Source organism: Streptomyces coerulescens (assembly GCF_042657965.1).
In the GTDB taxonomy this organism is placed as follows: Bacteria; Actinomycetota; Actinomycetes; order Streptomycetales; family Streptomycetaceae; genus Streptomyces; species Streptomyces coerulescens.
In genome coordinates this window covers 111,329-167,289 of sequence record NZ_JBHSKM010000003.1, presented here as the reverse complement: position 1 = coordinate 167,289, position 55,961 = coordinate 111,329, and the positions used below count along the sequence as shown (strand labels likewise).

General features: G+C 71.8%; 49 protein-coding genes and 3 pseudogenes (2 of these 52 running past the window's edge). 25 read left to right on the top strand and 27 right to left on the bottom strand.

Annotation, left to right across the window (positions count from 1 at the left end; translation table 11 throughout):
• Together ACFPQ9_RS08055 and ACFPQ9_RS08050 are read left to right on the top strand one after the other, a co-directional pair.
• Positions 1-746, top strand: partial view of a 4-hydroxybenzoate 3-monooxygenase gene (locus ACFPQ9_RS08055; protein ID WP_380848918.1) — the 3' portion only. 433 nt of this gene lie to the left of the window's left edge; 746 of the gene's 1,179 nt are visible here — the last part of the coding sequence; the start codon falls outside the window, past its left edge; its stop codon occupies positions 744-746.
• 30 nt (positions 747-776) lie between these two features.
• Positions 777-2,213 carry a benzaldehyde dehydrogenase gene (locus tag ACFPQ9_RS08050; protein ID WP_380848916.1) on the top strand — a complete coding sequence of 479 codons (1,437 nt, stop codon included), beginning with the start codon at positions 777-779 and terminating at the stop codon, positions 2,211-2,213.
• Between the two features lie 45 nt (positions 2,214-2,258).
• Here the strand turns inward: ACFPQ9_RS08050 and trxA are convergent, their stop codons facing one another.
• A complete protein-coding gene (gene trxA / locus ACFPQ9_RS08045) occupies positions 2,259-2,645 on the bottom strand; it encodes a thioredoxin (protein ID WP_380848913.1) in 387 nt (128 codons plus the stop codon).
• Positions 2,646-2,767: 122 nt separating this feature from the next.
• On the opposite strand from trxA, the gene ACFPQ9_RS08040 reads away from it, so the two are divergent.
• Positions 2,768-4,201: a dihydrolipoyl dehydrogenase family protein gene (locus tag ACFPQ9_RS08040; RefSeq protein WP_380848910.1), complete on the top strand. Its 1,434-nt coding sequence runs from the start codon at positions 2,768-2,770 to the stop codon at positions 4,199-4,201.
• A gap of 21 nt (positions 4,202-4,222) precedes the next feature.
• On the opposite strand, the gene ACFPQ9_RS08035 is transcribed toward ACFPQ9_RS08040, so the two are convergent.
• Positions 4,223-4,870, bottom strand: a complete 648-nt coding sequence (locus ACFPQ9_RS08035; RefSeq protein WP_380848907.1) for a peptide deformylase — start codon at positions 4,868-4,870, stop codon at positions 4,223-4,225.
• Between the two features lie 145 nt (positions 4,871-5,015).
• Here ACFPQ9_RS08035 and ACFPQ9_RS08030 point away from each other — a divergent pair, with 145 nt between their 5' ends.
• On the top strand, positions 5,016-6,425 hold the full coding sequence (locus ACFPQ9_RS08030; RefSeq protein ID WP_380848904.1) for a PepSY-associated TM helix domain-containing protein: 1,410 nt from the start codon (positions 5,016-5,018) through the stop codon (positions 6,423-6,425).
• Positions 6,426-6,501: 76 nt separating this feature from the next.
• Here ACFPQ9_RS08030 and ACFPQ9_RS08025 read toward each other — a convergent pair whose 3' ends face one another.
• The 3 genes from ACFPQ9_RS08025 to ACFPQ9_RS08015 are packed head-to-tail and all read right to left on the bottom strand — an operon-like array spanning position 6,502 to position 7,842.
• Positions 6,502-6,849, bottom strand: a complete 348-nt coding sequence (locus ACFPQ9_RS08025; RefSeq protein ID WP_380848901.1) for a tetratricopeptide repeat protein — start codon at positions 6,847-6,849, stop codon at positions 6,502-6,504.
• A gap of 49 nt (positions 6,850-6,898) precedes the next feature.
• Entirely contained in the window at positions 6,899-7,354 is a 456-nt protein-coding gene (locus ACFPQ9_RS08020) for a MarR family transcriptional regulator (RefSeq protein ID WP_380848898.1), read from the bottom strand.
• Positions 7,351-7,842: a MarR family winged helix-turn-helix transcriptional regulator gene (locus ACFPQ9_RS08015; protein ID WP_380848895.1), complete on the bottom strand. Its 492-nt coding sequence runs from the start codon at positions 7,840-7,842 to the stop codon at positions 7,351-7,353. Before ACFPQ9_RS08015 ends, ACFPQ9_RS08020 begins: the two co-directional genes overlap by 4 nt.
• A 113-nt stretch (positions 7,843-7,955) precedes the next feature.
• Between ACFPQ9_RS08015 and ACFPQ9_RS08010 the strand changes: the two genes are divergently transcribed.
• Positions 7,956-8,921, top strand: a complete 966-nt coding sequence (locus ACFPQ9_RS08010; protein WP_380848892.1) for a pirin family protein — start codon at positions 7,956-7,958, stop codon at positions 8,919-8,921.
• A 107-nt stretch (positions 8,922-9,028) separates the two neighbouring features.
• Here ACFPQ9_RS08010 and ACFPQ9_RS08005 read toward each other — a convergent pair whose 3' ends face one another.
• The 4 genes from ACFPQ9_RS08005 to ACFPQ9_RS07990 form a co-directional block, all read right to left on the bottom strand.
• Positions 9,029-10,048, bottom strand: a complete 1,020-nt coding sequence (locus ACFPQ9_RS08005) for an NADPH:quinone reductase (RefSeq protein ID WP_380848889.1) — start codon at positions 10,046-10,048, stop codon at positions 9,029-9,031.
• A 97-nt stretch (positions 10,049-10,145) separates the two neighbouring features.
• Positions 10,146-11,039: an aldo/keto reductase gene (locus tag ACFPQ9_RS08000; RefSeq protein ID WP_380848887.1), complete on the bottom strand. Its 894-nt coding sequence runs from the start codon at positions 11,037-11,039 to the stop codon at positions 10,146-10,148.
• Positions 11,036-11,593: a TetR/AcrR family transcriptional regulator gene (locus tag ACFPQ9_RS07995; RefSeq protein ID WP_380848884.1), complete on the bottom strand. Its 558-nt coding sequence runs from the start codon at positions 11,591-11,593 to the stop codon at positions 11,036-11,038. The genes ACFPQ9_RS08000 and ACFPQ9_RS07995 overlap by 4 nt, the downstream gene beginning before the upstream one ends.
• 309 nt (positions 11,594-11,902) lie before the next feature.
• Positions 11,903-13,057 carry a M24 family metallopeptidase gene (locus ACFPQ9_RS07990; RefSeq protein ID WP_380848881.1) on the bottom strand — a complete coding sequence of 385 codons (1,155 nt, stop codon included), beginning with the start codon at positions 13,055-13,057 and terminating at the stop codon, positions 11,903-11,905.
• A 214-nt stretch (positions 13,058-13,271) separates the two neighbouring features.
• On the opposite strand from ACFPQ9_RS07990, the gene ACFPQ9_RS07985 reads away from it, so the two are divergent.
• The 3 genes and pseudogenes from ACFPQ9_RS07985 (at position 13,272) to ACFPQ9_RS07975 (ending at position 17,720) form a co-directional block, all read left to right on the top strand.
• Positions 13,272-14,792, top strand: coding sequence for an FAD-dependent monooxygenase (locus tag ACFPQ9_RS07985; protein WP_380848878.1), 1,521 nt, complete (start codon positions 13,272-13,274; stop codon positions 14,790-14,792).
• Positions 14,793-15,190: 398 nt separating this feature from the next.
• A pseudogene (locus ACFPQ9_RS07980) lies at positions 15,191-15,454 on the top strand (hypothetical protein); the annotation flags it as partial.
• Positions 15,455-15,725: 271 nt separating this feature from the next.
• A complete protein-coding gene (locus tag ACFPQ9_RS07975) occupies positions 15,726-17,720 on the top strand; it encodes an aconitate hydratase (RefSeq protein WP_465269557.1) in 1,995 nt (664 codons plus the stop codon).
• A 20-nt stretch (positions 17,721-17,740) separates the two neighbouring features.
• Here ACFPQ9_RS07975 and ku read toward each other — a convergent pair whose 3' ends face one another.
• The 9 genes and pseudogenes from ku to ACFPQ9_RS07930 form a co-directional block, all read right to left on the bottom strand.
• Positions 17,741-18,757, bottom strand: coding sequence for a non-homologous end joining protein Ku (ku, locus tag ACFPQ9_RS07970; protein WP_380848875.1), 1,017 nt, complete (start codon positions 18,755-18,757; stop codon positions 17,741-17,743).
• A gap of 64 nt (positions 18,758-18,821) precedes the next feature.
• Positions 18,822-19,244 carry a CBS domain-containing protein gene (locus ACFPQ9_RS07965; protein WP_380848872.1) on the bottom strand — a complete coding sequence of 141 codons (423 nt, stop codon included), beginning with the start codon at positions 19,242-19,244 and terminating at the stop codon, positions 18,822-18,824.
• 109 nt (positions 19,245-19,353) lie between these two features.
• Positions 19,354-19,707, bottom strand: coding sequence for a hypothetical protein (locus tag ACFPQ9_RS07960; RefSeq protein ID WP_380848869.1), 354 nt, complete (start codon positions 19,705-19,707; stop codon positions 19,354-19,356).
• Between the two features lie 186 nt (positions 19,708-19,893).
• Complete coding sequence (locus ACFPQ9_RS07955) at positions 19,894-20,352, bottom strand: CBS domain-containing protein (protein WP_380848866.1); 459 nt, start codon at positions 20,350-20,352, stop codon at positions 19,894-19,896.
• Between the two features lie 171 nt (positions 20,353-20,523).
• Positions 20,524-20,753: pseudogene (locus tag ACFPQ9_RS07950) on the bottom strand (helix-turn-helix domain-containing protein); the annotation flags it as partial.
• Between the two features lie 243 nt (positions 20,754-20,996).
• Positions 20,997-21,698, bottom strand: coding sequence for a response regulator (locus ACFPQ9_RS07945; RefSeq protein ID WP_380848863.1), 702 nt, complete (start codon positions 21,696-21,698; stop codon positions 20,997-20,999).
• Positions 21,699-21,826: 128 nt separating this feature from the next.
• Positions 21,827-22,504, bottom strand: a complete 678-nt coding sequence (locus tag ACFPQ9_RS07940) for a CBS domain-containing protein (RefSeq protein WP_380848860.1) — start codon at positions 22,502-22,504, stop codon at positions 21,827-21,829.
• 23 nt (positions 22,505-22,527) lie between these two features.
• Positions 22,528-22,992 (bottom strand): cyclic nucleotide-binding domain-containing protein, encoded by a 465-nt coding sequence (locus tag ACFPQ9_RS07935; protein ID WP_380848857.1) that lies wholly within the window; start codon positions 22,990-22,992, stop codon positions 22,528-22,530.
• A 106-nt stretch (positions 22,993-23,098) separates the two neighbouring features.
• Positions 23,099-24,811 carry a SulP family inorganic anion transporter gene (locus ACFPQ9_RS07930; protein WP_380848854.1) on the bottom strand — a complete coding sequence of 571 codons (1,713 nt, stop codon included), beginning with the start codon at positions 24,809-24,811 and terminating at the stop codon, positions 23,099-23,101.
• Between the two features lie 259 nt (positions 24,812-25,070).
• Between ACFPQ9_RS07930 and ACFPQ9_RS07925 the strand changes: the two genes are divergently transcribed.
• From ACFPQ9_RS07925 to ACFPQ9_RS07900, 6 genes and pseudogenes are all read left to right on the top strand, one after another.
• Positions 25,071-26,027 carry a universal stress protein gene (locus ACFPQ9_RS07925; protein WP_380848851.1) on the top strand — a complete coding sequence of 319 codons (957 nt, stop codon included), beginning with the start codon at positions 25,071-25,073 and terminating at the stop codon, positions 26,025-26,027.
• Between the two features lie 23 nt (positions 26,028-26,050).
• Positions 26,051-26,917 carry a universal stress protein gene (locus ACFPQ9_RS07920; RefSeq protein WP_380848848.1) on the top strand — a complete coding sequence of 289 codons (867 nt, stop codon included), beginning with the start codon at positions 26,051-26,053 and terminating at the stop codon, positions 26,915-26,917.
• 142 nt (positions 26,918-27,059) lie between these two features.
• On the top strand, positions 27,060-29,441 hold the full coding sequence (locus ACFPQ9_RS07915) for a phosphoketolase family protein (RefSeq protein ID WP_380848845.1): 2,382 nt from the start codon (positions 27,060-27,062) through the stop codon (positions 29,439-29,441).
• Between the two features lie 194 nt (positions 29,442-29,635).
• Positions 29,636-30,138: pseudogene (locus ACFPQ9_RS07910) on the top strand (flavodoxin domain-containing protein).
• Between the two features lie 178 nt (positions 30,139-30,316).
• Positions 30,317-31,390, top strand: coding sequence for a zinc-dependent alcohol dehydrogenase family protein (locus ACFPQ9_RS07905; RefSeq protein WP_380848842.1), 1,074 nt, complete (start codon positions 30,317-30,319; stop codon positions 31,388-31,390).
• Positions 31,391-31,545: 155 nt separating this feature from the next.
• The gene (locus tag ACFPQ9_RS07900) at positions 31,546-32,292 is read left to right on the top strand and encodes a universal stress protein (RefSeq protein ID WP_380848839.1); all 747 of its coding nucleotides are present in this window, start codon (positions 31,546-31,548) and stop codon (positions 32,290-32,292) included.
• Between the two features lie 47 nt (positions 32,293-32,339).
• Here ACFPQ9_RS07900 and ACFPQ9_RS07895 read toward each other — a convergent pair whose 3' ends face one another.
• Positions 32,340-32,834: a pyridoxamine 5'-phosphate oxidase family protein gene (locus ACFPQ9_RS07895; RefSeq protein WP_380848836.1), complete on the bottom strand. Its 495-nt coding sequence runs from the start codon at positions 32,832-32,834 to the stop codon at positions 32,340-32,342.
• Positions 32,835-33,236: 402 nt separating this feature from the next.
• On the opposite strand from ACFPQ9_RS07895, the gene ACFPQ9_RS07890 reads away from it, so the two are divergent.
• From ACFPQ9_RS07890 to ACFPQ9_RS07865, 6 genes are all read left to right on the top strand, one after another.
• On the top strand, positions 33,237-34,955 hold the full coding sequence (locus ACFPQ9_RS07890) for a sensor histidine kinase (RefSeq protein ID WP_380848833.1): 1,719 nt from the start codon (positions 33,237-33,239) through the stop codon (positions 34,953-34,955).
• Positions 34,956-35,116: 161 nt separating this feature from the next.
• Positions 35,117-35,986 (top strand): universal stress protein, encoded by an 870-nt coding sequence (locus tag ACFPQ9_RS07885; RefSeq protein WP_380848830.1) that lies wholly within the window; start codon positions 35,117-35,119, stop codon positions 35,984-35,986.
• Between the two features lie 334 nt (positions 35,987-36,320).
• Complete coding sequence (locus ACFPQ9_RS07880) at positions 36,321-37,955, top strand: DHA2 family efflux MFS transporter permease subunit (RefSeq protein WP_380848827.1); 1,635 nt, start codon at positions 36,321-36,323, stop codon at positions 37,953-37,955.
• 77 nt (positions 37,956-38,032) lie between these two features.
• Positions 38,033-39,199: an acyl-CoA dehydrogenase family protein gene (locus ACFPQ9_RS07875; RefSeq protein ID WP_380848824.1), complete on the top strand. Its 1,167-nt coding sequence runs from the start codon at positions 38,033-38,035 to the stop codon at positions 39,197-39,199.
• Positions 39,200-39,306: 107 nt separating this feature from the next.
• On the top strand, positions 39,307-40,053 hold the full coding sequence (locus tag ACFPQ9_RS07870) for an SOS response-associated peptidase (protein ID WP_380848821.1): 747 nt from the start codon (positions 39,307-39,309) through the stop codon (positions 40,051-40,053).
• Between the two features lie 84 nt (positions 40,054-40,137).
• Positions 40,138-42,111, top strand: a complete 1,974-nt coding sequence (locus ACFPQ9_RS07865; protein ID WP_380848818.1) for a heavy metal translocating P-type ATPase — start codon at positions 40,138-40,140, stop codon at positions 42,109-42,111.
• A gap of 69 nt (positions 42,112-42,180) precedes the next feature.
• Here the strand turns inward: ACFPQ9_RS07865 and ACFPQ9_RS07860 are convergent, their stop codons facing one another.
• The 3 genes from ACFPQ9_RS07860 to ACFPQ9_RS07850 form a co-directional block, all read right to left on the bottom strand.
• A complete protein-coding gene (locus ACFPQ9_RS07860; RefSeq protein ID WP_380848815.1) occupies positions 42,181-43,248 on the bottom strand; it encodes a LacI family DNA-binding transcriptional regulator in 1,068 nt (355 codons plus the stop codon).
• A 147-nt stretch (positions 43,249-43,395) separates the two neighbouring features.
• On the bottom strand, positions 43,396-45,159 hold the full coding sequence (locus ACFPQ9_RS07855) for a glycoside hydrolase family 35 protein (protein WP_380848812.1): 1,764 nt from the start codon (positions 45,157-45,159) through the stop codon (positions 43,396-43,398).
• A 41-nt stretch (positions 45,160-45,200) separates the two neighbouring features.
• Positions 45,201-46,388 (bottom strand): MFS transporter, encoded by a 1,188-nt coding sequence (locus ACFPQ9_RS07850; protein ID WP_380848809.1) that lies wholly within the window; start codon positions 46,386-46,388, stop codon positions 45,201-45,203.
• A 140-nt stretch (positions 46,389-46,528) separates the two neighbouring features.
• On the opposite strand from ACFPQ9_RS07850, the gene ACFPQ9_RS07845 reads away from it, so the two are divergent.
• The 3 genes from ACFPQ9_RS07845 to ACFPQ9_RS07835 all read left to right on the top strand — a co-directional run bounded on the left by ACFPQ9_RS07845 (position 46,529) and on the right by ACFPQ9_RS07835 (position 48,976).
• On the top strand, positions 46,529-47,302 hold the full coding sequence (locus ACFPQ9_RS07845) for a helix-turn-helix transcriptional regulator (protein ID WP_380848806.1): 774 nt from the start codon (positions 46,529-46,531) through the stop codon (positions 47,300-47,302).
• 198 nt (positions 47,303-47,500) lie between these two features.
• Positions 47,501-48,478 (top strand): threo-3-hydroxy-L-aspartate ammonia-lyase, encoded by a 978-nt coding sequence (locus tag ACFPQ9_RS07840; protein ID WP_380848803.1) that lies wholly within the window; start codon positions 47,501-47,503, stop codon positions 48,476-48,478.
• 141 nt (positions 48,479-48,619) lie between these two features.
• The gene (locus tag ACFPQ9_RS07835; protein ID WP_380848800.1) at positions 48,620-48,976 is read left to right on the top strand and encodes a cupin domain-containing protein; all 357 of its coding nucleotides are present in this window, start codon (positions 48,620-48,622) and stop codon (positions 48,974-48,976) included.
• Positions 48,977-48,997: 21 nt separating this feature from the next.
• Here ACFPQ9_RS07835 and ACFPQ9_RS07830 read toward each other — a convergent pair whose 3' ends face one another.
• Positions 48,998-49,975: an NAD(P)-dependent alcohol dehydrogenase gene (locus ACFPQ9_RS07830; protein ID WP_380848797.1), complete on the bottom strand. Its 978-nt coding sequence runs from the start codon at positions 49,973-49,975 to the stop codon at positions 48,998-49,000.
• Positions 49,976-50,167: 192 nt separating this feature from the next.
• On the opposite strand from ACFPQ9_RS07830, the gene ACFPQ9_RS07825 reads away from it, so the two are divergent.
• The gene (locus tag ACFPQ9_RS07825; RefSeq protein ID WP_380848794.1) at positions 50,168-50,869 is read left to right on the top strand and encodes an SDR family oxidoreductase; all 702 of its coding nucleotides are present in this window, start codon (positions 50,168-50,170) and stop codon (positions 50,867-50,869) included.
• On the opposite strand, the gene ACFPQ9_RS07820 is transcribed toward ACFPQ9_RS07825, so the two are convergent.
• On the bottom strand, positions 50,870-52,228 hold the full coding sequence (locus tag ACFPQ9_RS07820) for a vWA domain-containing protein (protein ID WP_380848791.1): 1,359 nt from the start codon (positions 52,226-52,228) through the stop codon (positions 50,870-50,872). It lies immediately after the preceding gene.
• On the bottom strand, positions 52,225-53,082 hold the full coding sequence (locus ACFPQ9_RS07815) for an AAA family ATPase (protein WP_380849101.1): 858 nt from the start codon (positions 53,080-53,082) through the stop codon (positions 52,225-52,227). Before ACFPQ9_RS07815 ends, ACFPQ9_RS07820 begins: the two co-directional genes overlap by 4 nt.
• Before the next feature lie 163 nt (positions 53,083-53,245).
• On the opposite strand from ACFPQ9_RS07815, the gene ACFPQ9_RS07810 reads away from it, so the two are divergent.
• On the top strand, positions 53,246-53,815 hold the full coding sequence (locus ACFPQ9_RS07810) for a TetR/AcrR family transcriptional regulator (protein ID WP_380848788.1): 570 nt from the start codon (positions 53,246-53,248) through the stop codon (positions 53,813-53,815).
• Between the two features lie 83 nt (positions 53,816-53,898).
• Here the strand turns inward: ACFPQ9_RS07810 and ACFPQ9_RS07805 are convergent, their stop codons facing one another.
• Positions 53,899-55,209 (bottom strand): FtsX-like permease family protein, encoded by a 1,311-nt coding sequence (locus ACFPQ9_RS07805; RefSeq protein ID WP_380848785.1) that lies wholly within the window; start codon positions 55,207-55,209, stop codon positions 53,899-53,901.
• Between the two features lie 3 nt (positions 55,210-55,212).
• Positions 55,213-55,961 carry the 3' portion of an ABC transporter ATP-binding protein gene (locus ACFPQ9_RS07800; protein ID WP_380848782.1) on the bottom strand. Its footprint extends 43 nt past the window's final position, so 749 of the gene's 792 nt are visible here — the last part of the coding sequence; its start codon lies off the right edge, out of view — the gene reads right to left on this strand; it ends in the stop codon at positions 55,213-55,215.

Sequence of the window (55,961 nt, the reverse complement as noted above, 5' to 3'; positions counted from 1 at the left end):
GCCGCGAGCGCACACTGGCCTGCGACTGGATCGCCGGCTGCGACGGCTTCCACGGCATCTCTCGTAACGCCTTCCCGGCCGGGACGGGTCGCTCGTACGCACACGAGTACCCGTACTCCTGGCTCGGCGTCATGGCCGAAGTCCCGCCGTCCTGCGACGAGTTGATCTACGCGCGCGGTGAGCGCGGCTTCGCGCTGCACAGTATGCGCTCACCGTCCGTCTCCCGGCTCTATCTCCAGGTCCCCAACGGCACCGACCCCGCCGACTGGTCCGACGAGCGCATCTGGGACGAACTCGCCGCCCGCTTCGCGATCGACGGCGACTGGACCCTCGAGCGCGGCCCCATCACCGCCAAGTCGGTGACGGTGATGCGCAGTTACGTCCACGAACCGATGCGACACGGCCGCCTGCTGCTCGCCGGGGACGCCGCGCACATCGTCCCGCCGACGGGCGCCAAGGGTCTCAACCTCGCCGTGTCGGACGTCAGGGTGCTCGCCCGCGCCTTCATCGAGCTGCATCGCACGGGGGACGCACAACTCCTCGACAGGTATTCGCAGTCGTGCCTCCAGCGGGTGTGGCAGGCCACCCGGTTCTCGGACGACATGACTAAGATGTTGCACGCTCAACCAGATGGGGATGCGTTCGACCACCGGATGCAGCTCGCACGTCTGCGCCGGATCACCGCATCCCGCCATGCCGCCGCCGAACTGGCGGTGAACTACTCGGGACTTCCGCTCCCGCTGTGAGTCCCGCCGGTGACCGAACGGAGAGTCGCAATGCCGTTGCTCGACCCCAGCACCTGGCAGTCACCTTCCCTCTCGGGAGGCGAGTACGCCGTCACCGAGCCCGCGACGGGCGACAGGCTCGGCACCGTCACCCTGGCCACCGCCGAGGACATCGGCACCGCCGCCGCGGCCGCCCGCGCCGCCCAGACCGAGTGGGCCCACGTCCCGCACTTCGTCCGGGCGTCGGTGCTGCGCAAGGCCGGCGACCTGTTCACCGAGCACGCCGACGAACTGCGCGGATGGCTCGTCCGCGAGTCCGGCTCCATTCCCGGCAAAGCCGCCTTCGAGCTGCACGTCGCCGCCCAGGAGTGCTACGAGGCCGCCGCCCTCGCCTCCCGCCCGGCCGGGCAGGTCCTGCCCAGCGAGGCACCCCGGCTGTCGTACACACGGCGCGTCCCGGTCGGCGTCGTCGGCGTGATCGCGCCGTTCAACGCCCCCCTGATCCTGTCCATCCGTTCCGTCGCCCCGGCCCTCGCGCTCGGCAACGCCGTGGTGCTGAAACCGGACCCGCGCACGGCGATCTGCGGCGGACTGTCGCTCGCCGCCGTCTTCGCGGAGGCAGGTCTGCCCGAGGGGCTGCTGCACGTGCTGCCGGGCGGCCCGGAGGCGGGCCAGGCGCTGGTCGCGGACCCGCGCGTGCCGGTCATCTCCTTCACCGGTTCCACGGCCGCGGGGCGTGCCGTCGGCGAGGCCGCCGGACGCCACCTCAAGCGGGCGCACCTGGAACTCGGCGGCAACTCGGCCCTGATCGTGCTCGAGGACGCCGACCTCGACGCCGTGATCTCCACGGCCGCCTGGGGCTCCTTCTTCCACCAGGGCCAGATCTGTATGACGACCGGCCGCCACCTGGTCCACCGGTCGCTGTACGAGGAGTACGTCGAGCGGCTCGCCGCCAAGGCGGACTCCCTCGCGGTCGGCGACCCGCACCGCGCGGAGGTCCACCTGGGCCCGCTCATCGACTCCGGTCAGCTGAACAAGGTGCACGGGCTGGTCGAGGCCAGTACCTCACGAGGCGCCAAGCTGGCCGCGGGCGGCACTCACGAGCAGCTCTTCTACCGGCCGACCGTGCTCGCCGGGACGGACGACGACACCCCCGCGTACGCCGAGGAGGTCTTCGGCCCGGTCGCGCCGGTCCGTTCCTTCGCGACGGCCGACGAGGCCGCGGCCCTCGCCGCGGCGAGTTCCTACGGCCTCTCCCTGGGCATCGTCACCCGGGACACCGCCCGGGGCCTCGACCTGGCCGAACGGATCCCGACCGGCATCGTGCACATCAACGACCAGACCGTGAACGACGAGGCCGTCGCCCCCTTCGGAGGCGTCGCCGCCTCCGGGACCGGCGCCCGGTTCGGCGGCGAGGCCAACCTGGAGGCGTTCACCGACGTGCGCTGGACGACGGTGCGCGGCGACGTGGCGCCGTACCCCTTCTAGGCCCGGCCCCTGGAGGCCGCCTTCAGGATCCGGTCTCCGCGGTTCCTACTGGCCGTCCTGCTCGGCCTGCGCCTGCTGGGCGGCGACGGCCTTGCGGACCTCGTCCATGTCGAGCTTGCGGGCCTGCCCGATGACGTCCGTGAGGGCTGCCTCGGGCAGGGCACCCGGCTGCGCGAACACGGCGACACGGTCGCGGACGATCATCAGCGTCGGGATCGACTGGATGCCGAAGGCGGCGGCCAGCTCCGGCTGCGCCTCGGTGTCGACCTTGCCGAACACAAGGTCCGGGTTGTCCTCGGCCGCCTTCTCGTACACCGGGGCGAACTGACGGCAGGGCCCGCACCAGGACGCCCAGAAGTCGATCAGAACGAACTCGTTGTCCGTGACCGTCTGGTCGAAGTTCTCCTTGGTGAGCTCCACGGTGCTGCTCATGGCGTTTTTCCCTCTTCCTGGTGTCGGGGGCGAAGCCGTCGGCGACAACACGACCGTACGGTCACGTATTCCGCGCGCGTACCCGTGTGGCCACGCCGCACACCACCCGTAAGACTGACCCCATGACGGAAACGGATTCCATCGCTTACGACGTCGTGGTGCTCGGTGCGGGGCCCGTCGGGGAGAACATCGCGGACCGGACCCGGGCGGCCGGCCTGTCCACCGCGGTCGTGGAGAGCGAGCTCGTCGGCGGCGAATGCTCGTACTGGGCGTGCATGCCCAGCAAGGCCCTGCTGCGTCCCGGCCTCGCCCAGGCCGACGCCCGCCGCCTCCCGGGCCTCGCCCAGGCCGTGCAGGGCCCTCTGGACGCGGCCGCTGTCCTCGCCCGGCGCAACGGATTCACCGGGAACTGGAACGACGACGGTCAGATCCAGTGGCTGGACGGCATCGGCGTCGACTTCTACCGCGGCCACGGCCGCCTCGCCGGCCCCAAGAAGGTGGAGGTGACCGGCTCCGACGGCGAACGGCACGTCCTGACCGCCGGGCACGCCGTCGCCGTCTCCACCGGCAGCCGGGCCGTCCTGCCCGACCTGCCGGGACTCGCCGACATCAAGCCCTGGACCAGCCGCGAGGCCACCAGTGCGCAGACCGTGCCCGGCCGGCTCATCGTGATCGGCGGGGGAGTGGTCGCCACCGAGATGGCCACGGCCTGGCACGCCCTCGGCTCAAAGGTCACGCTCCTCGTGCGCGGCAAGGGCCTGCTGAACCGTATGGAGCCCTTCGCCGGGGAAATGGTCGCGGCGGCCCTGACCGAGGCGGGCGTGGACGTCCGCACCGGCACCTCGGTCACCTCGGTGACCAGGGAGAACGGCACCATCGTCGCCGTCACCGACAACGGCGACCGCATCGAGGCCGACGAGATCCTCTTCGCCACCGGCCGCGCCCCGCGCACCGACGACATCGGCCTGGACACGATCGGTCTGGAGCCCGGCTCCTGGCTGGAGGTCGACGACAGCCTGCGCGTCACCGGCAGTGACTGGCTGTACGCGGTCGGCGACGTGAACCATCGCGCGCTGCTCACCCACCAGGGCAAGTACCAGGCCCGTATCGCCGGCGCGGCCATCGCCGCCCGTGCCTCCGGCGTGTCCCTGCTCGACTCGGACCCGTGGAGCGCCCACGCCGCCACCGCCGACCACTCCGCGGTCCCCCAGGTCGTCTTCACCGACCCGGAGGCCGCCGCCGTCGGTCTGTCCCTGGCGGAGGCGGAGCAGGCCGGGCACCGGGTGCGCGCCGTCGACTACGACCTCGGTTCGGTCGCGGGCGCCTCGCTGTACGGCGACGACTACCGCGGCCGCGCCCGCATGGTCGTCGACCTGGAGCGGGAGATCCTCCTCGGCGTGACCTTCGTCGGTCCCGGCGTCGGCGAACTCATCCACTCGGCGACGATCGCGGTCGCCGGCCAGGTGCCGATCAGCAGGCTCTGGCACGCGGTCCCGTCGTATCCGACGATCAGTGAGGTGTGGCTGCGGCTGCTGGAGTCGTACCGCGACAACTGACGCACACGCCGGCCGGCTCGCTCAGTCGGGCAGCGGGAAGCCGAGGGCCCTGGCCGCCCCGTCCGGGGTCGGCTGGGCCCAGTGCTCCGCCATCGACTGATTGGACGACAGCGAGCGCAGTTCTGCCCGGTCCAGATAGAGCACACCGTCGAGGTGGTCCGTCTCGTGCTGCACGATGCGGGCGGGCCACCCCGAGAACATCTCGTCGAAGGCGTGCCCGTGCTCGTCCTCGCCGGTCAGCCGCACCTCGGCGGGCCGTGCCACCACCGCCTGATAGCCCGGAACGCTCAGACAGCCCTCGAAGAACGCGGCACGCCCGCCGCCGGCTGCCTCGTACGACGGGTTCACCAGCACCCGGAACGGCTGCGGCACCCGCCCGCGCAGCAGCCGTACCTCCTCCGGCACCGGTGCCGGATCCTCGATCACCGCGATCCGCAGCGGCACACCCACCTGCGGCGCGGCGACGCCGACGCCCGGCGCCGCGTGCATCGTGGTCCGCAGGGCGGCCACGAAACGGGCCAGCAGCAAGGGGTCCAGCTGACCGTCGAAGCGCTCGGTGGGTTGCCGCAGCACCGGGTCGCCGGCCGCCACGATGGGCAACGGGCCCTCGGTGGCGAGGAGTTGCTCGACCTGCTCGGCCAGCGGTGCGTGAGGGTTCGGAAGTGCCATCGCGCCAGAATGCCATGGCGCCCGCGCGACGGGCGGACTCCCTTGTGGCGTACGTCACTTGAGGTGGCGGGAACTCGGCGGCCTCGCGCTCCGACTACTGGACCGCTACAGCAGAGTCACTCCCCACTCCCCGGAGAAGCCGCCGATGTCCACCGCCCCCACGACCTCCACGGCGGAGGCGTCCCCGCCCGACGCCCCGGCGTCGTCGCCCCGTAGATGGGCACCGCTGCGCCCGCTCGTCCTGCGTCTGCACTTCTACGCCGGAGTTCTCGTCGCGCCGTTCCTCCTCGTCACCGCGGCCACCGGATTCCTGTACGCCGGGGCCTTCCAGGCCGAGAAGTTCGTGTACTCCCACGAGATGACCGTCCCGGTCGGTGACGCGAAACTGCCGATATCCGAGCAGGTCGCCGCCGCCCGCAAGGCCCACCCCGAGGGCACGGTCTCGGCGGTACGGCCGTCTCCGGCCGACGACGAGTCGACCCGGGTCCTGCTGTCCGGCGTCGAAGGCGTCGACGCCGACCACGCGCTGGCAGTCTTCGTCGACCCGTACACCGCCGAGGTGCGCGGCGCTCTCGAACAGTACGGCTCGACCGGCGCGCTGCCGCTGCGCACCTGGATCGACGAGTTCCACCGCGACCTCCACCTCGGTGAAACCGGCCGCCTCTACAGCGAGTTGGCGGCCAGCTGGCTGTGGGTGATCGCGGCCGGCGGCCTGGTGCTGTGGTTCTCCCGCCGCCGCGCCCAGCGCAAGGTACGGGGCACCAGCGGCCGTCGTCGCACGCTCGGCCTGCACGGCACCGTCGGCGTCTGGGCCGCCCTCGGCTTCCTCTTCCTCTCGGCGACCGGTCTGACCTGGTCGACCTACGCGGGCGCCAACATCGACGAGCTGCGCACCTCGCTGCGCCAGGCCACCCCGTCCATCTCGGCCTCGGCGGGCGGCGAGCACGGGGGTCACGGCGGCGCTGCCGGTGCGGGCGGGAGCGGCGACCAAGGGGTCGGCCTCGACAAGGTCCTGGCCGCCGCCCGCGCCGAGGGCCTCGGGGACCCGGTGGAGATCGTGCCGCCCGCCGACGCCTCCTCCGCCTACGTCGTCAAGCAGGTGCAGCGCAGCTGGCCGACCAAGCAGGACTCCGTCGCGATCGACCCGGCGAGCGGCGAGGTGACCGACGTGCTGCGGTTCGCCGACTACCCGGTGCTCGCCAAGCTGACCCGCTGGGGCATCGACCTGCACACCGGGGTCCTGTTCGGGCTGGTCAACCAGCTCGCCCTGATGGCCCTGACGCTCTGCCTGATCCTGCTGATCGTGTGGGGCTACCGCATGTGGTGGCAGCGCGGCCGCGGCTCGGCCTTCGGGCGGCCCATTCCGCGCGGCGCCTGGCAGCAGGTGCCCCCGCAGATCCTGGTCCCGCTGGTGGCGGTCACCGCGGTGATCGGCTACTTCGTGCCGTTGCTCGGTATCTCGCTGGCGGCCTTCATCGTCATGGACGTGGTGCTCGGCGAGATGTCCCGTCGGCGGGGGAAGCGGACGCCGGAGCCCACCGAGAGTGCGAGCTAGTACGCGTGCATGACTCGGGGCCCGGTTCCGGGGGGAACCGGGCCCCGACTTCTGCTCCGGGCTCGCCGAACGGGGCTCAGAGCTCCTCGAAGTCACCCGTCAGCGCGGACGCGAGACGCAGGTGCGGCTCCGCCTCCTCGTGCCGCCCCTGACGCTGGAGCGTGCGGCCCAGCATCAGCCGGGCGTACTGCTCCACGGGGTCGCGCTCGACAATGACGCGCAACTCCGTCTCCGCACGCCGCAGTTGGGCCGAGTGGTAGTAGGCGCGCGCCAGCAGCAGCCGCGGACCCGTCTGCTCGGGCACCTCCTCGACCAGCGTGCCGAGGACGCGCGCGGCACCCGCGTAGTCCTTGGCGTCGAAGAACAGCTGCGCGCGCTCCCAGCGCTCGGCCGGTGTTCCGTGGTCGTAGTACGTCGTCTCCACTCTGACCTCCTTCGTCGCGCTCAACGAAGGGCAGTGGTTCAATATTCCACTACTTGGTGCCGGCGGTCATGTCGGCGAACTCGGCGTCGGCGCGCTCGGTGATGAGGGTCAGCACCCGACCGGCAACGGCCAGATCCTCCTCCGGGATCCCGTCGTAGATGCGGGCGGTGATGGGGGCGGTCGCGGCTGACGTGCTCGTGAAGCGCTCCCGCCCGGCCTCCGTGATCCGTACCGCGGACGGCTCCTGGGCGGTCAGCAGTTCTGCCGCGATCAGCTCGTCGACCACGGAGTGGACCTCCGCCGCGTCGATCTTCAGCGCGCCGACGACGCCGTCGACGAGGGTGTGACGGTCGACCGGCCCCTCGGCCACGGCCACCAGTCGCAGGGTGACGGACTGCTGGAAGGTCGAGCCGTGGCGGGCCAGCACGTTCTCCAGCAGGGCGCGGCCGGCGTAGTGGGCCAGGGCGATGACCCGCGGGTCGAGCAGGGGAGTGGCGGTGGTCATGACTGCTCCTTTTCGGACTCGCTGTCGATGACGGACGGGTCGAGAGGTACGTCGAGCAGGGTCGTCAACTCACGGGTGAACTCCCGCGTGCGCGCGCTGTTCAGTCCGCCGAGTGGTGCCAGCAGCTGTTGCAGGAGCCCCTGGACGACCTCGATGGCCTGCCGGGTCCGCTCCCGCCCCTGCTCGGTCAGTGCCAGTTGCACGGCGCGCGGGTCGCGCGGATCCCGGGTGCGTTCGAGCAGTCCGGCCGACTCCAGGGAACGCGCCAGCTTGGAGACGTACAGCGGCTCCAGCCCCGTGTGGTCGGCGAGGCGCCGCTGACTGGGGCGCTCTCCTTGGCGCTGCATGCCGTAGAGCGATGCCACCAGCGCGTACTGCGCGTGGGTGAGCCCCAGCGGGGTGACGGCCCGGTCGACCGCCACCCGCCACTTCGTGGACAGGCGCCACACCAGGAATCCCGGCGAGACCCTCTCGGAACCCTTACTCATGGCAAATACATTACATGGCTACTATATCCATGGCTACTATTTTCTCGAACGCATCGAGCCAGCCCGGGGGTACGGACTGACGAGGCGGCCCCCGCAGGGCTAGGTTGGGCCTCATGAGCAATCTTGATCGCGAAGCGGTGCCCGCCGTCTGCGGCGGCCGCGGCTTCGTCGTGGCGGAGCCCGTACGCGAACTTCTCAGCCCTCGCCGCGTCAAGCTCGGCGAATCCACCGAAGTCCGTCGCCTGCTGCCCAACCTGGGCCGTCGCATGGTCGGCGCCTGGTGCTTCGTCGATCACTACGGTCCCGACGACATCGCCGAAGAGCCCGGCATGCAGGTGCCGCCGCACCCGCACATGGGCCTTCAGACGGTGAGCTGGCTGCACGAGGGCGAGGTGCTGCACCGCGACTCCACGGGCAGTCTCCAGACGATCCGCCCGCGCGAGCTGGGTCTGATGACCTCCGGCCGGGCGATCAGCCACTCCGAGGAGAGCCCGAAGTCGCACGCCCGCTTCCTGCACGGCGCACAGCTCTGGGTGGCCCTCCCGGACAGCCACCGGCACACCGACCCGCACTTCGAACACCACGGCGAGCTGCCGACCGTCACGGCGCCGGGTCTGCGCGCCACGCTGATCCTCGGCGACCTCGACGGCGCGACCTCGCCCGGCACGACGTACACGCCCATCGTCGGCGCCGACCTGACTCTGGCCCGCGGGGCCGACGTACGCCTACCGCTGGAGCCGGACTTCGAGTACGCCGTCCTGTCCATGTCCGGCGAGGCCCACGTGGACGGCGTGCCGGTACTGCCCGGCTCCATGCTCTACCTCGGCTGCGGCCGCACCGAACTCCCGCTGCGCGCGGAGTCGGACGCGGGCCTGATGCTCCTCGGCGGCGAGCCGTTCGAGGAGGAACTGGTCATGTTCTGGAACTGGATCGGGCGCACCCAGGCGGAGATCGAGCAGGCCCGTGAGGACTGGATGAGAGGCTCTCGCTTCGGTGAGGTGAAGGGGTACGACGGCGATCCGCTGCCGGCGCCGGACCTGCCGCCGGTGCCGTTGAAACCGCGGGGAAGGGTGCGTTGACCTGTAGGAATGCCTGAAGTCACACGGTTGGCGGCAGCACCTTTGACCTTCTCGAAGATCTGCACCACCGAAGACTTCGTAAGAGCGTGGCCGGACAACACCGGTCGTCACGCTGTGACGTCCACCAGGACTTTGCCGACGGTGCTGTTCTCCACCGCGCGGTGTGCGTCGGCGGTGCGGTGGAGCGGAAAGCGGGTCAGCGGCAGGCCGTGCTCCTCGCCGACCGGCAGGGCGCCGTCACGGACGGCGGCGGCGATGTCCTCAACGGCGGCGGCGCGTGCCTCCGGTCCGGCGGTGTAAAGCACGAGGAACTGCAAGCGTGTGTTGAGCACCATGTGCCGCAGCACGTCCAGTTCGACCTGCTTGCCACCGACGTTGGCGTACGTGGCGATCGTGCCGCGCGTCCGCAGTACGGCCAGGTCCAGGGCGAGGTTCGCGCCCAGGGCCACCTCGGCGACGATGTCGACGCCGTCCGGGGCGATCCCGCGGATCTCGGCGGTCGGGTCGCCTTCGCGGTAGTTGACGACGTGGTGGGCTCCGGCGGCGGTGGCCAGCCGGGCCTTCTCCGCACCGCTGACCGTGCTGATCACGGTGGCCCCGGCCCATCGGGCGAGCTGGATCACCGCGTGCCCGACCGCCCCCGCACCGCCCGCGGCGAGGACCACCCTGCCGTCGAGTGCCCCGGGCCGCAGCCGCCGCGGTCCGTCCTCGGCGACGGTGAGCGTGCGGTGCGCGGTGAGCGCGGGGACGCCGAGTGACGCGCCGACGTCGAACCCGGTGTCGTCGGGCAGCGGCACGGCCTGATCGGCGGGTACGACGGTGAACTCGGCGGCGGTGCCGTAAGGCCGCCCGGCGGCGGCCATGAGCAGCCAGACCCGCTGACCGATCCGGCCCTGGTCGATGCCCGCACCGACGGCGTCGATCGTGCCGGCGCCGTCGAGGTGCGGCGTGACCTCGGGGAAGTGCTTGATGTGGTCGGGGCCGGAGCGCGCCTGCCAGTCGGTGGGGTTGACCCCGGACACGGCGACCCGGACGCGTACCTCGCCGGGGCCGGGCGCGGGCAGGTCGCGGTCGACGAGCTGAAGAACGTCGGGGCCGCCGTTGTCGCGGTAGATAATGGCCTTCATGATCCGTTCCTTGGAGCCTGGTGGGGGAGGGGGGTTGCCGGCGCGGCCCGGCGTTACGGCAGTTGGTGTGGTCGCGCCCAGGGCCGGGTGGGTCTCGTCAGCCGATGGGGGCGTCGTTGGAGCGGGACTTGATGGCATCGAGGGCGGCGAGGGTCGCGGCGTCGAAGGAGATCTCGCCGGCCGCCATGTTCGCCTCCAGGTGGGCGGCGTCGGCGGTGCCGGGGATGAGCAGCACGTTGGGGGAGTGGTGCAGCAGCCACGCGAGGCCGACCTGGGAGGGCGTGACGCCCAGGGACTCGGCCACGGTGCGCACCGTCGGCTCGTCGGTCGCCTTGGGCAGGCCCGGGAAGGCCCCGCCCAGCGGGAAGAACGGAACCCAGGCGATGCCCTCGGCCGCGCACAGGCCGAGTATGTCCTCGTCTTCGCGGGAGACGAGACTGTACGCGTTCTGCACACAGACGATGCCGGCCGGCAGCGCGCGGCGCAGAACGTCGAGCGTGACGCTGCTCAGGCCGATCGCGCCGACCTTGCCCTCGTCGCGCAGGGCGGTCATCACCGCGAGCTGGTCGTCGAGGTCGACGACCTGGTCGCCCTCGGGACGCAGGCCGGGCCCGGTGTCCAGGCGGCGGAGGTTGACGACCGCCAGCCGGTCGACGCCGAGGCTGCGCAGGTTGTCCTCGACGCCGGCGCGCAGCTGCTCGGGTCGCTGCGCCAGCCGCAACGGCACCCGCCCGCCCGGGTGGGGCTCGGCACCGACCTTCGTCACCACCAGCACGTCGTCCTCGGGCCGCAGCACCTCGCGGATCACGTCGTTGGCGAAACCGAAGCCGTAGAACTCGGCGGTGTCCACATGGTCGACGCCCAGCTCGACCGCGCGGCGCAGCAACGCGACGGCCTCGCCGCGGCGATCGTGCAGGCGCTCGAGCTGCAAGGCGCCGTAGCCGACGCGTAAGACGGTACGTCCGGCAAACGAAGCGGTCAGGGGCGTCATGACGCTGTCTCCTCGGTCGGTGATCGCAAGGCGGTGTACAGCAGTTCGGCCTGATAGAGCGCCATCACCCGGTGTGCGATCGGGGTGGCGCGCTCGCGGGCCTCGGCCGGCTCGTGCTGCTCGACCTTGACGAGCCATGCCGAGACGCAGTCGTGCAGCATCGCGCGCATCCGATCGGTCATGTCGACGACGATGTCCCGGATCGCCGGGTTGGTGGTCGCCTCGCCCCAGGTCTGCACGCCGACCCGGGCCTCGGCGGGGTCGATCGCGGCGATCAGGCGGGCGAGCAGTTCGTCGGGGTCGGGCGGGACATCGCTCGCGGCGTGCTCCGCGAGGACCTCGGCGCGCTCGGCGAGCACCTCGCGGGCGGCGGCCTGGACCAGTTCGGCCTTGTTGCGGTAGTGGGCGTAGATCGAGCCGGCCGAGAGACCCGACTCGGCGATGATGTCGGCGATCGAGGTCCGCTCCAGGCCGTTGCGGCCGAAGCAGCGCACGGCGGCCTCGGCGATCTGGGTGCGCCGGAGTTCCTTGCGCGCATCGGTGAGCCGCGGCATCACAACCCCCACAAAAAGAATGCATGTTCTGCTTGTTACGACACTAGCAGAATGGCTGTTCCGTTTGCGGTGAGTGCGTCGCGTACGGAGACGGACGACGTCACTCACGCTAGGGCGATCGTCGTGGCATTGAGGGCGTCCGGCGGGTGTTCACCGCCCTTGTCGAGATCGTGCGTGACTGGCTCGGTCGGTCCTCCGCGCGGCATCGCGTCTCGGTGACCGTCGACGGCGACACGATCGAGTAGGAGCGTGCGTCCGACGCCGGGCGCCGCGACCTGGTAACGCGCGACCCGACGGGGGGCGGTGCCGTTATGCGGGGCGCATGGGAAAGCGCGGCGTGCTGGTGAGGGGTTCGCCGCCGTCGTTCGTGACGAGCGCGGTGTCGGAGATCGCATATGTACCGACCTGTGGGTCGACGACCCAGGACTGGACGTGGAAGGTCATGCCGGGGCGCAGAGCCATGTCGTTGCCGGGCCGCAGGCTGTCGACCCGCCCGGACATCCAGCTCGGGGGGAACCCGAGGCCGACCGAGTAGCCGCAGTGGTGCCGCCGGTAGCCGCGACGGAGCCGAGCCTCGACCGACGTCTTCCAGTCGCCGTACACGTCCTGGGCCGTGCGCCCCGGGCACAGTCCGGCGAGGATCGCGTCCAGTCCGGTGTGGGCGATGTCGGCCGCGGCGCCGCCCCCTCGGCCCCCGTGCGGGCGAACAGTCCGTCCCAACGGGGCGTGGTAGCGCCGGACTGCCGCGGACAGCTCGAAGAAGAGGGTGTCCGCGGCAGTGATCGGGTCGTCGGTCCAGGCGACGTGTTCCTGCCTGATCTGTTCGACAGGCCGCACGAGTGGCACGAACCCCGGGTAGTCGCTTCCAGCGGACAGCATCGCGTCCTGGATCGCACCTACGACCTCCCCGCCCGTGCACTCGCCGGCCGCGGCGTCGACACCGGCCCGCATGCCGATGTCGGACAGCCTCCCGGCTTGGCGCAGGCAGGCGATCTCACGGTCGCTGCGGATCGCCTGTGCCTCGGCCAGCACCCCGGCGCAATCCACCCACACCGGCGACCCGAGACGACGGTCGATGCCCCGCCATACGGCCACGGGCATCGACAAGGACTCGGGCTGACAGCCGATGCGCCGCTCGTCGCTCGCCAGTGGGTGAACCACGTCGTACAGCACGTCGCACGGATCCTGACCGTCCTGGTAGCCGGCGAACGCGCAGCCATCGGATTGCACCGCCGCCGTCGCGGCCTCCATCTCCCGCGCCACCAGCGTCGCCGTCTGCGACCGTGTGTCCAGCACGAGTGCGGTGAACACGAAGTGCCCCTGGTTGTGCAGGCCGCTGAGGTAGTACACGTCCTCCGGGGCCGTGACGATCGCGGCATCGACCTGCAACTTCGAAAGCAATGCCCTGGCCTCGGCACGGCGCCGCACGTACTCCTCGGCGGGGAACGTCTCATCCGAAGCCATGGACCCCTCCTTGGACAGGACTCCCCGATGTTCCGCTCTGCGTTCCGCTCCGTATGAGCCGGCCTCACCGAGTACCCGGCAGGCTCCCCGGCCATGTCCCGCCCGGAGACGCCGCGTCACCGCGTTTACGGCCGTATGCCGAGGGGACGCGGTCACGAGGTCGCACCGGCCGCCGAGTCCCGCACTGCCCGTCAGACCGGGTGGAGGATCCACGATGACCGACAGGACCACCGACACGGACGTGCTGGTCGTGGGCGCCGGCCCCACGGGGCTGCTGCTCGCCGCCGAACTCCGACGAGCCGGCGTCACGACGGTGCTCGCCGAGCGCCGCGACACGGAGAACAACCTGACCCGCGCCTTCGCCGTCCACGCCCGCACCCTCGAACTCCTCGACGCCCGGGGAATGGCCGACGAACTCGTCGCCGCCGGCGTCATGGTCGACGGCGTCCGGCTCTTCGAGCGGGCCGAACTCGACCTGACAGAACTGCCCACCCGGTTCCCCTGTGTGCTGGTCACACCCCAGTACGAGACGGAGCGTGTGCTGCACGAACATGGAGAGTCCCTGGGCGTGGACATACGCCGGGGCACGGAGCTGGTCGCGCTGCGGCAGGACGCCGATGGGGTCGACGCCGAACTGCGCGACCGGGACGGGACGGTGCGCACTGTGCGGGCCTCGTACCTGGTCGGTACCGACGGTGTGCACAGCACGGTGCGCCACGAGCTGGGGATGCCCTTCCCCGGCCGCTCCTCGGTGATGAGTTCGGTGGTCCTGGCCGACGTACGGCTCACCGAACCCCCGGCGTCGACTCTCACCGTCAACGCGACCGGGGACGGCTTCGCCTTCATCGCGCCGTTCGGCGACGGCTGGCACCGCGTCATCACCTGGTACCGCCACCGGCAGTTGCCCGACGACGCGCCCACGACCCTGGAGGAGGTCCGTGAGGACACCCGCCGGGTCCTCGGCACAGACTTCGGCATGCACGACGCGCGCTGGTTGTCCCGGTTCCACAACGACGAGCGCCAGGTCCCGCACTACCGGCAGGGCCGAGTCCTGTTGGCCGGCGACGCCGCCCACACCCACTCGCCCGCCGGTGGACAGGGCATGAACCTCGGACTCCAGGACGCCTTCAACCTGGGCTGGAAACTGGCCGCCACGGTACGCGGCCGCGCCGACGACGCGCTGCTGGACAGCTATGAAGCCGAACGTCACCCGATCGGGCGGCAGGTGGTGCGCATGACCGGAGCGCTCGTCCGGCTCTTCTTCCTGCGCACACCGCCGTTGCGCACCCTGCGCGGGCTGCTCGGCGGCACCGCGATGCGCATCGGGCCCGTCCGGAACACGGTGGCGGGGGCGCTGTCGGGGATCGGGATCCGCTACCCCGCCGGACCGGGCGAACACCCGTCGGCAGGGGCCCGAGCCCCCGACCTGCCGCTCTCCGGTGACACAAGGGTGGGCAGGCTCTACGAGGCACTGCGCACCGGAAGGTTCGTCCTGCTGGCCACCGGGTCCCTGGAGGCGTACGCACACGAGAGGGAGGTGTACGACGTGGACGTGCACCGGGTTGCCGAGGAACGCGCCGCGGCCGTACCGCCCCTGATCCTCGTACGACCGGACGGCTACATCGCCTGGGCCACCGGCCGGCCCGACCCCACCCGCCGACGTGACGAACTCACCGACGCGCTGGAGCACTGGTGCGGGCACCGGACCAGGCAAGCCGTCAACTCCGCCGGGTGAGGCGAGAGGCCGCACGTCGAGATCGGCGGTGAACGTCTCCGCGGGCCTATACCTGGCCGGTTCACGGGTACCCGGTTCCGTCGGCCGGCGCACCCGTGGTGAGGAGCCAGTTCCGTGGCACGAACGGACACCTTTCCCGACGGGCGACGCGCGGCCCGGCCCCGCGAGGGCCCGGTCCGGGGCCAGGCGGCCGGGGCGCTGGCGCTGTCCGTGGCACCGGTCTGCATCGACCTGTCCGGCGCCGACGCGGGCACGGCCTCGGCGTACCGCTGTCTGCCGGCCGTGCCCGTCCTGGCGCTGCTCGCCCTCCCGGAGTACCGCCGTGAGGGGCGGCCGCCCCGGCGCCAGGTGTACTACGGGCCGGCGGGCGGGGCGTTCTTCGCGGGGGACATGCTGCTGTGGGCGAAGGCGATCACCGAGGTAGGGGCGGGCTCTGTCTCGACATCGTCTCCGGGCTGGGCGGGGCTGCCTGGGGCGCCCTCGATCTCTCGCCCTCCTGGCAGACGCTCGGATGGCTGGCGCTGGTCGCGCTCGGCAGCCAGGTGGTCGGCCGGCTGCTGGTGGCCGTCAACTCGCCCCGGCTGCCCAGCCACCTGGGCGCGGTCCTGCTGCTGCTCACCCCGGTCGGCGCCCTGGCCCTGGGCGCTGTGGTGCTGGGTGAGCAGCCGACCGGCGCGCAGTGGCTCGGCTGCGCGCTGATCCTCGTCAGCGCCTGCGTGACGGCGGGCGGCAGGCCTGGCGGGTACGACAGCCGTCGTGCCGAAGACGCCGGCGGGTCGAGCGTCGGTCGACACCCGGCATCGTGTGACCGGGGCCGCGGCGCCGGTCCCCGGTCAGGGGGCCGGTCGACCCGCTTGCGCCCTCACGGCTGTCGGTCGCGCGTCGCGGGCCGCGGTTTGCCGTTCGCGGTGCGACGGACGCAGTCTGGAAGACGTGACGCGTTCCCACGGCACACTGGCGCACCGGCTGATCGCCGACCATCTGGTCGACGGCCGGATGGAACGCGGTCAGGAGATCGGGCTGCGGATCGACCAGACGCTCGCTCAGGACGCGACCGGCACGCTGGTGATTCAGGAACTGGAAGCGCTCGGTCTGGACCGGGTCCGTACCGAGGTCAGCGTCCAGTACGTCGACCACAACCTGCTCCAGGCCGACGAGCGCAACGCCGAGGACCACGCCTTCCTGCGCTCGGCCTGCCGCCGCTTCGGAGTCTGGTACTCCAAGCCCGGCAACGGCGTCTCCCACCCCACCCACATGCAGCGCTTCGGCATTCCCGGCCGGACGCTGGCCGGGTCGGATTCGCACACCTGCGCCGCCGGGTCGCTCGGCATGCTCGCGCTCGGCACCGGCGGCCTGGAGGTCGCCCTGGCCATGGCCGGACGACCCCTGTACGTGACCATGCCGGAGATCTGGGGGATCCGTCTCGCAGGCCGGCTGCCGGAGTGGGTGAGCGCGAAGGACGTGGTCCTGGAGATGCTGCGGCGCCACGGCGTGAAGGGCGCGGTCAACCGGATCCTGGAGTACCACGGCCCTGGTGTGGCGGACCTGACCGCCATGGACCGACACGTCATCGCCAACATGGGCGCCGAGCTGGGCGCGACCGCCTCCGTGTTCCCCGCCGACGCGGCGGTGCACGACTTCCTGCGGACCGAGGAGCGCGAGGCGGACTTCCGGGAACTCTCCGCCGAGCCGGACGCGGTCTACGACCTGACCGACGAGATCGACCTCGGCTCCCTGGAGCCGCTCATCGCCCGCCCCACCTCACCCGGCAACGTGGTTCCGGTGCGCGAGGTTTCGGGCGAGCCGATAGGGCAGGCCGTCATCGGCTCCTCCGCCAACCCCGGGCTACGGGACTTCGCCGTCGCCGCCGCGATCGTCGCCGGCCGCCAGACCCACCCGGCCGTCAGCTTCGACATCAACCCGACCTCCCGCGAGATCCTCGCCGACCTCACCAAGATGGGCGCCACCGTCGACCTGATCGCCGCCGGGGCCCGCATCCACCAGGCCGGATGCCTCGGCTGCATCGGCATGGGCCAGGCCCCCGCGGCCGGACGCAACAGCCTGCGCACCTTCCCACGCAACTTCCCCGGCCGCTCCGGCACCGAACAGGACGCCGTCTGGCTGTGCTCGCCTGAAACCGCCGCCGTCTCCGCCCTCACCGGCGAGATCACCGACCCCCGGGACTGGGCAGCCGAGGAAGGCATGGCCTACCCGCGCCCGCGCCTGCCCGAGCACGCCTCGGTCAACCGCGCCATGCTGGAACCTCCGTTGCCGCCCGATCAGGCCGCCCGTGTCGCGCTGGAACGCGGCCCCAACATCTCCGGCCTCCCCGACTTCGATCCGCTCCCCGACACGCTGGACGGTCCTGTCCTGCTCAAGTGCGGGGACAACGTCTCCACCGACGAGATCTCCCCGGCCGGGGCGAAGGCACTGCCCTACCGCTCGAACATCCCCAAGCTCGCCGAGTTCACCTTCACCCGCATCGACCCCGGCTACCCCGGCCGTGCCGCCGACCTGACCACCGACGGCCTGCCCGGCCGTCACTTCGTCGTCGGCGGCGAGAACTACGGCCAGGGATCCTCGCGCGAGCACGCCGCCATCACCCCACGCCACCTCGGGCTGCGCGCCGTCGTCGCCAAGTCCTACGCCCGGATCCACTGGCAGAACCTGACCAACTTCGGAGTCCTGCCCCTGGAGTTCGACGATCCCGGTGACTACGACCGAATCGACACCGGCGACCGGCTACGGCTGACCGACCTGCGAACCGCCCTGCGACCCGGCGCCGAGCGCCGCCTGCGGCTGCACAACACCACCAAGGACGAGACCTACGAGGTCAGCCACCGCCTGTCCGACAACCGCCGGCGCACCGTACTCGCCGGAGGTACGATCGCCGCCCTCGCCCGCGAGGAGCACCACGGCGGCGACTGACGTTCGCGGACTGCGAGGGGTCAGGCGGCGCTTCTGCCGCGGCGTCCGGCCCCGGCGAGGGCGTCGATCAGGTCCTGACGGCTCATCTTGGAGCGGCCGGTGATGTCCTGCTCCGTGGCCCGTTCGTACAGCTCCGCCTTGCTGAGTTCCCGCAGTTCGCTTTTGCGGTCGCCGCGCCCGCGCGCTGCTTTCCGCTCGGCCTTCCTGCCACCGGTCCGCTTCGCCGGACCCTTTCGCGCGGACTTCCTCCGCCGCTTGTCGCCGGCCTGGTCGAGACTGGACTCCAGCACCGACATCAAGTCGATCACGTTGGTCGCCTGTGGTGCCTCTTCGGCGAGGGCCACCTCCTCGCCCTCGGCCTTCGCCTTCACCAGGTCCCGTACCTTCTCCTGGTAGCTGTCGCGATAGCGGTCCGGCTCCCAGGGCGCACTCATGGCGTCGATCAGCTGGACCGCCGTGTCGCGTTCCTTGCCCCGGGCCGCACGACCCGAGGGCAGGTCGGGCAGCTGCTCGCGCGGGTCGCGGACCTCGTCCGCCCAGTGGAGGGTCTGGAGCACCAGAACGTCGTCCTCGGCCCGCAGGGCGGTCAGGTACTGCTTGCCGCGCATCACGAAGGTGGCGATCCCGACCTTGCCGGCCTCCGCGAGCGCCGCGCGCAGCAGATCGTAGACCTTGGCGTACTCCTTGCCCCGCGGGCCGACGTAGTAAGTGCGGTTGAAGTAGGCGGGCTCGATGTCGGACAGGTCGACGAAATCGCTGACGTCGATGGTCTTGGACCGGCCCGGCGCGATCTCGTCCAGTTCATCGGGCTCCACGACGACGTATTCGCCGTCGGCGGCCTCGTAGGCCTTGACGATGTCCTTGCTCGCCACCTCCTTGCCGGTGCGCTCATTGACCCGCCGGTTGCGGATCCGGTCGGCCGTACCGCGTTGAAGCTGGTGGAAGTGGACCGTGTGATCCTCGGTCGCGGTGAACAGCCCGACCGGAACGCTGACCATGCCGAAGGTGATCACACCGGTCCAGATCGCACGTGCCATGACCGACCACTCCCATCCCACCAGTCCTGCAGAGGCGCACGCGGGACGAGTACCCCCGCAGGGGTCAGCGGTTCGGTTCCGCGGCGCTGATGTCGCCGAGAGCCGATTCCGGATCACGCTCGATGGCCAGGTCACCGATGGAGACGATGCCCACCGCGTGATGCCCTTCGTCGACCACTGGCACTCGCCGGACGGAGTGCTCACGCATCACCTGCACGGCACGGGCCAGGTCGTCGTCGGGTCCGACTGTGACCAGATCTTCGCTGCAGGCGTGGGCCACGGTCGTCTGCCCCGGATCGCCGCCCTCGGCCACCGCGCGGATCACGAGGTCACGGTCGCTGACAAGGCCGCGCAGCTGATCGCCCTCGGTGACCAGGACGGCACCGATGTCCTCGTCCCGCATCATCCGGGCCACCGTCGTCACGGAGGTCAGAGGTTCGACAGTCGCCAGGTCGGTTGTCATGACGTCTCGGACATGCTGAGTCATGGGAGCGTCCCTCCTGGGTGTGGGGCGGTGGTGTGGGGCGGTGCCTTTCACCGCCGTGCATCGCCCGAGTACCCGAAGCCGGCCGCCCGGCACGGCCACGCCTCGGTCCTCACGCCGCCGTGGCCAGCGCGGTGGCCGTGGCGATCGCCGTGTCGGCGCGGGCGTGGATGACCAGGCGGATGTCCTTCGTGTCGGCGCCGGCCGCGAGAAGTCGTCGTACGGGCGCGCTGTGAGTGGCCACGGACATCACCAGGTCGAGATGGCTGCACAGATGATGGGCGCGGAGAACCACGCTGAGGGCTGCTTGGGTCGGCGCGGGTTGGTCGAGGACGATCACGACCGAGGCCGGCTTGTGCCCGTGGACGAGATCGCTGATCTGTGCGAGCAGGACGGCCCTCGCTTCGATGCCGGGGTCGTCGTGCATCGTGATGACGAGGACATGTTTCTCAAGTGTGTGAGACATCATCACGGTTCGATCCTTTCCGTCCCGAAATCCGCCCTCTGTTCGGACTACCCGGTACCGGGATTTCAATTCAACACGCGGCCCCTGGCCGACCGGGGCGAGCCGGTGCCGTTGACGCCGCGAGGAAGGGTTCGCTGACCTGACGGGTGATCCGCGATGCACTGTCCCCCAGGCGGACGGTCTTCCTCATCCCAGGCTGAGGAAGTGCTCCATCAGCCGGGCTGCCGTGATCGCTCCCACCGTCCGGGTCTCCTGGCCGGCGCTCTCGACGACCGCCACCAGTGGCGTGCGCGTACGGATCATCAGCGCGGTGATCTGTGCGACATCCGTGTCCGGCCCGACGACGGTCGGCAGGGTGCGGTGACGGGGGAGCCATTGCGCGACGGTGGATCCCTCCAGCTTCTCCGCCAGCCGCTCCAGTTCGGAGGCGTGCAGGGCCAGCGCCTGCGCGGAGTCCTCCAGCGCGTAGTCCGGGACGATGACGCGCAGGAGCTGTGATCCCGGGACGATCGCGTAGGGCCGCTGATCCGCATCGAGGACGAGCAAGGCCGGGAGCCGCCGTTCGACGAACAGGCGGGCCGCCATCACCGCGTCGTCGTCGGCCGAGACCGCCGGATACGGCTCGGCCAGGTCGCGTGCCCGCATGCGCGGTCCCCTCTCCTCGGCGACCCGGGATGGAGCAGAGTCGCGAACCTGGCACACCTGGGGCGACCGTACCTGTGTTGTCCCCACGCGTCACCGGTGCGTCCTCGCCGGTGAGTGCGTACCGGGCGACGGTGCCGGAGATCCGGTCTCCCTCGGCGTCCCGGCTGCCGATCACAGGGGTCTTCTCGGCCAGTCGAGCAGGCGGGCACCGATGACCGCGGTCTGCCGGGTGCAGCGGTGGGCGGGGTCGGCGGGGTTGGTGCCGGTGAGGGTGCGGACGCGGTCCAGTCGGTAGGTGAGGGCCCATACGCTCAGCCCATGCGCTGGGCGACGTCGAGGGCGTTGAGGGCTTCTTCGTAGCTGTGGCCGATGCCGACGGCGCCGGGCCTGGGCCGGCCGACTCGCCTCTCCTGTCAGTTGCCGGGTTGCCGGCCTACACAACACCGTCTCCGGCCTGGGCATCACGCTGGGCAACCTCGTCTCCGGCCCGCTGTGGGACTTCGCCCGACGGCACCACGCCCTGTGGCCGACCTGGACGGCTCTGACCGCCATCGGACTCGTCTGCGGCCGCGGTCACCGCCCTCGCCCGTACCGGCCGGCTCATCCCCGGGCGACAGCCGGAGCCCGCCCCCGGCTGATGGTGCTCAGCGCGTTGGCCGGTCCCCGGGGTCCGGCTGCTCCAGGTGGGAGGCCAGGACGGCGGCCTGGACCCGGCGCTGGACGCCCAGCTTGGCCAGTAGCCGGGAGATGTGGTTCTTGACGGTCTTCTCCGAGAGATAGAGCTTCTTGCCGATCTCGCGGTTGGTCAGGCCGTCGCCGATGAGGGCGAGAATGTCCCGCTCGCGCGGGGACAGGCTCGCCAGCTCCGGGGGCACGGTCGGTGTCTCGGCGGGGTCGGCCCGCAGCGAGCGCATCAGACGGGCCGTCGTCGCGGGGTCCAGCATGGACTGGCCCGAGGCGACCGTGCGGACCGCCGAGACCAGGTCGGATCCCCTGATCTGCTTGAGGACGTAACCCGAGGCACCGGCCATGATCGCGTCGAGCAGGGCTTCCTCGTCGTCGAACGACGTCAGCATCAGACAGGCCAGCTCCGGCATCTGGCTGCGCAGCTCACGGCAGACCGTGATGCCGTCGCCGTCCGGGAGACGCACATCCAGCACGGCGACGTGCGGGCGCAGGGCCGGGCCGCGGACGAGGGCGTGCGCGACGGTGTCCGCGTCGCCGACCACCGAGATGTCCGGTTCCGCGTCGAGCAGGTCGGTCAGCCCCCGGCGTACGACCTCGTGGTCGTCCAGCAGGAACACGCGGATCGGGTTCTGCTCCGTGAAGGCGCCTGGCCCAGTCATGACGACCCCTTGTACCCCGGTGTGGCTTCTCATGACGATCATCGCTCGCCGGGGGCCGGACGCACTAGGGCCGACCGGCCCAACTCGGCCACGAGAAGCGCCCCGGTCGGCCCCGGGGGAGGCCGGCGTCACCGGCCCGGAGCGGTGCTCTCGGCCACCCCCAGCGGAGCCTCCAGGGCGAAGTCCACGTCCACCACGCCTTCGACGGCACGGATCAGTCGGGCGGCGACCGGGATCAGGGACGTGTCCCGGACGCGCCCGGCGAGGTTCACCACGCCGTCCCGGACCTCGACCCGGATCGCCGAGGACGACATGGGGAAGAGGTGGGCGACGACCTCGCGCCGCACCTCCTCGGCGATCTCGTCGTCCGTGCGCAGGAAGACCTTCAGCAGGTCGGCCCGGCTGACGACGCCCTCCAGCATGCCCAGCTCGTTGACCACCGGCAGCCGCTTGACCTTGGCGTGGGCCATGGTCCGGGCGGCCTGGGCCAGCGTCGCGTCCGGGCGGGTGGTGAGCGCCGGGGAGGTCATCAGCTCCTCCGCGGTGACCGCACCGGCCTTCGCCAGGTCGGACAGGCGGCGCAGCTGGGTATACCGGTCGGGGTCGCTGTCGCGGAACTCCTCCTTGGGCAGCAGGTCGGCCTCGGAGACGACGCCGACCACCCGGCCCTCGCCCTCCAGCACCGGCAGGGCGCTGACCTTCCAGTCCTGCATCAGCCGCACGATCTCCACGAAGCCGGCCCGACGGCCGACGGCGGCGACCGTGTGGGTCATGACGTCACTGACGATGTGCGGATTGCCGTACATGATCGCTCCTCCTCGCGTGCCGGTCAGACCGCGCTGCCGGCGCCGTACGGGGCGTACAGGTCCAGCAGCCGGGTCCGGGCCGAGCGCAGCCGGTGGGCGAGCACGTCGCCGACCCATTGCGCGACGGCGTTGCCCAGCGCCGGGTCCTCCCGGCACATCGTGCGCACGGCCGTCGCGTCGAACTCGTACGCACGTACAGGGGTCGTCGCCTCGGCGCCCAGGTGCCAGACGTGCGGCGTGAACAGCCAGGACCAGCCGACGAGTTCGTTGTGCCGGAGGCTCTCGATGACGGCCGCACGGCGACCCGGTACCCGCATGTCGAGTTCGACGGTGCCGGTGCGGATGATCCAGAACCGGTCCGCCCTGCCGCCCTCCTCGAACAGGCGCGTCCCTTCCGGGAAGGACACCTCGCGGGCCATGTGCATGAGCCGCTGCCGGTGGTCGGCCGGCAGGGCGCGCAGCATGCTGGGCGTGGGTGTGGTGATCATGGCGTGCCTCCCGACGGGTGCAGGGACTTCCACTGCCAGCGTCCGCCGGCTCGCCACGGCGGACCATGGGCCACCCGGCCCGTCACGACGGGCCACCCGGCTCCGCCTACAGGTCGCCCGACCACTCCCGGTAGGCGGCCACCGCGGTCGGCAGCGTCGGAAAGATCCGGTCCGCCCCCACGGAGTCCGCGAGGCCGTACGCCTGGAGCTCCTCCAGGAGGTCCTGCTTGACGCGGGCGAGGGCGAACACGATGTCGCGGCCGATGAGCTCGCGGCGCAGTTCGTCCACGGCGTCCAACGCGGTGATGTCGACCTCCACATTGGCCTCGGCGTTGAGGACGAACCAGCGGACGGGGACGCTCTGCCCGTCGACGGCGGCCAGGGCGCGGCGGCGGAAGTCCTCGGCGTTGGCGAAGAAGAGCGGGGAGTCGTAGCGGTAGACCAGCAGCCCGGGGATCGTCCGGGCGGTGGGATGGTCGTCGACGTCGTGCATGCCCGCGATCCCGGGCACCACGCCCTGGACCGCGTCGTGCGGCCGGGCGACCCGGGTCAGCAGCTCGGCCACCGACAGGCCGACCGCGACGAGGACGCCGTAGAGGATGTCCAGGGCGAGCACACCGGCGAGACAGCCGAGGGCGAGCAGGAGTTCGCGGCGGCGGAAGGACGCCAGCCGGCGGAAGCCCGCGAGGTCGATCATGCGTACCGCCGCATAGACGACGAGCGCTCCCAGGACGGCGGACGGTGTGCGGCTGAGCAGCGGGCTGAGGAAGAGCAGGACCGCGAGGACCACGACCCCGGCGACCAGCGAGTACACCTGACTGCGCGCGCCCGACGAGGAGGCGAGCGCCGTGCGGCTGGCGCTGCTGCTGACCGGGAACCCGTGCAGGGCGGCGGCGCCGAGGTTGGCCGCGCCCAGCGCCAGGAACTCCTGGTTGGCGTCCAGCTCGGGACCGTCGTCCGCGGGGCCGGCGAACGCCCGCGCGGTCAGGATGAAGTCCGTGTAGCCGACCAGGAGTACGCCGAGGGCGGGCAGCACCAGACCCGGCACCTCGGACCAGTCCGGCCCGGTGAGTCCGGGCAGGCCCGAGGGGACGTCGCCGATCACCTTGACGCCGTACCGGTCGTCGAGGTCGAAGAGCACCACGGCGAGCGTGCCGAGAGCCACGGCGAGCAGCGGACCTGGCACGGCACGGACGTACTGCGCCATCAGGAAGAGGAGCACGAGGGCGGCGGCCGAGAGCAGGACGGTGGCCGTGTGCGCCTCCGCCAAGTGGCCCGCGAAGGACCACACCTGAGAGAAGAACCTGGATCCCGTCGTCTCGACCCCGGTCAGCTTGGTCAGCTGGTCCGCCGTCATGATCAGCGCCACGCCCGCCATGTAGCCGATCAGCACCGGGCGGGAGAGCAGATCCGCGAGGAAGCCGAGCCGCACCGCCCGCGCGACCAGGCACAGCAGACCGACCGTGACCGCGAGCGTGACGGCCAGGGTGGCGTACCGGTCGGGGTCGCCGACTGCGAGCGGGGCGACCACGGTGGCCGTCATCAGCGCGGTCGTGGACTCCGGCCCGACCGACAGCAGGCGCGAGGATCCGAACAGCGCGTAGAGGCCGAGCGCGGGCAGGATCGCCCACAGTCCGGCGACCGGCGGCAGTCCGGCCACGCCCGCGTACGCCATCACCTGCGGGACGAGATACGCCGCCACGGTGACGCCGGCGAGGACGTCGCCCCGCAGCCAGGAGCGCCGGTAGCCGAGGAGGGCGACGACTCCCGGAACCGGGCGCCGCCACCGCGGAACGTGCCCGCTCCTGCCCTGCTCCATCGGCCACCCTTCTGCGTCGCCTCAGGATCCACCGGCGTGCCCGCGGCCGCGAGAGGTGGATCGACACCGGCCGAGCATGCACCCCAACGGGCCCTTCGGGCACCCCCGTTCAGCCCACCGGCGCACTTGCCCCGCATGTGAACGGCCAGGGCCGGTCGGCCCTTTGCAGGGACTTGCGGCCCCTCCCGGGCGCGCCGTCCGTGAGTGACGCTCGGATCGGGACCCCCGATTCGGGACCCCCGACGCAGGAGGTGGAACCATGACCCGCACCGTCACTCTCAGCGTGACCGCCGGTCTCGACGGCTCCCCTGAGAGCCGCGCGGCGGCCGAGTGGGCGGCTCGCGAAGCCCAGTTGCTCGGTCTGCCGCTGAAGCTCGTCCAGGTGTGGGAGCCCGTACCGGAGCCCATGGCACAGGCACCGCTCCTCGGGGCCGAGACGCAGCAGCACTGGACCGAGCGAAGCGAGATGGGGGCACCCCCGGCCGAAGGCTGGGGGAGGATTCCGCGGGATGCGGCCGAAGGCATCCGGGCGCGTCACCCCGGGCTCGACGTGAAGATCGAGCATTTGTCCGGACGGCCCGCCGAGGTGCTGGCCGACGAGGCGAAGGACGCCGAGCTTCTCGTCCTCGGCTCCCGTGGGCTGAGCGGCATCGGCGGGTTCCTCGTCGGCTCGGTCGGACTCTCGGTCGTGGCACACGCCGACCGGCCGGTCGTGCTGGTCCGTGCCCACGAACAGGCCGCCGACGAGCACGTCGGCGACCCCGCCGGCATCCCGTCCGCCGCGACCGCGTTCCGGCCCGTCGTGCTCGGCCTCGACATCGACAGCCCCGATCGGGAGCTGATCGAGTTCGCGTTCGCGGCCGCCGCCCGCCGGAGCACCTCCCTGCGGGTCGTACACGGCTGGAACCCGCCCCCGTACTACGCTTACGGCCTGTCCGCGGACCTCGAACTCCATGCCTCCCTCGCACAGCGCGAGACCACGGTCCTGACCGAGGTCATGCGCCCGTGGCGCAAGAAGTTCCCGGAGGTCGAGGTCACCGAGGAATCCCACTACGGCACCCCCGCCGGCCATCTCGTCGACGCCTCCCGCGACGCCTCCCTGGTCGTCGTCGGCCGCCGGGTCCGCCGCAGCCCGCTGGGCACCCACATCGGCCACGTCACGCACGCCGTGCTCCATCACGCCATGGCCCCCGTCGCCGTCGTACCGCACAACTGACGGACATCCGAAGGAGTTGAACCATGAGGGCGACGGATCTGCCGATCGTCGTGGGCGTCGACGGCTCCGAGCCCAGCCTGCGGGCCGTCGACTGGGCGGCCGACGAGGCCGTGCTGCGCGGCCTGTCGCTGCGGCTGGTGTACGCCTCGCTGTGGGAGCGGTACGAGGGTGACGCCCTCGCCCACGACCTGGGCAAGCCGTCCGGACAGGTACGGGCCCACGACGTGGTGACGGCCGCGGCCCGGCGCGCCCATCGCCGCCGGGGCGACCTGAAGGTCCTGACCGATTCGCTGCCCGAGGAACCCGAGTACGCGCTGGTGCGGGAGAGCCGGGGCGCCGCGCTGCTGGTGACGGGCACCCGTGGCCGAGGCGGCATGGCCGAGGCGCTGCTGGGCTCCGTGAGCCTGACCGTCGCCGGGCACGCGCACTGTCCGATGGTCGTCGTGCGGGGCGGCCACGACAACGCGGTACGGCCCGGCGGCCGTATCGTCGTGGGGGTCGGCGCGGGGGCGCCGGTCCGGTTCGCCTTCGAGGAGGCGCGGCTGCGCGGAGCGTCCGTGGAAGCCGTACGGGCCTGGCGGTTCCCCGCGCGTGAGGCCACCGATCATCCGCTGCTCGCCGGAGCGCCCGCCGGGCTGCACGAGCGGCAGGCGGCACAGGCACTGGACGAGGCCCTGCGGGGGGTGGCGGCCGATGTCGAGGTGCGCCGGCGGGTCGTGGAGGGCCACGCCAGGACGGTACTGGCGGACGCCTCCCGCGACGCCGACCTGCTCATAGTCGGCGCCCGGCGTCGTCCACGGCACTTCGGGCTCCAACTGGGCCGCGTGGCCCACGGGGTGCTGCATCACTCCGTCTGCCCGGTCGCCGTCGTGCCGGAGCAGGTCGGATGACGCGCACCGGGTACCCGGCCGGATGACCGATGTCCGATGACCGATGCCATATGACCCAGCTGAACCCACTGGCCTCGCTGATGGCCGACTGACCTTGAAATCACGGCAGTTCGAAACACCGACGACTTCCGGAGTCGCCTCCATGTCCAAGGCCGAGCACCAGGACGCCACCGAAATCTCCGACGACGAGCTGCGCACGCTGGACGCCCACTGGCGGGCCGCCAACTATCTGGCCGCGGGCCAGATCTATCTGATGTCCAACCCCCTGCTGACCGAGCCGCTGACGCCGGAGCACATCAAGCCGCGGCTCCTCGGCCACTGGGGCACCTCGCCGGGCCTGAACCTCGTGTACACCCACCTCAACCGGGTGATCGGGGCGCGCGGGCCGGAGACACTGTGCGTGTGGGGGCCGGGGCACGGGGGGCCGTCCGTGCTCGCCGGGTCCTGGCTGGACGGCAGCTACAGCGAGACCTACCCGGACGTCCCGCGGGACGTCGAGGGGATGGAGCGGCTGTTCCGGCAGTTCTCCTTCCCGGGCGGTGTCCCGAGTCATGTGGCGCCCGAGGTCCCGGGATCCATCCACGAGGGCGGCGAACTCGGCTACTCCCTCGCCCATGCCTACGGCGCCGCGTTCGACAATCCGGACCTGCTCGTCGCCTGTGTGATCGGTGACGGCGAGGCCGAGACCGGGCCGCTGGCGGCCTCCTGGCACTCCAACAAGTTCCTCGACCCCGTCCACGACGGCGCCGTCCTGCCGATCCTGCACCTCAACGGCTACAAGATCGCCAACCCGACCGTGCTGTCCCGGCTGCCCGTCCCCGAACTCGACCAGCTGTTGCGCGGCTACGGCCATGACCCGCTGCACGTCGCCGGTGACGACCCCGCCGCCGTTCACCGCGCGTTGGCCCGCGCGCTCGACGAGGCGCTGGACCGGATCGCCCTGATGCAGCGGTCGGCCCGGGAAGGCGGCGTCACCGAGCGGGTGCACTGGCCGATGATCGTGCTGCGCACTCCGAAGGGCTGGACCGGCCCCGCCGAGGTCGACGGCCTGCCGGTGGAGGGGACCTGGCGCGCCCACCAGGTCCCGCTCGCCGGGGTGCGCGAGAACCCGGAGCACCTGCGGCAGTTGGAGGCATGGCTGCGCTCCTACCGGCCCGAGGAGCTCTTCCACCCGGACGGCCGGCCCGTCGACGACGTCCTCGCCTGTGTACCCGCCGGCTCCCGCCGCCTGGGCGCCACCGCGCACGCCAACGGCGGGCTCCTCGTGCGGGACCTGCCCATCGGATCCCTGGACTCCTTCGCCGTACCGGTCGACAAGCCCGGCACGACCCTGCACGAGCCGACCCGGGTGCTCGGGGACCTCCTGCACCAGGTCATGCGGGACACCCGCACCCGCCGGGACTTCCGGGTCGTCGGCCCGGACGAGACGGCGTCCAACCGGCTCCAGGCGCTCTACGACGCCAGCGGCAAGGCATGGCAGGCCGAGACCCTTCCGGTCGACGAGCACCTCGACCGGCACGGCCGTGTGCTGGAGATCCTGTCCGAACACACCTGTCAGGGCTGGCTGGAGGGCTACCTCCTCACCGGACGGCACGGACTGTTCTCCTGCTACGAGGCGTTCGTCCACATCGTCGACTCCATGGTCAACCAGCACATCAAATGGCTCAGGACGTCACGGCGGCTGCCCTGGCGCGCCCCCATCGCCTCCCTCAACTACCTGCTGACCTCGCACGTCTGGCGGCAGGACCACAACGGCTTCTCCCACCAGGACCCCGGGTTCGTCGACCACGTCCTCAACAAGAGCCCCGAAGTCGTCCGGGTCTATCTGCCGCCGGACGCCAACACCCTGCTCTCCGTCGCCGACCACGCCCTGCGCAGCCGCGACTACGTCAATGTGATCGTCGCCGGGAAGCAGCCCTGCTTCGACTGGCTGTCCATGGACGCCGCCCGCGTCCACTGCGCGCGCGGCGCGGGCATCTGGGACTGGGCCGGCACGGAGAACGGCGACGAACCGGACGTGGTGCTCGCCTGCGCCGGCGACGTGCCCACGCAGGAGGTGCTGGCCGCCGCCCAACTGCTGCGCCGACACCTGCCCCAAGTCGCGGTACGCGTCGTCAACGTCGTCGACCTGGCCCGGCTGCTGCCACGCGAGGAACACCCGCACGGCATGACCGACTTCGAGTACGACGGTCTGTTCACCGCCGACAAGCCGGTGATCTTCGCCTACCACGGCTACCCGTGGCTGATCCACCGCCTCGCCTACCGCCGCACCGGCCACAAGAACCTGCATGTGCGCGGCTACAAGGAGTCCGGCACCACGACAACGCCCTTCGACATGGTCGTCCGCAACGACCTCGACCGTTTCCGTCTGGTCATGGACGTCATCGACCGCGTCCCCGGCCTCGCCGTGCGCGCCGCCGCCGTACGCCAGCGGATGGCCGACGCCCGCACCCGCCACCACGACTGGATCCGCGTGCACGGCACCGACCTGCCGGAGGTCGCCGACTGGAGCTGGAGCACCTGACGGACCCGGAGGGGACCGGCGCCGCCGATCGCCGGTCCCCTCCGCCCAGGTCGCCCGCCGGTACCTCGGTCCGAACGGCCCCGGGTCCCCCCCCCGCCGGTACTGCGGGCCGAACGGCCCCGGTTCGGCCCCGGGCAGCCCATGCGGCCGGTCCGTCCTCCGCCGCATGGTGGGTACGAAGGAGGCGAACCGTCATGACCGACAAGGTGCTGGTGGCCTACGGAACCACCAATGGAGCGACCGCGCGGATCGCCGAAGCCATCGCCGACGTCCTGCGCAAGGACGGGCTTTCGGTGGACGCGCTGCCCGCCCGGTCCGTGCCGAGCATGGCCTCGTACGACGCCGTCGTGGTCGGCGGCGGACTGTACGCCGGACGCTGGCACAAGGACGCCCGCCGCTTCGTCCGGCGACACGGCCGGGCCCTGACCGGACGCCCGCTCTGGCTCTTCAGCGCGGCCCCCTCGACGCCACGGCCTCCGAGCGGGACATCCCGCCCGTGCCCGGCGTGCAGAAGGCCATGACACGGCTGGACGCCCGGGAGCACGTCACCTTCGGCGGCTGCCTGGAGGAAGGCGCCAAGGGCTGGGTCGCCCGGATGATCCTGCGCTCCGGCAGGGGCGGGGACTTCCGGGACTTCGACGCGATCGAGGACTGGGCGGGGCACGTGGCCGCCGAGCTGAGGAGCGAGGCGGCGTAGCGACGGCCCGTCCGGCCCCCGACGGGTCCCGTCCGGCCCAAGCGGCGCCCGCGTATTCGGGCCAAGCTGGAATTGCGCGGCATTTCCGGCACAGGGGTGCCGGCGGGCGCGTACCCGCCCGCGAGACCTCACCGTCGGGCCCGCGCTCCGCGACACGTCGAGTGGGGTGAGGAGCGTCATGAAAGGCTATGTGTTCCACGGCGCCGGACAGTCCGCCTGGGAAGAGGTCCCGGATCCGGCCATCAAGGAGCCCACCGACGCGATCGTGCGCGTCGGGGCCGTCACCATCTGCGGCACGGACCTGCACATCCTCAAGGGCGACGTGCCCGAGGTACAGCCCGGCACCGTCCTCGGCCACGAGGCGGTCGGCGAGATCGTCGAGGTCGGCAGCGATGTCCGGACCGTGCGGCCGGGGGACCGGGTCCTGGTCTCCTGCATCACCTCGTGCGGGCGCTGCTCCTACTGCCGGCAGGGGGCGTACGGCCAGTGCCGGGGCGGTGGCGGCTGGATCCTCGGCCATCTGATCGACGGCACGCAGGCCGAGTACGTCCGGGTCCCGTACGCCGATCTGTCCGTGCACCCGCTGCCGGGCGCCATGGACAGCAAGGACGCCGTCCTGCTGGCCGACATCCTGCCGACCTCCTACGAGGTGGGCGTCCTCAACGGCGACGTCCGGCCCGGCGACACCGTCGTCGTGGTCGGCGCGGGCCCCATCGGACTGGCGGCCATCGCCACCGCCCGGCTGTTCTCGCCCGAACGGATCGTCGCCGTCGACCTGGCCCCCGCCCGCCTGGAGGCCGCCCGGCAGATCGGCGCCGACGCGGTGGCCGACGCCCGGGAGGCCCCGGAACAGCTGGTCACCGACCTCACGGACGGGCTCGGCGCGGACGTCGTCATCGAGGCGGTCGGGGTGCCGGAGACCTTCGAACTGTGCACGCGCATGGTCCGGCCCGGCGGGCACGTCGCCAACGTCGGCGTGCACGGCGCCCCCGCGACCCTGCACCTCGAAGACCTGTGGATCAAGAACATCACCATCACGACCGGCCTGGTCGACACCTACTCCACGCCGACCCTGCTGCGGATGACGGCCGCCGGGCGGCTGCCCACCTCGCAGCTGGTCACCCACACCTTCCCGCTGGACCTCATGGAGGAGGCGTACGACGTCTTCGGCGGCGCCGCCGACACCGGGGCCCTGAAGGTCGTGCTGGGCGAGGAGCGGCACCAGGAGGTCCTCCCCGTGACCGACACCTGACAGAGACAGCACACGAGCCGCGGACCGAACGGCCCTGCCCCGCAGGGCCGTTCGGCGCTGCCGGCGGGTACCTGTGGCTCCTGCCCCGCGGTGCGCCGGACGACGAGCATCGTCGGTGGAGCACCCCGGCCCCAGCGCAGAAGGGAAGCAGGTCCATGTCTCTCTCCACCGTGGTCGCAGGAGTGGACGGCTCACTCGTCTCCGTACGGGCGCTGGACCGGGCAGCTCGTGAGGCGGTGCGACGGGGTGTCCCGTTGCGGGTGATGTATGCCGTCCCCGACCATGACGCGGCGGAGCCGGTCCTGGCCTCCGCCGTCTCGCGCGTCCACCGACGCCACCCCGGGCTGCCGGTGACGACCCTGGCCGTCGAGACGAGCGCCGTCGAGGCGTTGGCGAGCGCGAGCACGGACGCGGCGCTCACCGTCGTGGGCACACGGGGACTAGGCGCGGTCGCCGGCCTGGTGCGCGGCGCGGTGAGCGCACGGCTCGTCGCGAAGGCGCACGGCCCGCTCCTCGTCGTACGCGGGGACCGTCCGCACGACGACATCGGCGACGTCCTGCTCGCCCTGGAGCGCGACACCGACGCCGAGGCGGCCGTCCAGGCCATGCGGGAGGCGGCGCGGCGCGGCGTGCGGCTGCGGGTCCTGCGTTCGCACACCCGGGTGGAGCCGGCCGCAGTGCCGCGTTTCACGATGGCGGGACCACGGGATCGGGGCCCCGGCGTCGAGGTCGAGAACCGCACGCACCGTACGACTGCGGCGCAGGCTCAGACACTGGTCGAAGCCACGCGCCGGGCCGCGGTCGTGGTCGCCGGGAGCCCTCGGGGAGTCCGTCCGGGGCCGGTTGTGCACGCCCTCCTGCGGCGTTCCCACTGCCCGGTGATCGTCGTCCCCTGCGGATGATCGCCGGGTGCGGTTCAGGCGGCTCCCGAGCGGCGGTCGCGGTGAGTTCAGGCGGCGCCCGAGCGGCGGTCCGCGGTGAGCAGGACGCCCGTGACCAGGTCCGGCCGGATCCGGACCGCCTGGTCCATCGCCTGGTCCACCCACGGCCGCACCAGCGTCCGGCAGCGGGCGAGGTCTTCGGGGTCGGTCACCAGCCTGGCGTACCCGGTCACCACCACGCTCCAGCCGAGATGCGTCAGCGGGTCGATGGCGTCGGCCTCGTACGCGACGACGACGCCCGGATCGTCGGTCCGCTGGGCGTGCGACGTCAAGGCAGCGCCCTCGTGGGTGCGGATGACGATGTCCCCGCCGTCCAGGGCGTGGTTGACCGGGCGCACGGTCGGCAGCGCGTGCCGGGTGAAGACGATCCTGCCGAGAGACACGCTGCCCAGCAGCCGCAGCGCCTCGGCGCCGTCGAGCTCGATGCGGTGGCGCGGCCCTGCAGGGGCCGGCCGGCTGTCGTCGTGGACCATGACGGGCTTCCGTTGGGTTGCGTTGCTCATGGATTCGGTCTGCACAGGCACGGAGCGACACCGCGGGGGATCGGTGCCGCTCCTGACTCCACCATCTCTCGGGTCACCGCCAGGTGCCAGGGCCGATGGGCCCCGATCACGGTCCGGACGGCCCGGCCGCCTCATCTCGGCCAGGTTCTCGTCCTCGCCGCCCGGCATCGTGGCCGCGCCGCAGGTCCAGCCTGGAACGCGCACGGGGCCCACCGACAGGTGCTGTCCGTCCCCGCGGTAGGGCCGAACGGCCCGGATCGCCCTGCTGGTCGCTGCCGCCGGGACCGTCGGCCCTTGCTCCAGCAGGTCCGATTCCGTACCGTCGCGCGCCGCGGCCCGGTAGCGTGACCGGTGTCCGGAGCGGCCGGTGTCCGACCGCCCACGGGACCGGAGGAGACGCAGGTGGGAAGCCCCGAGGAGGCCCACGTACGGCTGCCGCAGCTGAGGCTGGACGAACTGCTGGAGGAGCTGCAGGCACGGCTCGACGCGGCCCGTGGCACCCGCGACCGGGTGCACAGCCTGCTGGAGGCAGTGCTCTCCGTCGGCCGGGAGCTGGACCTGGAACAGGCCCTGCACAGCATCGTGGAAGCCGCCGCGGTGCTGGTCGACGCCGAGTACGCCGCCCTCGGCGTGATCGGGCCCGACGGCCGCCGGCTGTCCGGCTTCCACACCGTCGGGATCGCCGAGGAGCAGATCGCCGAGATCGGCCACTACCCGGAGGGCCACGGCATCCTCGGTGAGCTCATCCGCCACCCCGAGCCGCTGCGCCTGGCGAAGATCTCCGAGCATCCGGCTTCGTACGGCTTCCCGCCGAACCATCCGCCGATGAACACCTTCCTCGGCGTCCCCATCCGCGTGCGCGACCAGATCTTCGGCAATCTGTATCTGACCGAGAAGCGGGGCGGGGCGCAGTTCGACGAGGAGGACGTCGCCGTGACGTCGACCCTCGCGGTGGCGGCCGGCGTCGCCATCGACAACGCCCGTCTCTACGAGGAGTCCCGGCTGCGGGAGCGATGGCTGCGGGCGACCGCGGAGATCACCCACAGTCTGATGTCCGGCGCCGAGCGCGGTGAGGTGCTCGGACTGATCGCAGACCGCGCCCGGGAGATCACGGGCGCGGCGCTGGCCATGGTCGCGATGCCGATGGAGGACACAGACTCGCTCAGCGTGGAACTCGCCATCGGACCGGCGGCACAGTCGCTGCGCGGTCTGGTGCTGCCCGGCGACAGCGGCCTGCTGGGCGAGGCCTTCTCCACGGCGGCTCCCGTCACCAGCCCGGACATCTCCCACGACGAACGGATCTCCGCGGGACCCCCGCGCCCCACCGGTCTCGGCCCCGCCGTCGCCGTTCCCGTCGGCACCGGGGAGGGCGGAGTACGTGGCGTCGTCCTGCTCGTCCGCGGCACGGGGGAGACGGTGTTCACCGGCAAGGAGATCGAACCGCTCCAGGGGTTCGCCGCGCAGGCGGCCGTCGCCATGGAGCTCGCGGAGCGCCGCCAGGACGCGGCCGAGGTCGCCGTGCTCAAGGACCGCGACCGCATCGCCCGGGATCTGCACGACCTCGCGATCCAGCGGCTGTTCGCCACCGGGATGACCCTGCAGAGCGCGGGCCGCTTCATCGAGCACCCGGAAGCGTCCGAGCGCGTGGTGCGTGCGGTCGACGACCTCGACGAGACCATCAAGATCATCAGATCGACGATCTTCGGTCTGCGTTCCCGCGACGGCGTCGCCGGCGCCGGACTCAGGGCCCGCGTGGTGCGGATCGTCGGCGAGGCGGCGCCCGTGCTGGGGTTCGCGCCCAGCGTGCGGATGGAGGGACTGGTGGACACACAGGTGCCGCGTGAGATCGCCGACCATGTGGTCGCCGTGCTCTCCGAGGCCCTCACCAACATCGCCCGCCACGCCCACGCCGACCGCGCCGACGTCGCCCTCACCGCCGACTCCCGCCAGGTCCGCCTCACCGTCGGCGACAACGGCGTCGGCATCCCGGAGGGCGGGCGGCGCAGCGGGCTGCGCAACATGGCCGAGCGGGCACGGCACTTGGGCGGGGAACTGGAACTGATCAGTCCGGAGGGCGGAGGCACCACGCTGGTGTGGTGGGTGCCGGTACCGGCCGAGTAGAGCTTCGGCCCCCCGGCGGGCCCCCGATCGGGACCGGTCGTATGGGCCGAACGTCGTCCACATTGCCCCATCCGCCTCTCGTGGCCGCCCCCGACGGGTGCGACGGTGAGATCAGAGCCCCGGCTGCCGACACGGCGGCCCGGCACAAGGCGGTGAGGACGATGACACTCCCCCTGGTCGTAGGCGTCGACGGATCGGACGCGAGCCTGCTGGCCGTCGACTGGGCGGTCGACGAAGCCGCCCGCGGCGACAGGCCGCTGCGGCTGGTGTACGCCTCCCTCTGGCAGCGCTACGAGGGCGCCGTACCGTCGACCGGACGCGAGCGCCCCGCGGAACGCGTCCTGGCCGAGCACATAGTCGCCTCGGCCGCCGAACGCGCCGCACTGCGCCGGCCGGACGTGAAGGTGACGACCGGCATCGTTCCCGCCGACCCGGTCGACGCCCTCCTGCGCGAGGGCAACAACGCCTTCGCCCTGGTGACGGGAGAGCGTGGCCGCGGCGAATTGAAGGGACTGCTCCTCGGGTCGGTGAGCCTGGGCGTGGCCGCCCGGGCGCACTGCCCGGTGATCGTGGTCCGGGGCGACGAGACCGGGCTGGTCGGCCTGCACGAGCGGGTCCTGTTCGGTGCCGGGGACCCGGCCACCGGTGCGCGGGCCGTGCGCTTCGCGCTCCGCGAGGCCGAGGAACGCGGCTGCGCCCTGGACGCCGTACACGCCTGGCGCTGCCCCGCACGCGAAGGCGCATCCGCGCCCACCGAGGATCCCGCACGCGAGCACGAGCAACGAGCGGCGGACCGGCTCGACGAACTTCTGGACGAGGCCATGGCCGAACACCCCGGGGTCCGGGTACGCCGTACCACCGTCGAGGGCTCGGCCCGCCGGATCCTCGTGGACGGCTCGGCCGGCGCCGACCTCGTGGTCATCGGCGCGCGCCACAGGCACGGACACTTCGGCCTGCAACTCGGCCGCGTGGGCCACACCTTGCTGCACCACGGCCACTGCCCCGTCGCGATCGTGCCGCAGCTGGTGTGAACCGGCCTCGTTGCCGGCACTCACCGACGTTGCTAAAGTCCCGTCCGGCTTCTCACCGTTGGGCTCACGCCTCGCCATCCAGCTTCTTCGGGTCCCGATGACCGTGGAGAAGGTGGGAGTCACACCACACAAAGGGTCAACTCCGTCGTGGTGGTGGCAGTTCGGCCTCCCGACGTGCCTCCGCCGTGCGGAGTTCCCTTCGGCCAACGGTTCTTCGGGCTCCGCGACGCGTGAGAGATCGGTGTGTCCCCGGGTTCGTCCAGTGCGGACGTCCGGGATTCCGTCACGTCCCCGAAGCCATGGCCGGTGCTCCGAGTTCATGGAGGTCATCGGAGTGACGGAAGTCAAAACGGCGGAAGCCCCGGTCACACAACGGCCTTGGCTGGTACTCGCCGTCATGTGCGCCGGCTTCTTCATGGCGCTGCTCGACGGAAGCATCGTCAACATCGCCGTCCCGACCTTGATCAACGGCCTGGACGCGTCCTACGACCAGGTCCTGTGGATCATCGACGGATACCTGCTGGTCTTCTCCGTCCTGCTCATCACCACCGGACGGCTCGGCGACATCCACGGGTACCGGCGGCTGTTCCTGATCGGCATCACTCTCTTCACCGTGGCCTCGGCCCTGTGCGGGCTGGCCGGGACGCCCGGCTTGCTGCTTGCCGCGCGTGTGCTGCAAGGGCTCGGCGCGGCGCTGCTGTTCCCGCAGGTGATCTCGTCGATCCTGACGATCTTCCCGCCGCGGCTGCGCGGCCGGGCGTTCGGTCTCTTCGGGGCGATCGTCGGCCTCGCGCCCGTCGTCGGCCCGATCGCCGGCGGTTTCCTTCTCGCCCACCTCAGCTGGCGCTGGATCTTCCTCATCAACGTGCCGATCGGCATCGTCACCGCCCTGCTGGCCGTCCGGTACGTCCCGGTCATGCGGCCCGGCCGCGGCACCAGCCTCGACCTGACCGGTGTCGCCCTGGCCACCGCCGGCCTCACCGGCATCGTCTTCGGCCTCATCGAGGGCGAGCGCTACGACTGGGCAACCGTCACCGGGCCGATCGGCATCCCGTCCGTCATCGTCGCCGGCGCCGCGCTGCTGGTGCTGTTCGTCCTGTGGCAGCACCGCCGCGGGAACGACTCCCTCATGCCGCTCGCCCTGTTCGACGCCCGTAATTTCTCGGTCGGCAACGGCGTCGGTTTCGTCTTCCAGCTCGGGATGATCGCGATCGCCTTCGTCCTCGTGCTCTACCTGCAGACCGCCCGCGGCTACAGCGCGCTGGAGACCGCCGCGGTCATGCTGCCCGGCGCGATCCTGACCGCGGTCGGCTCCGCCTACGCCGGCCGGCTGTCCGACCGGTTCGGCGGCAAGTACGTCCTCATGGCCGGGCTCGCGCTGCTCGCCCTCGGCCTGCTCGTCCTGGTCGCCTCCACCGACGCACACAGCGACGCCCGCGGTCTGCTGCCCGGCCTGATCATCATCGGCATCGCCGGCGGCGCGACGTTCGCGCCGCTGCAACAGGCCACCATGGACGGCGTGAACCCCCGGCTGGCCGGCGCCGCCTCCGGTGTCTCCAACACGACCCGCCAGATCGGCGGCGTCCTCGGCACGGCCGTACTGGGTGCCCTGCTGTCCGCCCGGATCAACGCCGATCTGCCGGGCGAGGCCCGGGAGCGGGCCGGCCGGCTGCCCTCAGAGCTGCGCGAGGGGTTCCTGGCCGCCGCCGACGACGCCGAGAACTTCCGTCCGCCCAGCCCTCCTTCGGGTCTCGGCGGGAGTGAGACGGCCCTGTGGCGGCGCCTGGGCGACGAAGCCTTCGCGGCCAGTTTCACGCACGCCATGCACCTCACCTTCCTGGCCGCCGCCGCAGCCCTCGTCGCGGCGACCGTGCTGTGCGGCCTGTTCACGACGCCTCGCACGACTCACCCCGCCCAGACCCAGGGAACGACAGGTGAGGAGGACACCCGCACCACACCCCAGGACTGACCCGCAGTCGGCCACCGTCGGCTGAGTGGAGCGGGCGCACCGCGCGCCCGCTCCCGGCCCACCGAAGGAGCCTCACCATGAGCACCCTCGACCTCCTGTCCGAGGACGAACAGTTCGTCGTCAGAACGGTGCGCGAGTTCGTGGACAAGGACGTCAAGCCCGTCGTCCGGGAGCTGGAGCACGCCGACACCTATCCCGAAGCCCTCATCGGGCGGATGAAGGAACTCGGCGTCTTCGGACTCGCCGTCCCGCAGGAGTACGGCGGCACACCCGTCTCCATGCCCTGCTACGTCCTGGTCACCGAGGAGCTGGCCCGGGGCTGGATGAGCCTGGCCGGTGCGATGGGCGGGCACACCGTCGTCGCCAAGCTGCTGCTGCGCTTCGGCACCGAGGAACAGCGGCGGCGCCATCTGCCCCGGATGGCCACCGGCGAGACCCGCGCGACGATGGCACTGACCGAGCCCGGCGGCGGCTCCGACCTCCGGGCGATGGGTACCGTCGCCCGCAAGTCGGACGACGGCTATCTGGTGAACGGCGCGAAGACCTGGATCACCAACTCCCGCCGCTCGCAGGTCATCGCCCTGTTGTGCAAGACCGACCCGGACGCCGACCCCGCGCACAAGGGCATGTCCATCCTCCTCGTCGAGCACGGACCGGGCCTGACGGTCTCCCGCGATCTGCCCAAGCTCGGCTACAAGGGCGTGGAGAGCTGCGAGCTGGCCTTCGACAACCACCGCGCAACCGCCGACGCCCTGCTCGGGGGCGTGGAGGGACAGGGCTTCACCCAGATGATGAAGGGGCTGGAGACCGGCCGCCTCCAAGTCGCGGCCCGGGCCCTCGGCGTGGGCCGGGCCGCCCTGGAGGACGCGCTCGCCCACGCCCGGCAACGGGAGTCCTTCGGCAAGCCGATCTGGCAGCACCAGTCCATCGGCAACTACCTCGCCGACATGGCGACTTCACTCACCGCCGCACGTCAGCTCACCCTCTACGCCGCCCGCCTGGCGGACGCCGGACACCGGGTGGACATGGAGGCCGGCATGGCCAAGCTCTTCGCCTCCGAGACGGCCATGCAGATCGCTCTCAACGCCGTCCGCATCCACGGCGGCCACGGCTATTCGACCGAGTTCGACGTCGAGCGCTACTTCCGGGACGCGCCACTGATGATCGTCGGGGAGGGCACCAACGAGATCCAGCGCAACATCATCGCGAGCCGGCTGGTACAGCGAGGCGGACTGGACGTGTGAGCCGGGCGGGGGTGGCCGCACGACACACCCGATCCGGCCGAGCCGCCGCGTCACACCCCCGACCGTCCCATCAGGACCCACACCCCCTGCCATGGCACAGTGGCCGTATGTGCGGCCGCTACGCCTCCACCCGCAGCCCTCAGGACCTGGCCCAGCTGTTCGAGGTCACCGAGTGGCACCCCGAGGAGACCCTCGCGCCGAGCTGGAACGTGGCCCCGACCGACGACGTGTGGGCGGTTCTGGAGCGCGCTCCGCGTGGCGCGGGCGAGGACGCCCCGGCCCTGCGCCGGCTGCGGCCGCTGCGCTGGGGGCTGGTGCCCTCCTGGGCGAAGGACGTGAAGATCGGCGCGCGGCTGATCAACGCGCGCGTGGAGACCGTGCACGAGAAGCCCGCCTTCCGCCGCGCGTTCGTCAAACGCCGCTGCCTGTTGCCGGCCGACGGCTTCTACGAGTGGGAGCAGGTCAAGGACGCCAAGTCCGGCAAGGTCCGCAAGCAGCCCTACTTCATTCACGCCGAGGACGGGCAGGTCCTGGCCCTGGCCGGGCTGTACGAGTTCTGGCGCGACCCGGCGGTCAAGAACGGCGACGACCCCGCCGCCTGGCTGCTGACCTGCACCATCATCACGACCGAGGCCACCGATGCGGCCGGCCGCATCCACCCCCGTATGCCGCTCGCGCTGACCCCCGAGCACTACGACGCCTGGCTCGACCCCCACCACCAGTCCACCGACGACCTGCGCGCCCTGCTCACCACGCCGGCGGACGGCCGCCTCGACGCCCGCCCCGTCTCACTCGCGGTGAACAGCGTCAGCAACAACGGCCCCCAGCTCCTCGACGAGGTCCCCGCCCCCTGACCCCGCGGCGGCCCGCGGCCCTCATCACGGAATTCATCAATGAAGACATGAATGTGTCTTCATCTGTTCCTCTATGGTGGGGGTATGACTGCCACGCTCACCCCACCCGGCGCCGGCCTCTCCGCATCCGAGCGCGCCGTCCCCCGGCGGCGCACCCGGCTGCTCGCGCTGCCGGAGGTCCGCTGGGCCGGCGCGGCCACCGCGCTGTTCCTGCTCGCGCTGCCCCTGCAACTCGGCGGAGCGCCCGCCTGGATCTGGGGTCCGCTGTACGCGCTGTCGTACGCCACCGGCGGTTGGGAACCGGGTTGGGAGGGGCTCAAGGCGCTCAAGGGCAGAACCCTCGACGTCGATCTGCTGATGGTCGTCGCCGCGCTCGGCGCCGCTTCCATCGGACAGGTCATGGACGGCGCCCTGCTGATCGTCATCTTCGCGACCTCGGGCGCGCTGGAGGCGCTGGCCACCGCCCGCACCGCCGACTCGGTGCGCGGCCTGCTCGACCTGGCGCCCGCGACGGCCACCCGGATCGCCCCCGACGGCACCGAACGCGCCGTCACCGTCGAGGAGTTGGCGGTCGGGGACACCGTCCTCGTACGGCCGGGCGAGCGGGTGGGAGCCGACGGGCGGGTGCTGGACGGAGCCAGTGAGGTGGACCAGGCGAGCATCACCGGCGAACCCCTTCCGGCGGCGAAGGGGCCGGGTGACGAGGTCTTCGCGGGCACCCTGAACGGCACCGGCGCGCTGCGTGTCCGGGTCGAGCGGGACGCCTCCGACTCCGTGATCGCCCGCATCGTACGGATGGTGGAGGAGGCGTCCGAGACCAAGGCGCCCACGCAGCTGTTCATCGAGAAGATCGAACAGCGCTACTCGCTGGGCATGGTCGCCGCGACGCTCGCCGTGTTCGGTGTGCCGCTCGCGTTCGGTGAGGCGTTCTCCGAGGCACTGCTGCGCGCGATGACCTTCATGATCGTGGCCTCTCCGTGCGCGGTGGTCCTGGCGACCATGCCGCCCCTGCTCTCGGCCATCGCCAACGCAGGCCGGCACGGTGTGCTGGTGAAGTCGGCCGTGGTGATGGAACGCCTGGGCCGGATCGACGCCGTGGCGCTGGACAAGACGGGCACCCTCACCGAGGGGACGCCGCGGGTGGTCGACGTACGGCCGCTGCCCGGACGCGGCCTGGACGAGGACGAGTTGCTGTCGCTCGCCGCGGCGGCCGAGCACCCCAGCGAGCACCCGCTGGCCCGGGCGGTGGTGGACGCGGCACGCGAGCGCGGCCTCGACCTGCCGGCCGCCGAGGACTTCACGTCCGCGCCCGGGGTCGGCGTCCGGGCCGTCGTCCGGGGTCGTACGGTCGAGGTGGGCGCCCCGGACCGGCTGCTCGCCGAGTCCGACGCCGCGTTCGCGGCACCCGCCCGGGAACTGGAGGGATCCGGCCGTACCGCCGTCCTCGTCCTCGTCGACGGCGGCCCCGCCGGAGTGCTCGGCATCGCGGACCGGCTCCGTCCCGACGCGGCCGCCACGGTCGCGGCCCTGAGCGTCCTCACCGGCACCGCACCGACCCTTCTCACCGGCGACAACCCCCGGGCCGCCGCCCACCTGGCCGCCGAGGCCGGGATCGAGGACGTGCGGGCCGGGCTGCTGCCGCAGGACAAGCTGGGCGCGGTACGGGAGTGGGAGGGCGCGGGCCGCCGGGTGATGGTCGTCGGGGACGGCGTCAACGACGCGCCCGCCCTGGCCGCCGCGCACATCGGCGTCGCCATGGGCCGAGCCGGCTCCGACATCGCCCTGGAGACCGCCGACGCGGTGATCGTGCGCGACGAACTCGCCGCCGTCCCCGCCACCGTCGCCCTGTCCCGCCGCGCCCGCGCTCTCGTCGTGCAGAACCTCGTCGTCGCCGGGGTGTTCATCGCCGGCCTCGTCGTCTGGGACCTGGTCGGCACGCTGCCGCTGCCGCTCGGTGTCGCGGGCCACGAGGGGTCCACGGTCCTCGTCGGGCTGAACGGACTGCGCCTGTTGCGGGACTCGGCCTGGAACCGGGCGGTGGCCGAGGGGACCGGCTGACCGGGGGAGCGGCAGGGGCCGTTGGCCGGGTCCTTGCCGGTCGGACGGGCGACCGCCGGGCAGGGGCCGTCAACAAGAGGGCGGCGGGCCGCTGCTGGCGCGGACCACCAGGTCGACCGGGACCAGTGAGCGGGTCCGGGACGGCTCCCCGGAGCCGTCCAGCCGGTCGAGGAGCAGCCGCAGCGCACGCGTGCCGATCTCGGCGAAGTCCGTTCGCACGGTGGTCAGCGGAGGAAGGAAGTGCGCGGCCTCGGGGATGTCGTCGTAGCCCACGACACTGATGTCGCCGGGCACGGAGCGGCCGGCTTCGTGCAGGGCGTGCAGCAGGCCGAGGGCCATCTGGTCGTTGGAGGCGAACACGGCCGTGACGTCCGGGCGCCGGGCGAGGCGCCGGCCCAGGTCATAGCCCGAGTCGGCACTCCAGTCGCCGACGAGCGGGTCCGGAACCTCCGCGCCCGCCGCCTCCAGACAGGTCTGCCAGCTGCCCAGCCGGTGATCGGCCGAGGTCCAGCCGGTCGGGCCCGCGATGTGCCACACCGTACGGTGGCCCAGACCCAGCAGATGCTCGACGGCCTTGCGGGCCCCGGCCCGGGAGTCGCCGGTGACCTGCTGGGTGTCGGCATCGAGGCCGTTCTCCAGCACGATCAGCGGGGTGTCGAGGCGGGTGTCCGCCAGGGCCTTTCCCACCCACAGCTGCGGGGCGATGGCGAGCACGCCGTCCGCGCCCTCGGCGGACAGCCGGTTCACCGCCTCGACCACCGTGTCGGGCTCGGCCGTGTCCAGCGCGATCGAGCTCAGCAGGTAACCGGCGTCCTGCGCCGCGGTGTTGATCGCGGTGAGGATCGAGGCGGGGCCGTAGCGGGCGGCGTCGAAGGAGATCACGCCGACCATCCGGGTCCGCCCGCTGGCCAGCGACCGGGCACTGCGGCTGGGCCGGTAGCCCAGCGTGCGCATGGCGCTCAGCACCGTCTCGCGGGTCTCCGCCCGCACCGACGGATGGTCGTTGAGGACACGCGAGACGGTCTGCTTGGAGACCCCGGCCAGCTGGGCCACGTCGTCCATCACGGGGCGCGAGCCCGCGAAGTTCCGTCTGCTGCGCCCCCGCGGTGCGGGGTCGTCGGCGGAGCCTCGGGTCATGATCGCTGTTTCCTCGACGTCGTCACGGCGGCGGTGTACGCCCCGGCAGGTCCCCAGCATAGGCAGGGGCCGCAGGGGTGCCGACTCGGCCGCCCCGCACCACGCGGACCGGCGCCGGCCGTTGCTCCGCCCGCCGTCATCGCGGCATCAGTCGGATTCCGGACCGAGGTCGGCGGTGTCGGTGAGCCGGGCCCGGGTGCCGGTGGTGCCGTGCAGCTCCAGCAGGACCAGGTCGTTGGTGCCGGGGCGCAGGACCGGCTCGGGGACGTAGAGGGTGCGCTGGGGGCCTCGGTTCCAGTAGCGGCCCAGGTGGAAGCCGTTGATCCAGGCCTGGCCCTTGGTCCAGCCGGGCAGGGCGAGGAACGTGTCCGCCGGTACGTCGACGTCGAACGTGCCGTGGTGGAAGGCCGGTTCGGCGGCCGGGGTCGTCTCGGTGGGGGCGAACGACAGCGCGCTCAGGTCGTACAGGGGCAAGGGGTGGCAGTCCCAGCCGTGCAGCGGGCCGCCGTCGAAGGTGACGGGGCCGAGGAGGCCCTTGGGCGCGCCGATGCGGGGGCCGTAGTTGACGCCGCCCATGTTCTCGACGAGGACCTCCAGCGTGGCGCCGGGGTGCGGGACACGGACGGGCAGGGTCTCGTCGTGGCGCTCGCGCTCCAGTACGCCGACGGGGGCGCCGTCGACGAAGACCTGGGCGCGGTCGCCGACACCGCCCGCGAAGTGCAGCAGGCCGTCGCCCGCCAAGTCGAGGGTGGTGCGGTAGAGCGCGTAACCGGTGTCCTGCCCCAGGTCGTTCATGGTGGCCGGGTGCTCGGTGCGGACGGGCTCCGCGAGGGCCTTCGCCTGTGGCAGCAACGGCGCCCGGCGACCCAACTCGACGGTGAGGGGCGGGAGTTTGCGGGACGGCGCCGGGGCGGGCTCGTCGGGGACCGGCAGATGGCGGGCGATGACCTCACGGAAGGCGTGGTACTTGGGGCCGGGGTCACCGCACTCGGTGAGGGCCGCGTCGTAGTCGTAGGACGTGACGGTGGGCTGGTAGGCGTGCTTGTGGTTGGCGCCGTTGGTGAAGCCGAAGTTGGTGCCGCCGTGGAACATGTAGAGGTTGACCGAGGCGCCGGCCGACAGCAGACGGTCCAGGTCCGCGGCGGCGTCGGCCGCGTCCCGCACATGATGCGGACCGCCCCAGTGGTCGAACCATCCGATCCAGAACTCCGCGCACATCAGGGGGCCTTCGGGCTGATGGCCGCGCAGCTCCGCGAGGTTCCGGTCGACCCGGCTGCCGAAAGTGGCGGTCGCCAGGACACCCGGGAGGGCTCCGGCGGCCAGCTGCTCGGGGTCGGCCTGATCACAGGTGAACAGCAGCTCCGCCACGCCCCGGCTCCGGAAGGCCGATTCGAGGTGCTTCAGATACGCGGTGTCGTCGCCGTACGCCCCGTACTCGTTCTCCACCTGTACGGCGATCACCGGACCGCCCGACGCCGCCATGTACGGAAGCAGCGGCGGCAGCAACGCGTCCAGGTAACGGTCGAACGCGCCGGTGAAACGCGGATCGCCGGAGCGCAGCCGGACGTCCGGGTCCGCGACGAGCCACGCGGGCAGACCGCCGTCGTCCCACTCTGCGCAGATGAACGGACCGGGGCGCAGCAGGACGTGCAGGCCCTCGTCGCGGGCCAGGCTCAGATAGCGGGGCAGGTCGAGGAAGCCGTCGAGCACGAGGGGGCCCGCGGGGTCGGGCTGGTGCAGGTTCCAGGGGACGTACGTCTCCACCGAGTTGAGGCCCATCAGACGGGCCTTGCGCAGCCGGTCGGCCCATTGGTCGGGGTGGATCCGGAAGTAGTGCATGGCGCCGGAGACGATCCGGAACGGTTTGCCGCGCAGCAGGAAACCGTCGGCGTGCGTCGTCAGAGCGGACATTGCGGAGCTTCCCTTCGGTTGGAGCCCTCGGACACACGGGCTCAGCGGGACCGGGTGGTGGCACGGATCAGCCACAGGGTCGCTGTCAGGCACAGGGCCGAGACGGCGCCCAGGACGAGGGGGACACTGCGGATGCCGGACCACTCGATGACCTTGCCCAGGGCCGGTCCCGCCACCACGCCGCCGACCATCGAGGCGGCGATGACCACCGCTCCCGCCCTGCGAGCCCGCGGGGCCACCCGGTTGAGCCATGGCAGCCCGGTCGGGAAGATCGGCGCGATGAACAGACCGACACCGGCGTAGGCGTACGGGGCGAGCCCCGGCACCGCGGCCAGCAGCAGACAGACCGTCATGCCCGCACAGGAGACCGTGATGATGGTCTCGGCGGGGAACCGCAGGGCGATCGGTGCCACCAGGAAGCGGCCCACGGTCATCATCAGCCAGTACACGGATGTGGCGGTGGCGGCGATTCCGGCCGAGTGGCCGACGGTCTGAAGATGCGTCGGCTCCCAGCCGCCCACACCGGCCTCGATGCCGACGTGCAGGACGTACAGGGCGACGAACACCGCGAGCACGGAGCCGAGGCTGCGGGCGAGGACGGGACCGCCGGGCGACTCGGTCGCCGTGTCGGAGGGCAGCGGCTGCGGCTGCGGCGCCTGGTCGCGCACGCCGCGCAGGCAGAGCAGCAGCGGCAGGTTGGCCAGCGCGAAGCCGAGGAACACTGCGGGGTAGTGCGCGGAACCGACCGCTCCGATCAAGGCCGGGCCGAGGATCGCGCCGATGCCGAAATGGGCGTTGAGGATGTTGAGCATGGCCGTCGAGCGGTGGCCGAAGCCGATGGCGAACAACTGGTTGAGGCCGTAGTCGATGCCGCCGAAGCCCAGCCCGGACAGCAGGGACATGGCCAGGGCGGCCGGCCAGTTCGGCGCGAGCGCGAAGCCTGCCGCGCCGACCGCCATCAGCAGATACGAGGCGCCGAGAATGCCCCGGTTGCCGACCTGGCCGTAGAGCCGGTCGAAGAGCAGCACGCCGGCCACCCCGCCGACGAAATGCGCGCTCAGTCCGAGACCGGCGGCCGACGGCGACAGTCCGAACTCCTCGCGGAACGCGGGAATAGCGGGGCCGTACAGGGCCTGGAGGGCGCCGATGAGCACGAAGCCCACGCATGAGGCGACCACGGCGGCGGGGCTGAAGGCCCGGTGGTGCGAGGGTGCCGACGTCAGCGTCATGGCGAGTCATGTTACCGGTAACATGACGCGGCTCGTCAAGTGCCTTGAATTGGACCACTCGTCCAGCCTCTAGACGTGTAGTCTAGAAGTGGCTGCTCGGTGCACGTGGTGCCGAGAGCGGGCGGAGCGAGGAGGGTGCGATGGCGGCCGACGAGGCACTGGAGGCGGAGCGGGACGCGATCGTCGCCGCGCTGAGGCCGGTTGCCGACGGGATCGTGGCGACGTTCGGGCCGATGTGCGAGGTCGTCCTGCACGACTACCGACGGCCGGAGGAATCCGTGGTCGCCGTGGCCGGTTCGGTGACCGGGCGGGCGGTGGGCGGGGCGATGAGCGAGATCGGCATGCGGATCGTCGCACGCGGCGACGGTGCCGGCGACGAGCTGAACTACGTCACTCGGACCAGCGGCGGCAAGCTGGTCAAGGCCTCCACGATGGTGCTGCGCGACTCGACGGGCACGGTGTTCGGCGCCTTCTGCGTCAACCTCGACGTCACGGCCCTGAACGACGCCCACGCCCTGCTCGGTGCCCTCGCCGGCATCGGCGCCGCCCCGGCCGACGTGCCGGTCACCACCTTCGGCAACGACATCGACTCCGTCGTCGACGCCATCCTCGACGCCCATCAGCTCCGCCAGAACGGCAGTTGGGCCGGACTCGATCGCGGCCGGCGCCTGGAACTGTTCCGCGGCCTCGACGAGCGGGGCGTGTTCGCCGTACGGCGCGCGATCGAACAGGTCGCGGGACGGCTGGGTATCTCCCGCGCCTCCGCTTACAGCTATCTGTCGCAGGCGCGTGCGCAGGGCGCGGCGGCGACGGGCAGGGCTGGGGCGGCGGGAGTCGACGCGGCGGGAGTCGACGCGGTGGGGTCCGCGAAGGGGGATCCGCGACCGCGGGGCCCGCGACGGCGGGATCCGTGACGGACTCGGCCACCAGAAGAGTCCCCAGGGCGGACGCGGCTGCATCTGACTGACCACGACGAACCCGAACCCCAACAACGAACCCCACCACAACGAACTCGCCCACCCCGCACCCACCACCGCCAATCCGGCCCCGTAGAACTCACCCACCACACACCGAGCCACGACCGCCGACGACACACCCCCTGGAGGGAACGCGTGACGACAGCCACCCCGCCGGTCACCCTCGACGACGTCCGTGATGCCGCCGCGCGGCTCAAGGGCGTCGCTCACCGCACCCCCGTGCTGCGCTCGCGCACGCTCGACGAACTCGTCGGCGCCGAGGTCTTCCTCAAGTGCGAGAACTTCCAGCGGGTCGGCGCCTTCAAGTTCCGCGGCGCCTACAACGCGGCTTCCCGTCTGACGCCGGAACAGCTCGGCCGTGGCATCGCCGCCTACTCGTCCGGCAACCACGCGCAGGCCGTCGCCCTGGCCGCCCGGGAACTCGGCGCGACGGCGGTCATCGTCATGCCCGAGGACGCACCGCCGTCGAAGCGCGCGGCGACCGAGGGCTACGGCGCCGAGATCGTCACGTACGACCGCTACGCCGGCGACCGGGTCGAGATCGCCGAGGCCCTCGCCGCCGAGCGCGGTCTCACCCTGATCCCGCCGTACGAGCACCCGCATGTCATGGCGGGCCAGGGCACCGCCGCTCTCGAACTCCTGGAGGAGGTGGGGGAGTTGGGTGCCCTGCTGGCACCGGTCGGCGGTGGCGGGCTCATGGCCGGCAGCGCCACCGTGGCCAAGGGGCTGCACCCGGACATCCGGATGATCGGCGTGGAACCGGAGGCCGGGGACGACACCAAGCGCTCCCTGGAGGCGGGGCGGCGCATCGGCATCCCGGTGCCGCGCACCATCGCCGACGGACAGGCCCTGCACATTCCCGGGGAGCTGACCTTCTCCGTGAACCAGCGGCTCGTCGACGAGATCGCACTGGTCGATGACGACGAGATCCGGGACGCGATGCGGTTCGCCTTCGAACGTCTGAAGATCGTCGTCGAACCGAGCGGTGCCACTCCGCTCGCTGCCCTGCTCACCGGCCGTGCGGGTGTGCTGCCCCGCCGGGTCGGTGTGATCGTCTCCGGCGGGAACGTCGACGCCGCGCGCTTCGCCGAGCTCTGCGGGCACCGGGTCTGAGCGGGCCGTCCCCCGGTTGGCGGGCCCGGGTGGACAGGCGGACGATTGAGGGGTAGGAGGCCGGCCGCCGACGGCGGTGTCCAGGGTCGCCGGGGAGGCCGGCCCCGGCCGCGAGCAGGTGCGGCCGGAAGGGAGCGCGTCATGATGGAAGTGAAGACGCTCGACAAGCCGGACGAGCGGCGTGATTTCCCCCGTGGTCACCTCGAAGCCGTCCATATGACGGACCTCGACTTCGCCGTGGCGACCTTCGAGCCCGGCTGGCGCTGGACCGAGTCCGTGGCCCCGCTCGCGGGCACCGACACCTGCCAGATGCACCACAACGGCTACATCGTCCAGGGCCGCATGCACATCGCCATGGACGACGGTGGCGAGACCGAGGTCGGCCCCGGAGACGTCTTCGTCATCTCACCCGGACACGATGCCTGGGTCGTGGGCGACGAGCAGGCCGTGGTCTACGACTTCCAGGGACAGACGGCGAGGGAGTTCGCGAAGAAGTAGCCGCAGGCACGCGTCGGCACGTCACACGGTGACGACGACCTTGGCGCGCGCGTGCTCCACCTCCAGGTACCGGATGGCCTCGGCCGCCTCGCTCAGCGGATACGTCCGCTCGACGACCGGGGTGATCTTCCCGGACTCGGCCAGTTCCCGCAGCGCCTCGAGGTTCGCCCTGCTCTGCCGCGCGGCGATCTCCAGCAGCTGGTGGTTCCGTGCGAACGGAGCCATCAGCCGCCGCCTGATGAACAGCCCCATGGGTCCGACGACGCTGCCGCCCTCGTACACCCCGCCGCCGGACAGCACGAGTGTCCCGACGGGGTTGAGCACGCGCCGGAACTCCGCCAGCGAGTGGTTGCCGACCAGGTCCAGCACCACGTCGTAGCGCGCTTCGCCGCGTGTGAAGTCCTCCTGGGTGTAGTCGACGATCCGGTCGGCGCCCAGTGAGCGCACCAGGTCGGCGTTGCGGGTGCTGCACACGGCCGTCACCTCGGCGCCGTACGCCTTGCCGAGCTGTACGGCGAACGTGCCCACGCCCCCCGACGCCCCGTTCACCAGGACCGTCTGCCCCGGCTGCACCCGGGCGACGTCACGCAGGCCGATCAGGGCGGTGTTCCCCGCCAGGGGTATCGCCGCCGCCTGCTCGAAGGTGAGGTTGGCCGGCTTCGGGCCCACGTCGCCGTGCCGGGCGCACACGTACTCCGCGAATGCACCGTCCGCCTCGCCGTACACCTCCTCGCCGGGCTTGAGCCCCGTGACGCCGGAGCCCACCGCCTCCACCACGCCCGCGAAGTCCCGGCCGCGCACGGGCGCCTTGGGCCTGCGGAACCCCATCATGGTGCGACCGATCAGCGGGTCGCCGTGCATGAGGTGCCAGTCGTACGCGTTGACCGAGGCCGCATGCACCCGCACCAGCACCTCGTCGGCCGCCGGCACCGGCCTGTCGACCTCCCTGAACTCCAGGACGTCCGCCGAGCCGTACCGATCCTGAATCACTGCCTTCATGGGATCCCCCCTCCGCTCTCGCCGAGCGTAGGAAATCCACCTGGCGCCGACCATCGGGGAAGAACCCTGATTTTCGCCGGGGTCCGGCCCTCCCCTTGCCCTGAGGAAACCGATCGGTTTACGCTTCCGGTGTTGGGAAACCGATCGGTTTCCGATCTCTGGGCAAGAGCTGAGCATTACAAGGAGACCCCCATGACCACCATCGAAGGTTCCGTGGCCCTGGTCACCGGCGGCAGCCGCGGCATCGGCCGCGCCCTGGTCGCCGCCCTGTACGAGCGGGGCGCGAAGAAGGTGTACGCCACCGCCCGCGACCCGCGCACCGTCACCCACCCCGACGCCGTGCCGCTGGCCCTGGAGGTGACCGACCCCGCGTCCGTCGCGGCGGCCGCCGAGCAGGCGCAGGACGTCACCCTGCTGATCAACAACGCGGGCGCCGCGGTGAACGCGAACTTCCTCGACTCACCGGTCGACGACGTCCGGCGCGAGTTCGAGACCAACTTCTACGGTCCGCTCCTGGTCACCCGGGCCTTCGTCCCCGTCATCGAGCGCAACGGCGGCGGCCACATCCTCAACGTGCACTCCGTGCTGTCGTGGGTCGGCATCGCCGGCTCCTACAGCGCGTCCAAGGCCGCCTTCTGGTCGCAGACCAACTCGCTGCGCCTGGACCTGAGGCCGCGTGGCATCGAGGTCACCGGGCTGCACGTCGGCTACGTCGACACCGACCTGGCCGCCCACGTGGATGCGCCCAAGTCCACGGCCGAGAGTGTCGCGGCACAGGCCCTCGACGGGATCGCGTCGGGTGCCTACGAGGTCCTCGCCGACGACGTCACGCGGCAGGTGAAGGCGGGCCTGGCGGCCGATCCGGCCGCCCTGTACCCGCAGCTCGCCGCCTGATCAGACCGGCAGCAGCCGCTCCACCAACGCGCTGAGCTGCCGGGCGGTGCGGCACTCGTGCATCTCGACCAGCTCCGCGTAGTCGGGCGCGGCGGAGTCGCCCGTGCCCCAGCTGGAGCGCTGCTCCGGGTTCAGCCAGTACACGCGACGCGCCTGTCCGGCGATCTGCCGTACGGCAGGGAGGTTCGGGTCGCTCATGTTCGTGCGGGCGTCGCCGAGGACGAACACCGTCGTACGCGGACCGACCGCGTCGCCGTACCGCTCGGCGAACTCGCCCAGCGCCATGCCGTAGTCGCTGGAGCCGTGGTAGCCCGTGAGCGTGGCCTCCGCCTCGATCCGGGAGCTGAGCCCCTCCGGATCGGCCGTGCCGCGCTCCAGCATCCCCGTCACCTCGTCGATCCGGTTGACGAAGGCGAACACACGCACCTTGCTGAACTGGTCGTGCAGCGCCTGCACCAGCAGCATCGTGAAGTCCGAGAAGCCGGATACCGACCCCGACACATCGCACAGCAGCACCAGTTCGGGGCGGACCGGCCGCCGTCTGCGCAGCACCGGCTTCATCGGCACCCCGCCCGTCGACAGCGACCCGCGCAGGGTGCGCCGCAGATCGATCGTGCCTCGCGCGGCGCGGCGGCGACGTGCCGCGAGCCGGGTCGCGAGTTTGCGGGCGAGCGGCTGAACCGCCCTGCGCAGCTCGGCGAGTTGGGCCTTCCCGGCGAACAGGAAGTCGACCCGGTCGGCGGTCGGGGCGACCGCCCGCCGGGCGATCTCGTCACGTCCGCGCCGCTCGGCGACCCGGCGTCGCGCCTCCGTGGCCACCAGCCTGCGGAAGGTCTCGACGCGCCGCCGGATCTCGTCCTCCAACAGCCGGTCCGCGAACCCCGAACTCGCGCCCCGCCCCCGGATGTCGTCGCGCACCCGGGCCAGCAGGGTCTGCGGGCGCAGCCGCTCCAGCGCCTGGTACGACGACCAGCCGTCCGACTCCGGAGAGGAGCCGTAGCCACCGAAACCGTCCACGGCCTCCATCGCGAGGCGGGCCATCATCGCCCGGTCGTCGGCCGCCAGCGCCGCCGCCAGCCGGTCCCGCAGATCGTCCCGTCCGGCGGCCTTCTGCTCCGGGCCGCCGACACCGCGCGGGAAGTACAGGTCGAAGACCGGGTCGAACACCGGCCGTTGCCCGACGCCGTGCAGAAGCGTCGCCGCCAGCCCTTCACGCAGCAGCTCCCGGTCCGCCATGCCGAGCGCCTCGATCGCCTGCGCCGCGTCCACCGTCTCGCCGGTACCGATCCGGATGCCGTGCGCGCGCAACGCGCCGACCAGGGACGTCAGCCGCTCCGCGACGCCTGCCGGCGTGGTCACAGGGCGTCCAGGTCGAGCTTCGCCGTCGCCTTCAGGACATCGTCCTGATGCTTGAGCAGCACGCCGAGCGTGGCCTGCACGACCGTCTCGTCCAGCGAGTCGGCACCCAGCGCGAGCAGGGTGCGCGCCCAGTCGATCGTCTCGGCGACCGACGGGACCTTGCGCAGGTCCATCGCCCGCAGCGCGCCCACGACCCGCACGACCGAGCGGGCCAGCGCCTCGTCGAGGCCCGGCACCTTCAGCCGGACGATCCGGCGCTCCAACTCCTCGTCCGGGAAGCCGATGTGCAGGAAGAGACAGCGGCGGCGCAGCGCCTCGGACAGCTCCCGGCTCGCGTTGGAGGTCAGCACGACGAAGGGGCGGCGGGTCGCGGTGATGGTGCCCAGCTCCGGGACCGTGACCTGGAAGTCGCTCAGCACCTCCAGGAGCAGGCCCTCCACCTCGACGTCGGCCTTGTCGGTCTCGTCGATCAGCAGCACCTTGGCGTCGTCGCCCCGGATGGCCGTCAGCAGCGGCCGGGTGAGCAGGAACTCCTCGCTGAAGATGTCCGTGCGGGTCTCGTCCCACGTCTCGTCGCGGCCCGCGCTGATGCGCAGCAACTGCTTGGCGTGGTTCCACTCGTACAGCGCCCGGGACTCGTCGACGCCTTCGTAGCACTGGAGCCGGACCAGCTGAGCCTCCGCCACCTGGGCGACGGCCTTGGCGAGCTCCGTCTTGCCGACTCCCGCCGGGCCCTCCACCAGGAGGGGCTTGCCGAGACGGTCGGCGAGGAAGACGGTCGTGGCGACCGCGGGCGAGGCGAGATAGCCGGTCTCGGCCAGGCGCGCGGAGACGTCGTCGACGGATGTGAACAACGGGGCCTCCAGCTCGGCGGCGACAGTCGGGGCGCTACGAGTGTTCGGAGCGCAGATATCTAAGCGCTTGTTCACCGATGATGATGTCATGGAGGTTCCCTGGACCGGAAGGTGGTAGACCGATCGGTTTCCTCTCGGCTTCCGGAGCGGTAACCTCGCCGGTATGGCCACAACAGACAAGGCGTCCACCAGGGACCGGCTCCTCGACGCGGCGGCCGAGCTCTTCTACCGCGACGGCGTCTCCATCGGCGTCGAGGCGCTCTGCCGGACGGCCGGTGTCTCGAAACGGTCCATGTACCAGCTCTTCGCGAGCAAGGACGAGGTCCTCGCGGCCAGCCTGGCCCGGCGGATGCCGGAGTACGAGGCCCAGCTGGCGCCGGACGTCCCGGACGCCGCCACCCCGCGCGAGCGGATCCTGAACGTCTTCGAGCGCCTGGAGAAGGCGTCCGCCGAGCCCGCCTACCAGGGCTGCCCCTTTCTCGCCGCGCTGGTCGAGCTGAAGGATCCGGAACACCCCGCGAGCGCGGTCGCCCGCGAGGCGAAGGAGTGGATGAAGGGCTACTTCCGCACCCACGCCGAGGACGGCGGGGCCCGGGACGCGGAGCTGCTCGCCCGCCAGCTGATGCTCGTCTTCGACGGGGCGAGCGCACGGTCCGGGGCCCGGGTCGAGACGCTGGACGGGCTGACCGTCGCGACGGCGACCATGCTGCTGGACGCGTCCGGCGTGAAATGACGGGGCGACCGCCGTGAAAGGACAGGGCGGCCGCCGAAGGACAGGGCGGCCGCCGAAGCGACCGCCCCGAGACCCCACCCCGCTCACGAGGCCACCGCGACCGCCCCCACAGCAGGAGTACGCAGCATCCGCCGGGCCGTGACCAGGCTGGTCCCCAGCGTCACCGCCGCGGCGACGGCGACGACCGCGAGTCCGATGCCGTAGACCTCGCCCGGCACCACCTCGTCGGAGCGGACCACCGTGAACGGGACGATCCCGGCCAGTGCGGCCAGCGCCCCGAAGACGACGCCCGTGACCATGAGGATCAGCCCCTCGGCGCCCACCGTCCCGAGCACCTGCCCCGGAGTCGCTCCCGCGAGCCGCTGCTGCCCGAACTCCCGCGAGCGGTAACTCGTCGCCGCGTACAGCGAGTTGACCAGCATCACACAGACGAAGACCACGATGATCCCGACGACCGTGAAGTTCAGGGTCTCCAGGGTCTTGTCGTCGATCGACTTGGTGATGCCGAGAGCCTCGACGGTGTCGCTCTCCACCGCCTGCATGGTGAGCGTGGCCGTGGCCACCGCTGTGAACAGGATCAGCGACATCAGGATCCCGGCCAGTTGACCGGCCCGCTCCCGCAGATTGCGCACCGCCAGCCAGCCGCTCGCCCCGCTCAGCGGCAGCCGGTTCAGCAGGCCCTCCAGCAGCCGCGGCGCCAGCAGCGCGAAGCCCACCGACAGCAGGATCGCTCCATAGGCAGGTGGCGCCATCAGAGCCGCGTCCGACGCCGAGAACGCGAACGTGGAGGTGACCGACGCGGCCCCGGTGAGCAGCGCCCCGTAGGCGAGGAACTTCCGTGCGCGGCCCCGCTCCTCGTGCTCGCGCCTCGCCCGCCGTACGGCGAGGAACGCGGCGCCCGCCGACGCGAGCAACGTGATGCCGATGCCCGAGCCGAACGCGATCGGGCCGAAGGCGTGCGGGACGGACTCGGCGACCTGACCGCTGTCCTGGAACAGGTCCAGCAGCGCCCGGCCCCCCAGCATCGCCGGGCCGATCGCCAGGCCCGCGCCCAGCAGCGCCACGAGCACGGCCTCACCCACGACCATCCGCTTGAGCTGTGCCGGAGTCGCACCCGAGCAGCGCAGCAGCTCCAACTCGGCTGTCCGCTGACGGACGTTGACCGTCAGGGTCGAGGCGACGGCGAAGAAGACCAGCAGGGTGCCGTAGCCGCCGACGACGCCCGCCGCGGTCGACAGCGTCTCCGAACTGGTCGAGTCGACGCCGCCCTGCCCGGCCGTGTCGTGCATCGAGTTGAACGTCATGATGATGGCCGCGCCGAGGAACGCGGACAGCAGCGTGGCGAGGAACCGTCCGGGGCGGTGCCGGATCGAGCGCAGGGCCAGCAGGAACATCGCTCACACCCCCAGTGCCACGTCGTCGCCCAGGTGCGCCAGCCGCTCGGCCACCGCGTCCGGGGTGGGTGCGTCCATCCGTCCGGCCAGCCGGCCGTCCGCCAGGAACAGCACCGAGTCCGCGTAGGAGGCGGCGACCGGGTCGTGGGTCACCATCACGACGGTCCGGCCGTGCACCCGCACCGCCTGCTGGAGCAGCCGCAGTACGTCACGCGCGCTGCGGGTGTCCAGTGCGCCGGTCGGCTCGTCTGCGAAGATCACCCGGGGCTCTGTCACCAGCGCGCGGGCGATGGCCACGCGCTGCCGCTGGCCGCCGGACAGCTGGTCGGGGCGGTGCCCGAGCCGGTCGCCGAGACCGACGGAGCTCAGGATCTCCCTGGCCCGCGCGCGGTCGACGCGCTGCCCGGCGAGCTTGAGCGGCAGCACCGTGTTCTGCGCGACCGTCAGCGTCTCCAGCAGGTTGTACTGCTGGAACACGAACCCGATCCGGCCCCGCCGGAACTTCGTCAGCTCCGCCTCGCCGCCCCCGGTCAACTCGGTCCCGTCCACCCGCACGATGCCGCTGTCGGGCCGGTCGAGCCCGGCCGCGCAGTGCAGGAGGGTGCTCTTGCCGGATCCCGAGGGACCCATCACCGCCGTGAACGTGCCGCGCCCCAGACCGAGCGTGATCCCGTCCAGAGCGGTCACGGCACTGTCCTGCGCGCCATAGGTCTTGGTGACCTTGACCAGCCGCAGCGCCTCGGCGGCGGGTC

Bases quoted from the DNA above. Each gene is read 5' to 3' on its own strand.
- ACFPQ9_RS08050 (WP_380848916.1), top strand. From the start codon at position 777: ATGCCGTTGCTCGACCCCAGCACCTGGCAGTCACCTTCCCTCTCGGGA.
- trxA (WP_380848913.1), bottom strand. From the start codon at position 2,645: ATGAGCAGCACCGTGGAGCTCACCAAGGAGAACTTCGACCAGACGGTC.
- ACFPQ9_RS08040 (WP_380848910.1), top strand. From the start codon at position 2,768: ATGACGGAAACGGATTCCATCGCTTACGACGTCGTGGTGCTCGGTGCG.
- ACFPQ9_RS08035 (WP_380848907.1), bottom strand. From the start codon at position 4,870: ATGGCACTTCCGAACCCTCACGCACCGCTGGCCGAGCAGGTCGAGCAA.
- ACFPQ9_RS08030 (WP_380848904.1), top strand. From the start codon at position 5,016: ATGTCCACCGCCCCCACGACCTCCACGGCGGAGGCGTCCCCGCCCGAC.
- ACFPQ9_RS08020 (WP_380848898.1), bottom strand. From the start codon at position 7,354: ATGACCACCGCCACTCCCCTGCTCGACCCGCGGGTCATCGCCCTGGCC.
- ACFPQ9_RS08015 (WP_380848895.1), bottom strand. From the start codon at position 7,842: ATGAGTAAGGGTTCCGAGAGGGTCTCGCCGGGATTCCTGGTGTGGCGC.
- ACFPQ9_RS08010 (WP_380848892.1), top strand. From the start codon at position 7,956: ATGAGCAATCTTGATCGCGAAGCGGTGCCCGCCGTCTGCGGCGGCCGC.
- ACFPQ9_RS08005 (WP_380848889.1), bottom strand. From the start codon at position 10,048: ATGAAGGCCATTATCTACCGCGACAACGGCGGCCCCGACGTTCTTCAG.
- ACFPQ9_RS08000 (WP_380848887.1), bottom strand. From the start codon at position 11,039: ATGACGCCCCTGACCGCTTCGTTTGCCGGACGTACCGTCTTACGCGTC.
- ACFPQ9_RS07995 (WP_380848884.1), bottom strand. From the start codon at position 11,593: ATGCCGCGGCTCACCGATGCGCGCAAGGAACTCCGGCGCACCCAGATC.
- ACFPQ9_RS07990 (WP_380848881.1), bottom strand. From the start codon at position 13,057: ATGGCTTCGGATGAGACGTTCCCCGCCGAGGAGTACGTGCGGCGCCGT.
- ACFPQ9_RS07985 (WP_380848878.1), top strand. From the start codon at position 13,272: ATGACCGACAGGACCACCGACACGGACGTGCTGGTCGTGGGCGCCGGC.
- ku (WP_380848875.1), bottom strand. From the start codon at position 18,757: ATGGCACGTGCGATCTGGACCGGTGTGATCACCTTCGGCATGGTCAGC.
- ACFPQ9_RS07965 (WP_380848872.1), bottom strand. From the start codon at position 19,244: ATGACTCAGCATGTCCGAGACGTCATGACAACCGACCTGGCGACTGTC.
- ACFPQ9_RS07960 (WP_380848869.1), bottom strand. From the start codon at position 19,707: ATGTCTCACACACTTGAGAAACATGTCCTCGTCATCACGATGCACGAC.
- ACFPQ9_RS07955 (WP_380848866.1), bottom strand. From the start codon at position 20,352: ATGCGGGCACGCGACCTGGCCGAGCCGTATCCGGCGGTCTCGGCCGAC.
- ACFPQ9_RS07945 (WP_380848863.1), bottom strand. From the start codon at position 21,698: ATGACTGGGCCAGGCGCCTTCACGGAGCAGAACCCGATCCGCGTGTTC.
- ACFPQ9_RS07940 (WP_380848860.1), bottom strand. From the start codon at position 22,504: ATGTACGGCAATCCGCACATCGTCAGTGACGTCATGACCCACACGGTC.
- ACFPQ9_RS07935 (WP_380848857.1), bottom strand. From the start codon at position 22,992: ATGATCACCACACCCACGCCCAGCATGCTGCGCGCCCTGCCGGCCGAC.
- ACFPQ9_RS07930 (WP_380848854.1), bottom strand. From the start codon at position 24,811: ATGGAGCAGGGCAGGAGCGGGCACGTTCCGCGGTGGCGGCGCCCGGTT.
- ACFPQ9_RS07925 (WP_380848851.1), top strand. From the start codon at position 25,071: ATGACCCGCACCGTCACTCTCAGCGTGACCGCCGGTCTCGACGGCTCC.
- ACFPQ9_RS07920 (WP_380848848.1), top strand. From the start codon at position 26,051: ATGAGGGCGACGGATCTGCCGATCGTCGTGGGCGTCGACGGCTCCGAG.
- ACFPQ9_RS07915 (WP_380848845.1), top strand. From the start codon at position 27,060: ATGTCCAAGGCCGAGCACCAGGACGCCACCGAAATCTCCGACGACGAG.
- ACFPQ9_RS07905 (WP_380848842.1), top strand. From the start codon at position 30,317: ATGAAAGGCTATGTGTTCCACGGCGCCGGACAGTCCGCCTGGGAAGAG.
- ACFPQ9_RS07900 (WP_380848839.1), top strand. From the start codon at position 31,546: ATGTCTCTCTCCACCGTGGTCGCAGGAGTGGACGGCTCACTCGTCTCC.
- ACFPQ9_RS07895 (WP_380848836.1), bottom strand. From the start codon at position 32,834: ATGAGCAACGCAACCCAACGGAAGCCCGTCATGGTCCACGACGACAGC.
- ACFPQ9_RS07885 (WP_380848830.1), top strand. From the start codon at position 35,117: ATGACACTCCCCCTGGTCGTAGGCGTCGACGGATCGGACGCGAGCCTG.
- ACFPQ9_RS07875 (WP_380848824.1), top strand. From the start codon at position 38,033: ATGAGCACCCTCGACCTCCTGTCCGAGGACGAACAGTTCGTCGTCAGA.
- ACFPQ9_RS07870 (WP_380848821.1), top strand. From the start codon at position 39,307: ATGTGCGGCCGCTACGCCTCCACCCGCAGCCCTCAGGACCTGGCCCAG.
- ACFPQ9_RS07865 (WP_380848818.1), top strand. From the start codon at position 40,138: ATGACTGCCACGCTCACCCCACCCGGCGCCGGCCTCTCCGCATCCGAG.
- ACFPQ9_RS07860 (WP_380848815.1), bottom strand. From the start codon at position 43,248: ATGACCCGAGGCTCCGCCGACGACCCCGCACCGCGGGGGCGCAGCAGA.
- ACFPQ9_RS07855 (WP_380848812.1), bottom strand. From the start codon at position 45,159: ATGTCCGCTCTGACGACGCACGCCGACGGTTTCCTGCTGCGCGGCAAA.
- ACFPQ9_RS07850 (WP_380848809.1), bottom strand. From the start codon at position 46,388: ATGACGCTGACGTCGGCACCCTCGCACCACCGGGCCTTCAGCCCCGCC.
- ACFPQ9_RS07845 (WP_380848806.1), top strand. From the start codon at position 46,529: ATGGCGGCCGACGAGGCACTGGAGGCGGAGCGGGACGCGATCGTCGCC.
- ACFPQ9_RS07835 (WP_380848800.1), top strand. From the start codon at position 48,620: ATGATGGAAGTGAAGACGCTCGACAAGCCGGACGAGCGGCGTGATTTC.
- ACFPQ9_RS07830 (WP_380848797.1), bottom strand. From the start codon at position 49,975: ATGAAGGCAGTGATTCAGGATCGGTACGGCTCGGCGGACGTCCTGGAG.
- ACFPQ9_RS07825 (WP_380848794.1), top strand. From the start codon at position 50,168: ATGACCACCATCGAAGGTTCCGTGGCCCTGGTCACCGGCGGCAGCCGC.
- ACFPQ9_RS07810 (WP_380848788.1), top strand. From the start codon at position 53,246: ATGGCCACAACAGACAAGGCGTCCACCAGGGACCGGCTCCTCGACGCG.
- ACFPQ9_RS07805 (WP_380848785.1), bottom strand. From the start codon at position 55,209: ATGTTCCTGCTGGCCCTGCGCTCGATCCGGCACCGCCCCGGACGGTTC.